The 56068-nt window shown below is 67.2% G+C and carries 53 protein-coding genes and 1 riboswitch (1 of these 54 only partly in view); of the genes, 27 read left to right on the plus strand and 26 right to left on the minus strand.

What is annotated here, in order from left to right:
• Positions 1 to 231: the 3' portion of an energy transducer TonB gene (locus tag AC1DKR_RS14850; protein WP_363729859.1), read on the plus strand. The gene continues 405 nt to the left of window position 1, outside the view; the window shows 231 of its 636 coding nt (coding positions 406–636); the start codon falls outside the window, past its left edge; the stop codon is at positions 229 to 231.
• On the opposite strand, the gene AC1DKR_RS14855 is transcribed toward AC1DKR_RS14850, so the two are convergent.
• The 3 genes from AC1DKR_RS14855 to ahcY form a co-directional block, all read right to left on the minus strand.
• On the minus strand, positions 228 to 731 hold the full coding sequence (locus AC1DKR_RS14855) for a hypothetical protein (protein ID WP_100462955.1): 504 nt from the start codon (positions 729 to 731) through the stop codon (positions 228 to 230). The genes AC1DKR_RS14850 and AC1DKR_RS14855 overlap by 4 nt on opposite strands.
• Positions 731 to 1204, minus strand: coding sequence for a Cys-tRNA(Pro) deacylase (ybaK, locus tag AC1DKR_RS14860; RefSeq protein WP_100462958.1), 474 nt, complete (start codon positions 1202 to 1204; stop codon positions 731 to 733). The genes AC1DKR_RS14855 and ybaK overlap by 1 nt, the downstream gene beginning before the upstream one ends.
• Before the next feature lie 231 nt (positions 1205 to 1435).
• Positions 1436 to 2881 carry an adenosylhomocysteinase gene (ahcY, locus tag AC1DKR_RS14865; RefSeq protein ID WP_025876541.1) on the minus strand — a complete coding sequence of 482 codons (1446 nt, stop codon included), beginning with the start codon at positions 2879 to 2881 and terminating at the stop codon, positions 1436 to 1438.
• A 36-nt stretch (positions 2882 to 2917) separates the two neighbouring features.
• Positions 2918 to 3000: riboswitch (S-adenosyl-L-homocysteine riboswitch) on the minus strand.
• Positions 3001 to 3123: 123 nt separating this feature from the next.
• On the opposite strand from ahcY, the gene AC1DKR_RS14870 reads away from it, so the two are divergent.
• The 3 genes from AC1DKR_RS14870 (at position 3124) to AC1DKR_RS14880 (ending at position 9075) form a co-directional block, all read left to right on the plus strand.
• Complete coding sequence (locus tag AC1DKR_RS14870; RefSeq protein WP_478033344.1) at positions 3124 to 5640, plus strand: S9 family peptidase; 2517 nt, start codon at positions 3124 to 3126, stop codon at positions 5638 to 5640.
• A 126-nt stretch (positions 5641 to 5766) separates the two neighbouring features.
• On the plus strand, positions 5767 to 8478 hold the full coding sequence (gene ppc, locus AC1DKR_RS14875) for a phosphoenolpyruvate carboxylase (RefSeq protein WP_478033449.1): 2712 nt from the start codon (positions 5767 to 5769) through the stop codon (positions 8476 to 8478).
• Positions 8479 to 8613: 135 nt separating this feature from the next.
• Entirely contained in the window at positions 8614 to 9075 is a 462-nt protein-coding gene (locus AC1DKR_RS14880) for a hypothetical protein (RefSeq protein WP_478033345.1), read from the plus strand.
• Positions 9076 to 9145: 70 nt separating this feature from the next.
• On the opposite strand, the gene AC1DKR_RS14885 is transcribed toward AC1DKR_RS14880, so the two are convergent.
• Positions 9146 to 9652: an acyl-CoA thioesterase gene (locus AC1DKR_RS14885; protein ID WP_089238821.1), complete on the minus strand. Its 507-nt coding sequence runs from the start codon at positions 9650 to 9652 to the stop codon at positions 9146 to 9148.
• 141 nt (positions 9653 to 9793) lie between these two features.
• A complete protein-coding gene (metK, locus tag AC1DKR_RS14890; protein WP_312111984.1) occupies positions 9794 to 11005 on the minus strand; it encodes a methionine adenosyltransferase in 1212 nt (403 codons plus the stop codon).
• 313 nt (positions 11006 to 11318) lie between these two features.
• On the opposite strand from metK, the gene olsF reads away from it, so the two are divergent.
• The 3 genes from olsF (at position 11319) to AC1DKR_RS14905 (ending at position 15001) form a co-directional block, all read left to right on the plus strand.
• A complete protein-coding gene (gene olsF, locus AC1DKR_RS14895; protein ID WP_478033346.1) occupies positions 11319 to 13028 on the plus strand; it encodes a bifunctional ornithine lipid synthase OlsF in 1710 nt (569 codons plus the stop codon).
• Positions 13025 to 13825 (plus strand): UDP-2,3-diacylglucosamine diphosphatase, encoded by an 801-nt coding sequence (locus AC1DKR_RS14900; protein WP_478033347.1) that lies wholly within the window; start codon positions 13025 to 13027, stop codon positions 13823 to 13825. The genes olsF and AC1DKR_RS14900 overlap by 4 nt, the downstream gene beginning before the upstream one ends.
• Before the next feature lie 117 nt (positions 13826 to 13942).
• Entirely contained in the window at positions 13943 to 15001 is a 1059-nt protein-coding gene (locus AC1DKR_RS14905) for a metal-dependent hydrolase (RefSeq protein WP_478033348.1), read from the plus strand.
• Between the two features lie 110 nt (positions 15002 to 15111).
• Here the strand turns inward: AC1DKR_RS14905 and AC1DKR_RS14910 are convergent, their stop codons facing one another.
• The 4 genes from AC1DKR_RS14910 to AC1DKR_RS14925 all read right to left on the minus strand — a co-directional run bounded on the left by AC1DKR_RS14910 (position 15112) and on the right by AC1DKR_RS14925 (position 19574).
• A complete protein-coding gene (locus AC1DKR_RS14910) occupies positions 15112 to 15939 on the minus strand; it encodes a methyltransferase domain-containing protein (RefSeq protein WP_478033349.1) in 828 nt (275 codons plus the stop codon).
• A gap of 10 nt (positions 15940 to 15949) precedes the next feature.
• The gene (gene dusB / locus AC1DKR_RS14915; RefSeq protein ID WP_478033350.1) at positions 15950 to 16945 is read right to left on the minus strand and encodes a tRNA dihydrouridine synthase DusB; all 996 of its coding nucleotides are present in this window, start codon (positions 16943 to 16945) and stop codon (positions 15950 to 15952) included.
• 339 nt (positions 16946 to 17284) lie between these two features.
• Positions 17285 to 18250, minus strand: coding sequence for a ribokinase (locus tag AC1DKR_RS14920; RefSeq protein WP_312108318.1), 966 nt, complete (start codon positions 18248 to 18250; stop codon positions 17285 to 17287).
• Positions 18251 to 18275: 25 nt separating this feature from the next.
• Positions 18276 to 19574 carry a NupC/NupG family nucleoside CNT transporter gene (locus AC1DKR_RS14925; RefSeq protein WP_478033351.1) on the minus strand — a complete coding sequence of 433 codons (1299 nt, stop codon included), beginning with the start codon at positions 19572 to 19574 and terminating at the stop codon, positions 18276 to 18278.
• Between the two features lie 193 nt (positions 19575 to 19767).
• Between AC1DKR_RS14925 and AC1DKR_RS14930 the strand changes: the two genes are divergently transcribed.
• From AC1DKR_RS14930 to AC1DKR_RS14950, 5 genes are all read left to right on the plus strand, one after another.
• Positions 19768 to 20739: a potassium channel beta subunit family protein gene (locus AC1DKR_RS14930; RefSeq protein ID WP_033830379.1), complete on the plus strand. Its 972-nt coding sequence runs from the start codon at positions 19768 to 19770 to the stop codon at positions 20737 to 20739.
• Positions 20740 to 20936: 197 nt separating this feature from the next.
• Positions 20937 to 21131, plus strand: a complete 195-nt coding sequence (gene hemP, locus AC1DKR_RS14935; RefSeq protein ID WP_005412278.1) for a hemin uptake protein HemP — start codon at positions 20937 to 20939, stop codon at positions 21129 to 21131.
• 152 nt (positions 21132 to 21283) lie between these two features.
• Positions 21284 to 23470, plus strand: a complete 2187-nt coding sequence (locus AC1DKR_RS14940; protein WP_478033352.1) for a TonB-dependent hemoglobin/transferrin/lactoferrin family receptor — start codon at positions 21284 to 21286, stop codon at positions 23468 to 23470.
• Positions 23471 to 23474: 4 nt separating this feature from the next.
• Entirely contained in the window at positions 23475 to 24077 is a 603-nt protein-coding gene (locus tag AC1DKR_RS14945; RefSeq protein ID WP_099782885.1) for a ChuX/HutX family heme-like substrate-binding protein, read from the plus strand.
• A 72-nt stretch (positions 24078 to 24149) separates the two neighbouring features.
• Positions 24150 to 25085, plus strand: coding sequence for a DUF6607 family protein (locus AC1DKR_RS14950; protein WP_478033353.1), 936 nt, complete (start codon positions 24150 to 24152; stop codon positions 25083 to 25085).
• A 197-nt stretch (positions 25086 to 25282) separates the two neighbouring features.
• On the opposite strand, the gene AC1DKR_RS14955 is transcribed toward AC1DKR_RS14950, so the two are convergent.
• Positions 25283 to 27796 (minus strand): ABC transporter permease, encoded by a 2514-nt coding sequence (locus tag AC1DKR_RS14955; RefSeq protein WP_478033354.1) that lies wholly within the window; start codon positions 27794 to 27796, stop codon positions 25283 to 25285.
• Positions 27793 to 28440 carry an ABC transporter ATP-binding protein gene (locus tag AC1DKR_RS14960; RefSeq protein ID WP_059066070.1) on the minus strand — a complete coding sequence of 216 codons (648 nt, stop codon included), beginning with the start codon at positions 28438 to 28440 and terminating at the stop codon, positions 27793 to 27795. The genes AC1DKR_RS14955 and AC1DKR_RS14960 overlap by 4 nt, the downstream gene beginning before the upstream one ends.
• A 75-nt stretch (positions 28441 to 28515) precedes the next feature.
• Here AC1DKR_RS14960 and AC1DKR_RS14965 point away from each other — a divergent pair, with 75 nt between their 5' ends.
• The 3 genes from AC1DKR_RS14965 (at position 28516) to AC1DKR_RS14975 (ending at position 31389) form a co-directional block, all read left to right on the plus strand.
• Complete coding sequence (locus AC1DKR_RS14965) at positions 28516 to 29163, plus strand: arylesterase (RefSeq protein ID WP_059066041.1); 648 nt, start codon at positions 28516 to 28518, stop codon at positions 29161 to 29163.
• A 90-nt stretch (positions 29164 to 29253) separates the two neighbouring features.
• A complete protein-coding gene (locus AC1DKR_RS14970; RefSeq protein WP_002811889.1) occupies positions 29254 to 29967 on the plus strand; it encodes a response regulator transcription factor in 714 nt (237 codons plus the stop codon).
• Positions 29968 to 30117: 150 nt separating this feature from the next.
• Complete coding sequence (locus AC1DKR_RS14975) at positions 30118 to 31389, plus strand: sensor histidine kinase (protein ID WP_032974932.1); 1272 nt, start codon at positions 30118 to 30120, stop codon at positions 31387 to 31389.
• Positions 31390 to 31632: 243 nt separating this feature from the next.
• Here AC1DKR_RS14975 and AC1DKR_RS14980 read toward each other — a convergent pair whose 3' ends face one another.
• Positions 31633 to 32331, minus strand: a complete 699-nt coding sequence (locus AC1DKR_RS14980; RefSeq protein WP_223494261.1) for an SGNH/GDSL hydrolase family protein — start codon at positions 32329 to 32331, stop codon at positions 31633 to 31635.
• Positions 32332 to 32566: 235 nt separating this feature from the next.
• On the opposite strand from AC1DKR_RS14980, the gene AC1DKR_RS14985 reads away from it, so the two are divergent.
• The 10 genes from AC1DKR_RS14985 to AC1DKR_RS15030 all read left to right on the plus strand — a co-directional run bounded on the left by AC1DKR_RS14985 (position 32567) and on the right by AC1DKR_RS15030 (position 40586).
• Positions 32567 to 32962, plus strand: a complete 396-nt coding sequence (locus AC1DKR_RS14985; RefSeq protein WP_025877898.1) for a diacylglycerol kinase — start codon at positions 32567 to 32569, stop codon at positions 32960 to 32962.
• 33 nt (positions 32963 to 32995) lie between these two features.
• Positions 32996 to 33745, plus strand: a complete 750-nt coding sequence (locus AC1DKR_RS14990) for a TerC family protein (protein ID WP_223494262.1) — start codon at positions 32996 to 32998, stop codon at positions 33743 to 33745.
• A 252-nt stretch (positions 33746 to 33997) separates the two neighbouring features.
• A complete protein-coding gene (locus tag AC1DKR_RS14995; protein WP_478033355.1) occupies positions 33998 to 35158 on the plus strand; it encodes an MFS transporter in 1161 nt (386 codons plus the stop codon).
• A gap of 598 nt (positions 35159 to 35756) precedes the next feature.
• Positions 35757 to 36377 (plus strand): LemA family protein, encoded by a 621-nt coding sequence (locus AC1DKR_RS15000; RefSeq protein ID WP_230113392.1) that lies wholly within the window; start codon positions 35757 to 35759, stop codon positions 36375 to 36377.
• Between the two features lie 3 nt (positions 36378 to 36380).
• Entirely contained in the window at positions 36381 to 37265 is an 885-nt protein-coding gene (locus AC1DKR_RS15005) for a TPM domain-containing protein (protein WP_478033356.1), read from the plus strand.
• Entirely contained in the window at positions 37265 to 37759 is a 495-nt protein-coding gene (locus AC1DKR_RS15010) for a TPM domain-containing protein (RefSeq protein ID WP_428704054.1), read from the plus strand. The genes AC1DKR_RS15005 and AC1DKR_RS15010 overlap by 1 nt, the downstream gene beginning before the upstream one ends.
• Before the next feature lie 84 nt (positions 37760 to 37843).
• Positions 37844 to 38731, plus strand: a complete 888-nt coding sequence (lgt, locus tag AC1DKR_RS15015) for a prolipoprotein diacylglyceryl transferase (protein WP_230113096.1) — start codon at positions 37844 to 37846, stop codon at positions 38729 to 38731.
• Positions 38728 to 39522 (plus strand): thymidylate synthase, encoded by a 795-nt coding sequence (locus AC1DKR_RS15020; protein WP_478033357.1) that lies wholly within the window; start codon positions 38728 to 38730, stop codon positions 39520 to 39522. The genes lgt and AC1DKR_RS15020 overlap by 4 nt, the downstream gene beginning before the upstream one ends.
• On the plus strand, positions 39519 to 40082 hold the full coding sequence (locus AC1DKR_RS15025; protein ID WP_230113098.1) for a hypothetical protein: 564 nt from the start codon (positions 39519 to 39521) through the stop codon (positions 40080 to 40082). Before AC1DKR_RS15020 ends, AC1DKR_RS15025 begins: the two co-directional genes overlap by 4 nt.
• A gap of 12 nt (positions 40083 to 40094) precedes the next feature.
• Positions 40095 to 40586 carry a dihydrofolate reductase gene (locus AC1DKR_RS15030; RefSeq protein ID WP_478033358.1) on the plus strand — a complete coding sequence of 164 codons (492 nt, stop codon included), beginning with the start codon at positions 40095 to 40097 and terminating at the stop codon, positions 40584 to 40586.
• Positions 40587 to 40634: 48 nt separating this feature from the next.
• Here the strand turns inward: AC1DKR_RS15030 and AC1DKR_RS15035 are convergent, their stop codons facing one another.
• The 10 genes from AC1DKR_RS15035 to AC1DKR_RS15080 all read right to left on the minus strand — a co-directional run bounded on the left by AC1DKR_RS15035 (position 40635) and on the right by AC1DKR_RS15080 (position 50494).
• A complete protein-coding gene (locus AC1DKR_RS15035; protein ID WP_478033359.1) occupies positions 40635 to 41279 on the minus strand; it encodes a DUF1287 domain-containing protein in 645 nt (214 codons plus the stop codon).
• Positions 41276 to 42295, minus strand: a complete 1020-nt coding sequence (locus tag AC1DKR_RS15040) for a symmetrical bis(5'-nucleosyl)-tetraphosphatase (RefSeq protein ID WP_478033360.1) — start codon at positions 42293 to 42295, stop codon at positions 41276 to 41278. The genes AC1DKR_RS15035 and AC1DKR_RS15040 overlap by 4 nt, the downstream gene beginning before the upstream one ends.
• Positions 42296 to 42310: 15 nt before the next feature.
• Positions 42311 to 42694, minus strand: coding sequence for a Co2+/Mg2+ efflux protein ApaG (gene apaG / locus AC1DKR_RS15045; protein WP_025877914.1), 384 nt, complete (start codon positions 42692 to 42694; stop codon positions 42311 to 42313).
• Positions 42695 to 42707: 13 nt separating this feature from the next.
• The gene (gene rsmA, locus AC1DKR_RS15050) at positions 42708 to 43511 is read right to left on the minus strand and encodes a 16S rRNA (adenine(1518)-N(6)/adenine(1519)-N(6))-dimethyltransferase RsmA (protein WP_312112565.1); all 804 of its coding nucleotides are present in this window, start codon (positions 43509 to 43511) and stop codon (positions 42708 to 42710) included.
• Positions 43508 to 44488 carry a 4-hydroxythreonine-4-phosphate dehydrogenase PdxA gene (gene pdxA, locus AC1DKR_RS15055; protein WP_447944665.1) on the minus strand — a complete coding sequence of 327 codons (981 nt, stop codon included), beginning with the start codon at positions 44486 to 44488 and terminating at the stop codon, positions 43508 to 43510. Before pdxA ends, rsmA begins: the two co-directional genes overlap by 4 nt.
• Before the next feature lie 3 nt (positions 44489 to 44491).
• Positions 44492 to 45835, minus strand: coding sequence for a peptidylprolyl isomerase (locus AC1DKR_RS15060; RefSeq protein WP_394198698.1), 1344 nt, complete (start codon positions 45833 to 45835; stop codon positions 44492 to 44494).
• Positions 45832 to 48312, minus strand: a complete 2481-nt coding sequence (gene lptD / locus AC1DKR_RS15065) for an LPS-assembly protein LptD (protein WP_478033361.1) — start codon at positions 48310 to 48312, stop codon at positions 45832 to 45834. Before lptD ends, AC1DKR_RS15060 begins: the two co-directional genes overlap by 4 nt.
• An 89-nt stretch (positions 48313 to 48401) precedes the next feature.
• Positions 48402 to 49340 carry a histone deacetylase family protein gene (locus tag AC1DKR_RS15070; RefSeq protein WP_478033362.1) on the minus strand — a complete coding sequence of 313 codons (939 nt, stop codon included), beginning with the start codon at positions 49338 to 49340 and terminating at the stop codon, positions 48402 to 48404.
• A 6-nt stretch (positions 49341 to 49346) separates the two neighbouring features.
• Positions 49347 to 49901: a cob(I)yrinic acid a,c-diamide adenosyltransferase gene (locus tag AC1DKR_RS15075; RefSeq protein ID WP_089238883.1), complete on the minus strand. Its 555-nt coding sequence runs from the start codon at positions 49899 to 49901 to the stop codon at positions 49347 to 49349.
• 8 nt (positions 49902 to 49909) lie between these two features.
• Positions 49910 to 50494: a hypothetical protein gene (locus AC1DKR_RS15080; protein WP_363729920.1), complete on the minus strand. Its 585-nt coding sequence runs from the start codon at positions 50492 to 50494 to the stop codon at positions 49910 to 49912.
• Positions 50495 to 50602: 108 nt separating this feature from the next.
• Here AC1DKR_RS15080 and ubiH point away from each other — a divergent pair, with 108 nt between their 5' ends.
• Entirely contained in the window at positions 50603 to 51808 is a 1206-nt protein-coding gene (ubiH, locus tag AC1DKR_RS15085) for a 2-octaprenyl-6-methoxyphenyl hydroxylase (protein ID WP_478033363.1), read from the plus strand.
• Positions 51805 to 52986 carry a UbiH/UbiF family hydroxylase gene (locus AC1DKR_RS15090; RefSeq protein ID WP_478033364.1) on the plus strand — a complete coding sequence of 394 codons (1182 nt, stop codon included), beginning with the start codon at positions 51805 to 51807 and terminating at the stop codon, positions 52984 to 52986. The genes ubiH and AC1DKR_RS15090 overlap by 4 nt, the downstream gene beginning before the upstream one ends.
• 162 nt (positions 52987 to 53148) lie before the next feature.
• On the opposite strand, the gene AC1DKR_RS15095 is transcribed toward AC1DKR_RS15090, so the two are convergent.
• The 4 genes from AC1DKR_RS15095 to AC1DKR_RS15110 all read right to left on the minus strand — a co-directional run bounded on the left by AC1DKR_RS15095 (position 53149) and on the right by AC1DKR_RS15110 (position 55986).
• Positions 53149 to 53547, minus strand: coding sequence for an EF-hand domain-containing protein (locus AC1DKR_RS15095; protein WP_478033365.1), 399 nt, complete (start codon positions 53545 to 53547; stop codon positions 53149 to 53151).
• Positions 53547 to 54614: a 23S rRNA (cytidine(2498)-2'-O)-methyltransferase RlmM gene (gene rlmM / locus AC1DKR_RS15100; protein WP_478033366.1), complete on the minus strand. Its 1068-nt coding sequence runs from the start codon at positions 54612 to 54614 to the stop codon at positions 53547 to 53549. Before rlmM ends, AC1DKR_RS15095 begins: the two co-directional genes overlap by 1 nt.
• The gene (locus AC1DKR_RS15105) at positions 54598 to 55158 is read right to left on the minus strand and encodes a nucleoside deaminase (RefSeq protein WP_223494274.1); all 561 of its coding nucleotides are present in this window, start codon (positions 55156 to 55158) and stop codon (positions 54598 to 54600) included. Before AC1DKR_RS15105 ends, rlmM begins: the two co-directional genes overlap by 17 nt.
• A gap of 96 nt (positions 55159 to 55254) precedes the next feature.
• Entirely contained in the window at positions 55255 to 55986 is a 732-nt protein-coding gene (locus AC1DKR_RS15110) for a DUF6348 family protein (protein WP_478033367.1), read from the minus strand.
• Positions 55987 to 56068 lie beyond the last annotated feature (82 nt).

Here is a 56068-nt window from a genome sequence, read left to right on the forward strand (position 1 = left end):
CCGGCGGCTGCACGCGCTGACAACCTGCAGGGCAAAGTGAGCATGAGCGTGCTGTTGAATGACCAGGGGCACGCCGAAGCAGTCATCGTTGCGGGGTCCAGCGGTCATCCGCTGCTCGACGAAGCGGCAGTGAAGGCCGCGCTGGGATGGCGATGGAAACGGGAGGGAGGGACCTCCAGCACCCCACGTATGAGCATGGTGCCTGCCACAGCCACGTTTGCGAGCGATTAGCCGGCCGAAGTCCCCGCCATCGGTGTCCACTCCCACCACGGGTAGTGGTACTCGCGATCGATGGCATCCCAGTGCTGGCCGCAGCAGGTGCAGGCCACCCGATGACGGTCGCCCCAGCCGTCCTCGGCTACGCCGAGTTCCAGCAAGCGCACATGACCCTGTTCGATCAGACGGCGTGGGTCGAAGAACAGATAATCCGGATACAGCGCGCACAAGCAGCCGCTGCGTTCACGCCAATAGCGCAGGCGGCGCAGTGCGGCTTTCAGGTGCACATCGTTGCTGACCAGTGCCCCGCCAAGCTGCACGCCCTGGCAGGCCTGCTCGATCCGCTCCGTCTGCGGCGCCAGCGCATCCAGCGTCGTAGCGCTGAACAACCGTGCCACGCGGCTGCTGGCCGCATGGATACGACTGGCATCGCGCGACAGCAGATCCTGCAGCAGCACATCGGCCTGCGGATCGTCCAGCCGCGGTGGCGGCGATGTGGACCAGGGCCAGCGCATCAACGGGGCCTGCCGATCGCGGCGTAGTGGCCGCCGGTCAGGTGCAGCAGGTCGGCCGGGGCCAGTTCCACTTCCAGGCCGCGGCGTCCCGCGCTGACGTGCAGGGTGGGCAGTGCCTGCGCGCTGGCGTCGAGAAAACTGCGCAGGCGCTTCTTCTGCCCAAGCGGGCTGATGCCGCCGACCAGATAGCCGGTTGCGCGCTGCGCGGCATCGACGGCGGCCATCTCGCACTTCTTGCAGCCGGCCGCCTCGGCCAGTGCTTTCAGGTCGAGCTGGCCGGCCACCGGTACGATCGCTACCAGCAGTTCGTGTGTTTCGGTGTTGGCCAGCAGCGTCTTGAATACCTGTGCCGGGTCCAGGCCCAGCTTTTCGACGGCTTCGCCGCCATAGGATTCGGCATGGGCGTCGTGCACGTAGCTGTGCACGGTATGGGCGATCTTCTCGCGCTTGAGCAGGTTGATGGCCGGGGTCATGGGGGAATCGTAGCGCGGGGCGAAGGCGTTGCCTTGACTGAGACTACTGCGTGTGGCCAATGAACAGCATCCACGCGTGGCGTGGATCTACACCACCTTTGTGTCGGATGGATGCAGGGCGGATGACCGAACGCCAACGCAGAACGGGCGCCCGAAGGCGCCCGTCCGTGTGCATCCGTTGCTGGGGTCAGAGCCCTTTCCTGCGGAAAGGGATCCGACCCCGCGCAGGCATCAGTAGCGGTAATGATCCGGCTTGAACGGACCTTCCACCGGCACGCCGATGTAGTCGGCCTGTTCCTGGCTCAGGGTGGTCAGCTTCACGCCGATCTTCTCCAGGTGCAGGCGGGCCACTTCTTCGTCCAGCTTCTTCGGCAGCAGGTACACCTTGTTCTCGTAGGTGCCCTTGTTGGCCCACAGGTCGATCTGGGCCAGGGTCTGGTTGGCGAACGAGTTGGACATCACGAAGCTCGGGTGGCCGGTGGCGCAGCCCAGGTTGACCAGGCGGCCTTCGGCCAGCAGGAAGATCGCGTTGCCGTTGGGGAAGATGTACTTGTCCACCTGCGGCTTGATGTTGACGTGCTTCACGCCCGGGAAGGCGACCAGCGCATCGACCTGGATCTCGTTGTCGAAGTGGCCGATGTTGCAGACGATGGCCTGGTCCTTCATCGCGCTCAGGTGCTCGATGCGGATGATGTCCTTGTTGCCGGTGGTGGTGACGTACAGGTCGGCACGGCCCAGGGTGGATTCGATGGTGTTGACCTCGAAGCCTTCCATCGCCGCCTGCAGGGCGCAGATCGGGTCGATCTCGGTGACGACCACGCGCGCGCCGTAGGCGCGCAGCGAGGCGGCGCAGCCCTTGCCCACGTCACCGTAGCCGCAGACCACGGCGACCTTGCCGGCCAGCATCACGTCCATCGCGCGCTTGAGGCCATCGGCCAGCGACTCGCGGCAGCCGTACAGGTTGTCGAACTTGCTCTTGGTGACCGAGTCGTTGACGTTGATCGCCGGGATCAGCAGGGTGCCGGCCTGGGCCAGCTGGTACAGGCGGTGCACGCCGGTGGTGGTTTCTTCCGAAACGCCCTTCCAGTCCTTGACCACGCGGCCCCAGTAACCCGGGCGCTCCTTGGCCACGCGCTTGAGCAGGTTCTTGATGACCTGCTCTTCGTGCGAAGCAGCCTTTTCGTCGACCCAGGTGCTGCCGTTTTCCAGCTCGTAGCCCTTGTGGATCAGCAGGGTCACGTCACCGCCGTCGTCGACCACCAGCTCCGGGCCGGTCAGGGTGCCGTCGGGCAGGGTGAAGGTCAGCGCGTCCAGGGTGCAGTCCCAGTACTCTTCCAGCGACTCGCCCTTCCAGGCGAACACGGGGGTACCGGTGGCGGCGATCGCCGCAGCGGCGTGGTCCTGGGTCGAGAAGATGTTGCACGAAGCCCAGCGCACGTCGGCGCCGATGTCCTTCAGGGTCTCGATCAGCACCGCGGTCTGGATGGTCATGTGCAGCGAGCCGGTCACGCGCACGCCCTTCAGCGGCAGCTCGGCCTGGTACTTGCGGCGGATGGACATCAGGCCCGGCATTTCGTGCTCGGCGATGTCCAGTTCCTTGCGGCCCCAGTCGGCCAGGGTGATGTCGCGGATCTTGTAATCGCCTTCGGTGGAGAAGGTCTTGGCAACAGCATTCATGCAGTAGCTCCGGTTGTGGGCGAGCGGATGCTCGCATCTGGCCGGGCGCCGTTGTTGCAAAGCCACCTGGCCGAGCCTGGCCGGTCTCAAGGGATCCGGTCGCAGCGCCCCTCGGCAGGGGAGGATGCCCATTATATCGCGCCTCCGCTGTGACACGGCGATGACCCAACCATCGGCAGATGGGCGCAGGTGCATGGCCTGTTAAGGTCGAGGGCTTCACGCAGCGAACAGGTGGAACAATGATGAGCACGCACGCACGCCGCAACCGGCGCTTGACTGGCCTGGTCCTGTCGATGGCACTGCTGGCGGTGGTCCCGCAGGCCTGCGCTGCGGCACCGCAGGCGGCCGCAGCGCAGGCACAGGGCGTGGCCGGTTACGAGCTGCCCTCGGCCGCACTGCAGGCCGTGGTCGACGCGCCGCGGGCGCCGTCGCTGTTCCTGTCGCCGCGCCGGGATGTCGCCGCGCTGATGCAGATGCCGTCGCTGCCGTCGATCCAGGTGGTGGCGCAGCCGGAGCTGAAACTCGCGGGCCTGCGCATCAATCCGAAAACCTTCTCTGACAGCCGCTTCAGCTTCGGCCAGAAGCTGTGGTTGATGAATGTGGCTGACGGCAAGGAGCGGCAGATCAGCGGGTTGCCGGCCTCGCTGTCGATCGCCAGCCTGACGTGGTCGCCGGACCAGAAGTGGCTGGCCTTCAACCAGGTCGATGCCGCTACCGGGGCCAATGAGCTGTGGCTGGTGGACGTGGCTGGCGGCAGCGCCCGTCGCCTGGTCGCCGGCCTGAACACCGTTCTGGGCACTGGCTACCAGTGGTTGCCGGACAGCCGTGGCCTGGTGGTGTTCACCCGCCCGAGCAACCTTGGCGCCGCCCCGGCTGCAGATGGCATCCCGACCGGTCCGGCCGTGCAGCAGACCAGCCAGGGCGGTGGCGTGGTGTCCATCCGCACCTACCAGGACCTGCTGAAGAACGAGGCCGACGCGCGCCAGTTCGATTACTACGCCACCACCCAACCGATGGAAGTGGGCCTGGACGGGCAGAGCCGTGCCATCGGTGCGGCCGGCATCTTCATGGGTTTTGCGGTGTCGCCCGACGGCCGTTTCGTGCTCAGCCAGCCGGTGCAGCGTCCGTACTCCTACGTGGTGCCGCTGAGCAGCTTCCCGCGCCGCATCGAAGTGCTCGACCGCAGCACCGGCAAGCTGGTGCATACCGTGGCCGTACGGCCGCTGGTGGAAGGCCTGCCGACCGGCAACGATGCCGAAGTGACCGGCGTGCGTGACATCAGCTGGCGCGGCGATGCCGATGCCACCCTGGTCTGGGCCGAAGCGCAGGATGGTGGCGACCCGAACAGGGAAGCCAAGGTGCGCGATGCGGTGTTCATGCAGGCCGCACCATTCGACACGCCGCCGGTGACCCTGGCCCAGCTCGGCAGCCGCTATGCCGGCATCAGCTGGGGCCGCGGCGACCTGGCCCTGCTCAACGAATCGTGGTGGAAGACCCGCCGCAGCAAGACCTGGCTGATCGCACCGGACAACGCCAGCGCCGATGCCAGGCTGCTGTGGGATCGCGACGCGCAGGACCGCTACGCCGATCCGGGCCGCCCGCTGATGGCCAGTGATGATCGCGGCCGCTCGCTGCTGCAGACCACCGCTGATGGCGGCAGCCTGTACCTGGCCGGTGCCGGTGCATCGCCGGAAGGCGACCGTCCGTTCGTTGATCGCTTCGACGTGGCCAGCGGCAAGGCAACCCGCCTGTTCCATTCGCAGGCACCGACCTACGCCGCGCCGGTAACGCTGCTGGATGCGCAGGCCAGTTCGCTGCTGATCAGCCGCGAGAGCCCGGACGAGCCGACCAACTTCTACGTGCAGTCGCTGGCCGACACCAACGCCGCACCGCGTGCGCTGACTCATTTCGCCCATCCGCTGCCGCAGCTGAAGGGCGTGCAGAAGGAGCAGATCCGCTACAAGCGCAAGGACGGCGTGGACCTGACCGCGACCCTGCTGCTGCCGCCGGGCTACGACCCCAAGCGCGATGGTCCGCGGCCGCTGCTGATGTGGGCCTACCCGGGTGAGTTCAAGAGCGCGGCGGCCGCCAGCCAGGTGACCGATTCGCCGTACCGCTTCAACGCCATCAGCTACTGGGGCCCGCAGGCGTTCCTGGCCAAGGGCTATGTGGTGCTGGCCAGCCCGTCGATGCCGATCATCGGCGAAGGCGACAAGGAGCCCAACGACACCTACATCGAACAGCTGGTGGCCAATGCGCAGGCAGCGGTGGACGAGGTGGTGCGGCGTGGCGTGACCGACCGCGAGCACATCGCCATCGGTGGCCACTCCTACGGTGCGTTCATGACCGCCAATCTGCTCGCGCACACCCGCCTGTTCAAGGCCGGTATCGCGCGCAGCGGCGCCTACAACCGCACGCTCACCCCGTTTGGTTTCCAGGCCGAAGAGCGCAACTACTGGCAGGCGCAGGACGTGTACCAGAAGATGGCGCCGTTCAATTACGCCGACAGGATCAAGGATCCGATCCTCTTCATCCACGGCGTGGACGACAACAACTCGGGCACCTTCCCGATGCAGAGCGAACGCATGTTTGCCGCAGTGAAGGGGCTGGGCGGCACCGCCCGCCTGGTGATGCTGCCGAACGAATCGCATGCCTACCGTGCACGCGAATCGATCATGACCATGCTGGCCGAAAGTGAGCGCTGGCTGGAGCAGACCATCGGCCCGGCCGAGCAGGGCAAGGCCAAGAAGAAGCGCTGACCGGACCCGGTAGTGCCGGCCGCTGGCCGGCACTACCAGATGAAACCATTTTTGCATCGCAGCACGGCACGCGTTCTGGTTTAGGCTTGGGGTCTGGATCCGTTGACCGAGGCCTGTGCGTCGCCGATGAACGAGTACCGCAGCAGTATCGAATTCGCTTCCCCTGATCTTCCCCTGCGTGACGACGTGCGCCGTCTGGGTGCACTGGTCGGTGACCTGCTGGTCGAGCAGGTGTCGGCCGCCTTTCTCGATGACGTCGAGGACGTGCGTACGCGTGCCATTGCCCGCCGCGAGAACCAGGCGCCGCTGTCCGTGCTGGCCGACGGCTTGGCCGGGCGTGAACCGCAGCAGGCCGAGACCATGGTGCGTGCGTTCAGCACTTACTTCCAGGTGGTCAACATCGCCGAGCGCGTGCATCGCATCCGCCGCCGCCGCGACTACCAGCGCGCCGTTTCCGCCGCACCGCAACCCGACGGTCTGCAGGACGCCCTGCAGCATCTGAAGGCACAGGGCGTCGGCCTGGACGAACTGGCGCAATGGCTGCCACACATCGATATCGAGCCGGTGTTCACCGCGCACCCGACCGAAGCTGTGCGCCGCGCGCTGCTGGAGAAAGAGCAGCTGATGGTGGCGAGCCTGGTCGACAACCTCGACGGTCAACGCACCCCCGGCGAAGCCGCCGCCGATGCCGCGCGCTTCCGCATGGCATTGACCGCCTCGTGGCAGACCACCGATTCCTCGCCGGTGCGCCCGACCGTGGACGACGAACGCGAACACGTCGGCTTCTATCTGGTGCAGGTGCTGTACCGGGTGATCCCGGTGCTGTACGAATCGCTGCAGCAGGCGCTGCGCGATACCTATGGCGAGGAACTGCCGCTGCCACGCCTGCTGCGTTTCGGCACGTGGGTAGGCGGCGACATGGACGGCAATCCCAATGTGGATGCGCACACCATCCGCAATACGCTGGATGCACAGCGCGTTGCCGTACTGGGCCGTTACCAGAAAGAACTGCTGCAGCTGGCCAGCCTGCTCAGCCAATCCACCGAACGGGTGGGAGTGAGCGATGCACTGCAGGCGCGTGTCGCGCATTACCAGCAGTTGCTGCCGCAGGTGCAGTCGCGGCCACGCCATGCCGACATGCCGTACCGGTTGCTCAACGACCGCATGCGCGCACGCCTGCAGGCCACGCTGGATGATGCCGATGGCGCCTACGCCGGTCCGGACGCGCTGATCGACGACCTGCAGCTGATCCTCGACAGCCTGCGCGCGAACCGGGGCGAACATGCCGGCGGCTTCGCGGTGCAGCGCCTGTTGTGGCGGGTGAAGACCTTCGGCTTCCATCTGGCGCGGCTGGATGTGCGCCAGGAATCGAGCGTGCATGCGCGCGCGCTGGCGGCAGTGCTGGGTGGCGATGCTGCATGGGACGCATTGGATGCAGCGGGTCGCGCACGCCTGCTGGCACCGCATGCCAGTGGCGAGACACCCTTGCCCGTTGGCAATGATGAAGGCAACCAGCGCTTGGATGCGGTGTTCGTTGCATTGGCCGATGCACGTGCGCGGCATGGTGGCGACGCGCTGGGCAGCTACATCATCTCGATGGCGCACGACCGTGGCGATGTGCTGGCGGTGCTGGCCCTGGCGCGTCGTGGCGGCCTGGTCGACGACGCCGGCCACGTGCCGCTGGATATCGCGCCGCTGTTCGAAACCGTGGACGACCTCAAGCGCGGCACCGCGACGCTGCGCGATCTGCTGGCCGATCCGGTGTACCGCGCGCATCTGCGTGCACGCGAGGACGTGCAGATGGTGATGCTCGGCTATTCGGACAGCAGCAAGGATGGTGGCATTGCCGCATCACGCTGGGGCCTGCAGCGCGCACAGGTGGAACTGCTGGAGGTGGCCGCCGAAGCGGGCCTGCGCCTGACCTTCTTCCATGGCCGCGGTGGCTCGATCAGCCGCGGTGGTGGCAAGACCACGCACGCGGTCGATGCCTCGCCACGCGGCAGCATCGATGGCCGCCTGCGGGTGACCGAACAGGGCGAGGTGATCCACCGCAAGTACGGCATCCGCGCGCTGGCGTTGCGTTCGCTGGAGCAGGCCACCGGTGCGGTGCTGCGCGCCAGCCTGCGCCCGCGAGCCGCCGAGCCGCGCGAGGACGATTGGCGGCCGGTGATGGACGTGGTCGCCGGTTCCAGCAGCGAGGTCTATCGGGCGTTCGTCGGCCAGCCACGCTTCGTGGACTATTTCCGTACTGCCACGCCGATCGATGTGATCGAACGGATGACGCTGGGGTCGCGGCCGTCGCGCCGGCTCGGCCAGGATGCGGCCTTGACCAACCTGCGTGCGATTCCGTGGGTGTTTGCCTGGAGCCAGGCGCGCGCGGTGATTCCGGGCTGGTATGGGGTCGGCAGCGGCCTGCAGGCGGCGGTGGACGCCGGCCATGAAGCCACGCTGCGCGAAATGGCGCGGGACTGGCCGTTCTTCCGCACCTTCCTGGATGACATCGCGATGGTGCTGTCCAAGGGCGATATCACCATCGCCGAACAGTTCTCGCGCCTGTCCGGCGAGCTGCACGATGCGTTCTTCCCGCAGGTCGAGCGCGAACTGGAGCTGACCCGGCACTGGCTGCTGGCGCTGATGGAGCAGCAGACCCTGCTGGACCACGACGCGCGGCTGGCGTTGTCGATCCGCCTGCGCAATCCGTATGTGGACCCGATCAGCGTGCTGCAGGTGGACCTGCTGCAGCGCTGGCGCGAAAGCGGACGCGAGGACGACGACCTGCTGCGTGCGCTGGTGGCCTGCGTGAATGGTGTTTCGCAGGGCGTGCAGAACACGGGGTGATGCGAGAGGAGTAGTGCCGGCCGCTGGCCGGCAACTGCATGGGCTTGCCTGCTGCGAGGTTGCCGGCCAGCGGCCGGCACTCCCATGATGCCCGATGCACGGCTGCCCCGGCACCTTCCGGTATCCTCCCGCCCCATGAAGCATTCTTGGCGTATCACCAAATACTGGCAGCGGACGCCCGAAGGCTACCTGGGGTCACCGACCGAAGAGTGGACTGACTTCAGCGATGTCGGCAAGCGCGTGAGCATCGAGGATTACCTCGTTGTCGAGGATGCCTATCTGGATGCGATCAGGCGTTTCTGCATCGGCATAGGTGTCGAGTCACTGCGCATCCAGTCGCTTGAATGGCGTGATTCACGCGGCTACCACGAGGGCCAGTCGCTGGATTTGTACGGGATCGAGCGGGTGGTGCGTGACGTTCTGCGCAACGTCATCTGGTGCAAGTTGGTGAGCGATAGCGCCGAAGTGCACTTCGGATACGACTACTACATGTACGTGGTGTCGTCCGTGGATGCAGAGGCTGCACTGGCGGAGGCCGATCCGTTGTTGAACATCGAGCCGTTCCTTTCGCCCTATCTACCTGAGATGGACGAGTAGCGACGAGGAGGTTGCCGGCCAGCGGCCGGCACTACCGGTCTGCCAGGTGCCGAGCCCGGTCGGCCCGCGATCACTCTTCCGGTGACGGCGGATTGGACGCCAGCAGTTCCAGATGCCGTTGTTCCATTTCCTGGCGCAGCTGGCGGCGGATCAGCGCCGCGGCCTGGCGGCGCTTTTCGTCCGAACTGGCCGGCTGCAGCGATGGAACCGGCGTCGGCCGGCCTTCCTCGTCCACGGCCACCATGGTGAAGAAACAGCTGTTGGCGTGGCGCACGCTGCGCTTGAGGATGTCCTCGGCCACCACCTTGACGCCGATTTCCATCGACGAGGTACCGGTGTAGTTCACCGAGGCCAGGAAGGTGACCAGTTCGCCGACCGCGATCGGCTGGCGGAACACCACCTGGTCCACCGACAGGGTGACCACGTAGCGGCCGGCATAGCGGCTGGCGCAGGCATAGGCGACCTGGTCGAGCAGGCGCAGGATCGCGCCGCCGTGGACCTTGCCGGAGAAATTGGCCATTTCCGGCGACATCAGCACGGTCATGGACAGCTGGTGGGATTTGAGTTCGGTCGACATGGGGCGATTGTATCGGCAACCGCCGGCACTACCATCTGCCGGCCAGCGGCCGGCACTACCGAAAGCAGAAGGGCCGCTTGCGCGGCCCTTCTTGAAGGTCAGCCGACTAACAGTCGGCTCTACAGCGGCCCTTCGTGTTTCTTATTTCAGCTTCGCATCGGCGCGCAGGGCGGCGGCGCGATCGGTCTTCTCCCAGGAGAAGGCCGTGGCGTTGACGGTCTCGCCTTCGCCGTTGAGGTAGCTGAACTCCTTCGGCTTGCGGCCGAAGTGGCCATAGGCCGCGGTCTGCTGGTACATCGGGTGGATCAGGTCCAGCATCTTGATGATGCCGTACGGGCGCAGGTCGAAGTGCTTGCGGATCAGCTTCTCGATCTTGTCGTCGCTGATCTTGCCGGTGCCGAAGGTGGTGACCGAGATCGAGGTCGGCTCAGCCACGCCGATGGCGTAGGAGACCTGCACTTCGCAACGGTCGGCCAGGCCGGCGGCCACGACGTTCTTGGCGACGTAGCGGGCAGCGTAGGCGGCCGAACGGTCGACCTTGGACGGATCCTTGCCGGAGAACGCGCCACCACCGTGACGGGCCCAGCCGCCGTAGGTGTCGACGATGATCTTGCGGCCGGTCAGGCCGCAGTCGCCCACCGGGCCGCCGATCTCGAACTTGCCGGTCGGGTTGATGTGGAACTTGGTGCCCTTGTGCAGCCACTTGGCCGGCAGTACCGGCTTGATGATTTCTTCGCGGACGGCCTCGATGAGGTCCTTCTGCTTGATGCCCGGGGCGTGCTGGGTCGACAGGACCACCGCGTCGATGGCCGAGACCACGCCGTTTTCATAGCGCAGGGTGACCTGGCTCTTGGCGTCCGGACGCAGCCACGACAGCGGCGAGTTGCGCTTCTTGCGGATCTTGGCCTGCTGCTCGACCAGACGGTGCGACAGGTGGATCGCCGCCGGCATGTAGCTGTCGGTTTCGTTGGTGGCATAGCCGAACATCAGGCCCTGGTCGCCAGCGCCCATTTCTTCCGGCTTCTTGCGGTCAACGCCCTGGGCGATGTGCGGGGACTGCTTGCCGATCAGGTTCAGCACGCCGCAGGTGGCGCCGTCGAAGCCGACTTCGGAGCTGTCATAGCCGATGTCCACGATGACCTTGCGGGTCAGCGCTTCCAGGTCGATCCAGGCGCTGGTGGTGATTTCGCCGGCAACGATGGCAACGCCGGTCTTGACCATGGTCTCGCAGGCCACACGGGCGCGCTGGTCCTGGGTCAGGATCGCGTCCAGCACCGCATCGGAGATCTGGTCGGCAACCTTGTCCGGATGGCCTTCAGAGACCGACTCGGAGGTGAAGAGGTAGCTGGACATCAGGCTTAATATCCTTTGATTCGGATGGAAAGATGGGCGCGAATGATACACGGGGTGCGCCGCCTGTGCATTGTGAACCCGTATGGGTTGCCGGTGGTTAAGGTGTTGTGCCCGGCAGGGCAAGGCCTGGCGGGCATTGCGGGGGCATCGTGCACAGGCAGTGTTCCACTGGCGTGACCATTGCCGCCCCCGCCGGGACCGGATGCGCCAGCGTCTGCGCCGTCATCATTCTGCCGCCAAACCGCCATCTGGCTGCCGCCTGCCGGGCGCAGGCTCTCGGCCAACCCGGCCGCCGGGCAGGAGGGGACACGCCATGCAGGAACTCGAACAGCGTCTGCAACAACGCTATCCCGACTGGTTCCATGGCCGTCGCGGCCAACTGGCCCGGCCCCTGCTGCGCAGCGTCGGGCGCTGGTCACGGCTGGACCGGATCGAGGCGTTCCTGCGCCGCAACGCCAACGTGCGCGGTTTCGACTTCGTCGCCGCCGGGCTGGAGTTCATCGAGGGCCGCTACCACGTGGACCCCGCCGCGCTGGCGCGGATCCCGGCCACCGGCCGCCTGCTGATCGTGGCCAACCACCCCTCCGGCGCGCTGGATGCGCTGGCACTGCTGGATGCGGTCGGCCGCATCCGCCGTGACGTGCGGATCGTGGCCAACGATCTGCTGGGCGCAATCGGTCCGCTGCAGGACCTGCTCCTGCCGGTACGCATCCTCGGTGGCAAGGTCCAGCGCACCAGCCTGCAGGCGGTGGAGCAGGCACTGGCGGCCGAACAGTGCGTGATCGTGTTCCCGGCCGGCGAGGTCTCGCGGTTGTCGCTGCTGGGCATCCGCGATGGTCGCTGGCAGCGGGGGTTTGTCCGCTTTGCCCGTGCCGCCGCCGCTCCGGTACTACCGGTGCGGGTGGAAGCGCGCAATTCGGCGCTGTTCTACGGCGCCTCGACTCTGTTCAAGCCGGCCGGTACGGCACTGCTGGCGCGCGAGATGTTCGCCCGCCGCGGCCGGCCGCTGCGGCTGCGCATCGGCGAACCGATGCAGCTGGGGCAGGGTGATCCCGGCGCGCAGCTGCTGGCGGTGCGCCGCGCGGTATATGCGCTGGGGCGCGGCACAGCGATTGCTGAAGGCTGCCCGGCAGGGCCCGAGCCGCTGGCCGCGCCGGTGCCGCCTGCACAGGTCGCCGCTGGGATTGCAGCTGCCACCGTGCTGGGGCAGACCGCCGATGGCAAACAGATCCTGCTGGCCAGCTGCGCCGCTGATTCGCCGCTGCTGCACGAGCTGGGGCGGCTGCGCGAACTGACCTTCCGCCAGGTGGGCGAGGGCACGGGCCGCAGTCGCGACCTGGACGACTTCGACCTGCACTACCAGCACATCGTGATCTGGGACGGCACCGCCCAGCGCATCGCCGGTGCCTACCGGATCATGCGGGGCGCGCAGGCGTTGGCGCGCCGGGGCCTGGCGGGGCTCTACAGCGCTTCGCTGTTCCGCTATTCCGACGACGCCATTCCACGCATTGCCGAAGGCCTGGAATTGGGCCGCAGCTTCGTGGTGCCCGATTACTGGGGCAGCCGCAGCCTGGATTACCTGTGGCAGGGCATCGGCGCCTACCTGCAATGCCAGCCTGGCATCCGCTATCTGTTCGGTGCGGTGTCGATCAGCGCAGCACTGCCACGCGATGCGCGCGAGCAGCTGGTGGCCTACTACCAGCGGTATTACGGCGCGGCCGATGGGCGGGTGCAATCAAACCGGCCGTTCCAGTACTTCGCCGCGCCACCTTGCTTTGGTGAGATGGATGCGGCGGCTGCCTTCGACGTGCTCAAAGCCAATCTCGCCGCGCTCGGTACGGGTGTGCCCACCTTGTACCGGCAGTACACAGACCTGTGCGAACCCGGCGGTGCACGGTTCCTGGCGTTCGGCGTCGACCCGGATTTCAGCGACTCGATCGACGGTCTGATCGAAGTCGACCTGCACGCGATCCGGCCACACAAGCGCAAACGCTACCTGCGCGATGCGGGGATGCCGGTATGAGCACGCTGGCGAACCTGGCACCGCATCGCCGCGCCGTGTTCGTCTCGGATGTGCATCTCGGGTCGCGGCATTGCCACGCCACCGAGCTGGCGCGTTTCCTCGGCACCCTGCGCTGCGAGCGACTGTATCTGGTCGGCGACATCATCGATTTGTGGTGGATGGCACACCGACGCGCCACCTGGCGGCAGTCGCACAGCGAGGTCATCCTGGCCCTGCACGCGCTGCGACGCGCCGGTACCGAGATCATCTACATCCCCGGCAACCACGACGCTTCGCTGCGCCAGGTGTGCGGCCTGATGTTGCCGGCGATGCAGGTGCGCCGCCGTGCGATCCACACCACCGCCGATGGCCGCCGGCTGCTGGTGGCGCATGGCGACGACTATGACGGTGTCACCCACTTCGGTGGCCTGCAGGAACGGTTTGGTGACTGGCTGTACTACCGCATCCTCACCGGCAACCATCTGTTGAATGCGGTGCGGCGCCGACTCGGGATGCGCTACTGGTCGCTGTCCGAATTCCTGAAACGGCAGAGTGGCGCCGCTGAACGCTACATCGAGCGCTTCGTGCAGGCCGGCCTGGACGATGTTCGCCGGCGAGGCCTCGACGGCATCATCTGTGGGCACATCCACCGCGCCGCACTGATCGAACGCGACGGTCTGGTCTACGCCAATGACGGCGACTGGGTGGAGAGCCTGACGGCATTGGCCGAGGACCACGACGGCGCCTTGCGGCTGCTGGACCACAACGGGCGGACGTTGGTGGAGCTGCCGGGAGCGCGGTTGTCGCAGGCGGCGTAGCGGGTGGACGCATCCTGGCGCCTTGCGATGCGCTCGACGTACTGGCGCCTATCGAGCAATGGTGGCGCGGTTCGACGCTACCGAGACGGCGTCGACGCAACCCGCTAGCATCGGCCGATGGACTCATTGACCCAGATCGTTCTCGGCGGCGCCGTCGCTGCCGCCATCGCCCCGCCCGGACACCGCCGTGCCGCTCTGCTGGCCGGTGCCGCGCTCGGTACCCTGCCGGACCTGGATGCCCTGTGGCTGGGCTTTGCCGCCGCCGACCCGGTGGCGAACATGACTGACCATCGCAGCTTCAGCCATTCGCTGCTTGTACTGCCGTGGGTGGCCGCGCTGATCTGGTGGCTGTTCAAACGCTTCGGCAACGGCCGGGTGGCGCAATCACCGCTGCGCTGGTTCTGGGCGATCCAGCTGGCGCTGGTCACCCATCCGGTGCTGGATGCGTTCACCGTCTACGGAACGCAGCTGTGGTGGCCGTTGCAGCCACATCCCGCGATGGGCTCGAGTGTCTTCATCATCGATCCCGGCTACACGGTGTGGCTGCTGCTGGGCTGCGTGCTGGCCTGGTTCGGTCGCGCGCGACCGTGGGCGGGCAAGGTGCTCGGCGTTGCGCTGCTGCTCAGCAGTGCGTACCTGGGCTGGGGGGTGATCGCCAAGGCACAGGTCGACCGTGCCGCCCAGCAGAGCCTGGCCGCGATGGGCCTGGGTGACGCGCCGCGGTTCTCGGTGCCGATGCCGTTCAATACCCTGCTGTGGCGGGTCGTGGCGATGACCCCCAATGGCTACGTGGTGGGTGACCGCTCGCTGGTAGCCGACCACGCACCGATGCGTTTCGAGGGGCATCCGTCCAACGTGCAGGCACTGCGCGAAGCAGCGGGAATTCCGGCAGTACAGCGCCTGCAGTGGTTCAACCGTGGCTTCATGCGCGCGCAGGTGGTGCAGGGCAAGGTGGTGCTGAGCGACCTGCGCATGGGCCTGGAGCCGGACTACACCTTCAACTTCGCGGTGGCCGAGCAGGTTGACGGCCAGTGGCGCGCGATCGTGCCCGAGCAGCTGCGGGTGGACTACAGCAGCCCGGCCGCGCGTGCCGATGCCGGCCGCCGGTTGTCGGCGATGTGGCAGCGCATCTGGCACGAACCGGCGGCGGCGGACGGCGCCGCCGCGCACCCGTAGATCCACGCCACGGCCCATCAGCACAGTAGATCCACGCCATGCGTGGATGGCGTAGTGCATCGGCACCCAGTAGATCCACGCCATGCGTGGATGGCGTGTACCGCGGCCGCTCAATACACCGTTGCGCGGCCCTGCACGAACGAATAGAAGAACACCGCGTTCGGATCGTTCTGCACCAGCCGGAACTCGCGGCGCATGCCCTCCACCGTCTCTTCGTCCACCGTGCCGGCCTGCAGCAGCTGGTCGGCCGCCGACAGCAGCAGCTGTTCCCAGAAAGCGATCATCGTCTTGCGACGTGCCGGTTCGCGGTTGTCCAGATGGATGGTCTTGATCTCGGTGTGCACATCGCGGAAGCCACCGGCCAGCAGCAGGTTGCCCAGCTTGGCGCCGACGAACGGATCACCGCCGTGGTCGTACTGGAAATCGTTGAAGGCCATCCAGTAGCGCCAGATGTGCGGCGAATACGGATCAAGCAGGAACGAAGCATTCATCACCTCGGTGATGTAGACCGGCGAGCCCGGGGCCAACACGCGGCGTACTTCACTCAGCACGCGCGCCGGAGAGGGTACGTGTTCCAGCACCCAGCACAGGAAGGCCGCATCGAAGGTGCGCGCCTCGAAGGGCAGTTCGCCGGCATCGGCCTGCTGCAGGGTGTAACGGTCGCTGCACCACGGGGTGCGCGCCAGGTTCTCGCGTGCGGTTTCCAGCTGGGTCTCGCTCAGGTCCACGCCGGTCACGTGCAGCTCGGGGAAGCGACGCAGCAGGATCTCGGTCTGTGCACCCACGCCGCTGCCGACCTCCAGCAGGCGCGTGGCGCCGCTGTAGTCGATCTGGCCGAAGATGCTCGATTCCAGCAGGCGCGCCTGGGTCATCAGCCGCTGCTGCTCGGTGCCGGAGAACCCGTGCAGATAGGTCGGGGAAGAAATCGGCGGGGTCATGATGGCGGGCTCAGGCAGCAGAAGACATCGCCGGTTCCCCGGCGATCAGGCGGTCGAAATAGTCGGTGGTCAGCGCGATCTGGCTGGCCGGATCTTCTGCGCGGTTGACCACCGCGCGGAACGCGGCATTCTCCGGCCGGTCCTTGGCGTACCAGCCCAGGTGCTTGCGCGCGATGCGCACGCCCTGCGGATCGCCATAGAAATCATGCAGTGCGTGCAGGTGGCCGAGCAGGATGTCGCGCACTTCGTCCAGCGACGGCGGCGGCAGTTCTTCGCCGGTGGCCAGGTAATGCGCCACCTCGCGGAAGATCCACGGCCGGCCCTGTGCGGAGCGGCCGATCATCACCGCATCCACGCCGGTCTGCTGCAGTACGAAGGCGGCCTTCTGCGGCGAATCGATGTCGCCGTTGGCGATCACCGGGATGCGCAACGCGGCCTTGATCTCGCCGATCGTGGCGTACTCGGCCTGGCCGGTGTAGTGCTGGTCGCGGGTACGGCCGTGCACGGCCAGGGCGGCGATGCCACTGGCCTCGGCGATGCGGGCGATGACCGGGCCGTTGCGGTGGTCGCAGTCCCAGCCGGTGCGGATCTTCAGCGTCACCGGCACGTCCACCGCGTTGACCACGGCTTCCAGGATGCGCGCGACCAGCTGCTCGTCGCGCATCAGCGCAGAGCCCGCCCAGGCGTTGCACACCTTCTTGGCCGGGCAGCCCATGTTGATGTCGATGATCTGCGCGCCATGGTCGACGTTGTAACGCGCCGCCTCGGCCAGCTGCTGCGGCTCGGTACCGGCGATCTGCACGCTGATCGGCGCGGGTTCACCGGCATGGTCCATGCGGTGGATCGACTTGCGCGTGTTCCAGAAGCGCGGGTCGCTGATGGTCATTTCCGAGGCGGCCAAGCCCGCGCCCAGCCGTTTGCACAGCAGGCGGAAGGGCTTGTCGGTGACGCCGGCCATGGGCGCAAGCACGACGTTGGGGGCAATGGAGTACGGGCCGATCTGCATGCGCCCATTGTAGGGCGCGGCCGGCGCCCCGGCGGAGTTGCCGGCCTGCCGGTTCAGGCCCATCCGGACCGACCTCATGCCGCACGGGCATCAGCAGATGCTTGACCGTTGCTTCCGTCGCCCCCAAGGGCAGGCGATGGTGATCGGCTGGGTGGACCGGCAACGCGCATCCACGCATGGCGTGGATCTACTGCGCGCCCGACCCGCGTGGATGGGGCCTTCGCGCCTCGCGTCCCGGTAGATCCACGCCATGCGTGGATGGGGCCTTGCCCATGAACGTGAAAAGGCCCGGGCATCTGCATGCCCGGGCCCGATCATCATCCCCACGGGGATGTCGCGTTACTTCACTTCGGCATCGGCCGGGGTGAAGCGCGGCATTGCCGCGGCCGCGCCTTCCTTCTCGGTCGAGCGACCGGCGAACTGGTTGGCGAAGCGCACGTGGCGGGCGAACGGAGCGTCCGGCACCTGTGCCATCGAGGCCACCAGCGCACCGTTGAAGGCATCGCCGGCACCGGTAGTGTCGATTGCCTGCACCTGTTCGGCACCCACGCGGTAGTACGGCTGGGCGTCGCCACGCAGGTGCTCGTCGGCATGCGACACGAACACGCCCACCGAACCCAGGGTCACCACCACCGTGCCGTTGCCGACCAGCTTGCGGCACAGCGCGTGCAGGCTGGCGCCGTCCAGCGCGGCGACGTCGTTGGCATCCACGCGCTCGCCGACATGACGGCCGAGCAGGGCGGCGAACTCGGTTTCGTTCGGGGTGATCACATCGGCCAGCTTCAGCAGGCCGATGCTCGACGGGGCATCAGCCGGGGCGGCGTTGAGAACGGTGGTGACACCGGCCTCACGGGCCACGGCCAGGGCCGCTTCGATGGTCTGCACCGGCGATTCCAGCTGCACCAGCACCACTTTGGCGCCGGTCAGCAGGGCCTGCTGTTGCTGTACGAAGTCGGTGCTCAACGCCGCGTTGGCGCCCGGGCCGATGACGATGGTGTTGCGGCCACGGGCATCAACATAGATGCCCGCGGTGCCGGTCGGCTCGCTGCTGGCTTCGGCGATCAGCGCGAAACCATCCTGCGCGGCCAGGTCACGGGCGGTGGCACCACCCGCATCGTCGCCCAGTGCACACAGGAAGCTGGTGTCAGCGCCGGCACGGCAGGCGGCAACGGCCTGGTTGAAGCCCTTGCCACCGGGACCGGTGCTGTAGCGGCCGGCAATGGTCGCACCCGGTGCCGGCAGCGACTCGCACCGCCACACGTGATCGACATTGAAGGAACCGACGACAACGACACTGCTGCTCATAGGGAATCTTTTCTCGAACTAGGGTTCAGCTGAAATGCGTCAGCACGCCGGCGATGGTAGCCGTCATGAAGGTGGCGATGGTACCGCCCAGCACCGCGCGCAGGCCGAACTTGGCCAGGTCGTGGCGTCGTTCCGGTGCCAACCCGCCGATACCGCCGATCTGGATCGCGATCGAACTGAAATTGGCGAAGCCGCACAGGGCGTAGGTGGCGATCAGGCGACCTTCGTCGGACAGGCTCATGCCCGGCACCTGGCCATTCACGATCTTCGACAGTTCGGTGTAGGCGACGAACTCGTTGATCACGACCTTCTGACCAATCAGCGAACCGACGGTGGTGGCGTCGGCCCACGGGGTGCCGATCACCCAGGCGATCGGCGCCAGCACGTAGCCGAAGATGGTCGACAGGTCGGTCGGCTTGCCGATCGCAGCAGCCAGGCCGGTAACTTCACCGAGCCAGGTCAGCGGCGCATTGAGCAGGGCGATCAGGGCGATGAAGGCCAGCAGCATCGCACCGATGTTCAGTGCCAGCTTCAGGCCGTCACCGGCGCCGGCCGCGGCCGCGTCGATGATGTTGCTGGAGGTCTTCTCCACTTCCATCTTGACCGTGCCGCGGGTCAGCGGGGTGCCGGTTTCCGGAATCAGCAGCTTGGCCACGACCAGGGTGGCCGGGGCCGCCATGATGCTGGCCGCCAGCAGATGCTTGGCGTAGAACGCCTGCTGCACCGGATCGCCACCGCCCAGCATGCCCACGTACGCGGCAAGCACGCCGCCGGCGATATGGGCCATGCCGCCGATCATCATCGTCAGCAGCTCGGACTGGGTCATCTTGGCGATGTACGGACGCACCGTCAGCGGTGCCTCGGTCTGGCCGATGAACACGCTGGCGCAGACGCTGGTGGTTTCCGCACCGGACACGCGCATCACCTTGGTGATCGACCAGGCCATCACCCGCACGATCGCCTGCATGACATTGAGGTGGTACATGACCCCCATCAGCGCCGAGAAGAAGATGATCGTCGGCAGCACCTGGAAGGCGAAGATGAAACCGTAGTTCTTGACGTCCATCAACGAGCCGAAGATGAACTTCGAACCTTCGTTGACGAAGCTCAGCACCTTCACGAAGCCCTGGCCCAGCGCATCGAATACGTCGCGCCCGCCCGGTACCAGGATCACCAGGGCTGCAAAGGCGATCTGCAGGGTGATGCCGGTGGCGACCAGCTTCCAGTCCACCGCGCGCTTGTTGTTGGAAAACAGCCAGGTGATGCCGATCAGCACCGCCAAACCGAACAGGCCGAAGCCGATCCTGCCCAAACCTTCGACCATCTGAGTGACTCCCCTGGGGCGTCGCGAAAAACGGGAAGCCTAGTGCAGGGCAGGGGCCGGAGCAAGGAAAAGCCGTCTGCGCGCGGCCATCGGCTCCGATCAGGCCAGCAACAGCAAGGGGTTGCGCCTGCCGGGACAGGTAGAATGGTGGCTTGATCCCGGCCCGTATGCGGGCCCGCAGCAGGAGAATCGCATGCTCTACCGTCGCCTTGGCTCCACCGGCCTGCCGATTTCCGCCCTGTCCTTCGGCGCCTGGGTGACCTTCGGCGACCAGGTGCCACGCGATGAGGCGCGCAACCTGGTGGCGGCGGCCTGGGACCATGGCATCAACTTCTTCGACAACGCCGAGGGCTATGCCAACGGCCGCGCAGAGCAGGTGATGGGCGATGTGCTTGTCGACCTGCGCCTGCCGCGCGATGGTTTCTGCGTGTCCAGCAAGGTGTTCTTCGGCAGTGCCAAGGACCCCCGGCCCACCCAGCGCGGCCTGTCGCGCAAGCATGTGACCGACGCCTGCCACGCTGCGCTCAAGCGCCTGCGGGTGGACTACCTGGACCTTTATTACTGTCATCGTCCGGATCCGGACGCGCCGATCGCTGAGACGGTGCATGCCATGGACACCCTGGTCCGGCAGGGCAAGGTGCTGTACTGGGGTACGTCGGAATGGTCGGCCAACCAGATCCAGGAGGCGGTGGACATCGCCGCGCGCCACAACCTGCAGGCGCCGTCGATGGAGCAGCCGCAGTACAACCTGCTGCACCGTCAGCGCGTGGAAGTGGAGTACGCGCCGCTGTATGCCACTGCCGGACTGGGCACCACGATCTTCTCGCCGCTGGCCTCGGGCCTGCTGAGCGGCAAGTACGACGATGGCGTCCCGGCCGATGCGCGCCTGGGCCGCGAAGGCATGGGCTGGCTGCAGGACCTGGTGCTGGGCGACAACGCCGATGAGCGTTTGGCCCGGGTGCGCCGCTTCAGTGCGGTGGCCCGCGAGCTGGGTCACGCCCCGGCCAGCCTGGCCATCGCCTGGTGCCTGCGCAATCCCAACGTCTCCAGCGTGATCCTCGGCGCCAGCCGGGTCAGCCAGCTGTTGCAGAACCTGCAGGCGCTGGACGTGCTGGCGCAGGTGGACGACGCCGGCTGGGCGCAGGTGGAAGCCGTATTCGCCTGAGGAACGGGGACAGGGGGTAGGGCCGAACCCACGCTCGGTCGGCCCTCCCGCGCCCAGTTGCGCCGGTTTCAATAGATGGTGGCTATCGGATATTAGATTTCGATCATTAATTCCATCAATGAAGTTGAGAATGGTTGTTGATTGTCAACTGAGAATCATTATCATTTAACTCGTCCCTCGCACGAGTCCAGATGCTCATGAATGCTCAACCTGTACTGCTGCGCCCCGAAACGCTGACCCTCCGCGACCGCCCCGTTCGTGTCGTGCCGCCGGAAGAGGTCATCGACAGCGAAGCCCTGCTCAAGGGCCGTCGTGAAATCCTGATCCAGCACGGTGACCGCTTCTACCGTCTGCGTCATACCAGCAACGACAAGCTGATCCTGACCAAGTAACGCGGTCTGGTCGCCCGCCTCCCTCCCTCCTGTCGGCAGCGCCGGCAGGGTGGGCGACCCGTCCGCCCCTGCTCTCTCCCCCTCGGTCTACCTTTCATGCCTGTTTGGCGTGGCGGTGGCCGGGGGTTCCCCTGCCTGACCGAACGATGCCGATGACCCGCCCGACTGCCCTTTCCATTGCCCTGTGGATGGCCCTGCCGCTGTCCGCCCACGCTGCTGCCGATGCCGCGCCCGACGCGCGCGAGTTCGATCGCGTGCAGGTCACCGCCACCCGTACCGAACGTGCGGTCAGCGATGTCGCCGCCACCGTCGATGTGATCGACCGCGAGCAGATGGACCGGCAGCTGGTGCAGGACATCAAGGATCTTGTCCGCTACGAGCCGGGCCTGTCGGTCAGCCGCAGTGCCACCCGTTTCGGCCTCGGCAGCATCCGTATCCGTGGCCTGGACGGCAACCGCGTGCGCATCCAGACCGATGGCATCGCCATGCCGACCAGCTTCAACATCGGCTCGTTCTCCAACGCCAACCGCAACTTCACCGACCTGGACACGCTCAAGCGCGTGGAGATCGTGCGCGGGCCGGCCAGTTCGCTGTACGGCTCGGACGCACTTGGCGGCGTGGTTGCCTTCGTCACCAAGGATCCGGCTGATTACCTCAAGGATGGCAAGGACAGCTACGTCGGCCTGAAATTCGGCTACGACGGCGAGTGGAAAGGCCTGCTCGGTGGCCTCACCAGCGCCTTCGGTGGCGAACACTGGAGTGGCATGGTCAACATCAACCACCGCCAGGGCCAGGAAACCGACAACAAGGGCGATGTGCGCAGCAATGACAACACGCGCACTGCGGCCAACCCGCAGGACCGCGATGGTCGCAGCGGCCTGGCCAAGCTGGTCTATGCGCCCAACGAAGACCAGCGTTTCCGCCTGACCGTGGAAGGCAACGAAGACAACACCGATACCGACGTGCTGTCCTCGATCGACCGCACCACCACCACCGGCATGAAGGCGCGCGACAAGCAGAGCCGCACCCGCGTGTCCTTCGCCCACGAGATGGATGCGCTGGACAAGGGCTTTGCCGACAGCCTGCACTGGCAGGTCTACACGCAGGACAGCGAAACCACGCAGCGCACCGATGAGGCGCGCGCCAATGGCAGTCGCCGCCATCGCGAGTTCAGTTTCGATCAGCGCGTGTATGGCCTGCAGGCGGTGTTCAACAAGGCCTTCAGCACCGGCAGCGTCGAACACGCGCTGACCTATGGCTTCGATGGCGCCCGCACCGAGATCCGCCAGAAGCGCGATGGCTACCAGGTCAGCAACCGTGGCGTGGTCAGCACGACGATCCTGCCCGACGCGTTCCCCGTGCGCGATTTCCCCATCAGCAAGACCACCGAGCTGGGCCTGTACGCGCAGGATGAAATGCGCCTGGCCGACGGCAAGCTGTCGCTGGTGCCGGGCGTGCGCGTGGACCGCTACGAACTGAAGCCGGACGTGGACAGCATCTTCGCCGAGGACAACCCCGGCGTGGCCGTGTCGGAACTGAAGAAGACCAGCGTGTCGCCGAAGTTCGGCCTGGTCTATCGCTTCACCGACGAGTGGTCGCTGTTTGCCGGTTACTCGCGTGGTTTCCGCTCGCCGCCGTACAACGACGTCAACCTCGGCTTCACCAATTTCGCTTTCGGCTACACCGCCATTCCCAATCCGGACCTGAAGCCGGAAACCAGCGACGGCGTCGAGCTGGGCCTGCGCTTCCTGTCGCCGGCGGCGTACGTGAGCCTGAGCGGCTATTACAACGACTACAAGGACTTCATCGAGTCGCAGACGCTGGTGGGTACCAATCCGCAGGGCTTGATGGTGTTCCAGTCGCGCAACATCGCCGACGCACGCATCTACGGCGCCGAACTGAAGGCCGGCGTCGACTTCGGCCAGATCAGTCCCGCACTGCAGGGCTGGGCGCTGCGCAGTGCGGTGGCGTGGTCGCGCGGCGACAACAAGACCGAAGACACGCCGCTGGATTCGGTCGATCCGCTGCGCGGCACCGTCGGCCTGATGTACGACACCGATACCTGGGGTGTTGAACTGGCAGGCACCTTCGTCAAGCGCAAGGACCGGCTGGCCAGCACCACCGCCTATCGCCCGGCCGGTTATGGCGTGGCCGACCTGATGGCGCATTGGAACTTCGCTCCGGGCGCCACTTTCAACGTCGGTGTGTTCAACCTGGGTGACAAGCGTTACATCGATTGGTCCAACGTCGGCTCGACCCTGTCGGCCACCAGTACCGTTCTGGATCGCTATACCAGCCCCGGCCGCACTCTGTCGGCCAGCCTTGCCGTGTCCTGGTGATCCCATGAGCCGAGCCCTGTCCGCGCGTCGCCTGCCGTCCTCCCTGTCGCGTTCGTCGCTGCGGGCCTGGCCCGCGCCGGCACAGCTGGCAGCGCTCGGCACCGTGTTGTGCCTGTATCACGCCGATGGCAACGAGCTGGGCGGTTGGCGCCAGGCGGTATCGGTGCATGCCTGCCAGGGCGTGGACAGCGAGGGCCTGCGCGAAAGCCTGTGCTTCCTCGATGCACGTGGCCGTTGCGTGTGGCGCCTGTACCTGTTGCCGGACAGCGATTTCCTGGCCTGGGACCGGCTGGTGGCGACGCTGCCGCCGGGCCCTTCGCACGATAGCGATGGCAGCGTCGGTGAACGCCTGTGGCGGCGCCTGGCCGGGCACCTGGGCGGACAACGCTGGCGTCTGTGCACGCTGCGCCTGCACGCCGCCGACGAGGGCCGGACCCTGGCCGCCAGCCTGTCCACGCTGTCTTCGCTCGGTGCCGCCACCGCGCGCCGCATCGCACGCATGGAAGGCGCCGAAGGCGAACTGGCGATCGACGACTGCTGCTGCGCCGACGCCGCACGCCGCCCTGCCGCGCGCGCTCCCGGCGACCTGCCGCTGGTCCGCCTGTGACCTGATTGCGATGGATTGCTTGTCGGCCAGGATGGCCTTTCCACGAAACCTGCAACCCCGAAGGAAGACCCGATGAAGTTCCAGACAGCCAGCGTGATGGTGCTGCTCGCCGCCAGTGGCGCCGCCAGCGCGCAGCCCTCCGACATCGCCCGCGACCATGACAGCATCCTTGCCATGCAGGGGGAGTACACGGTGGATTTCGCCTTCGATGAGACCGTGCTGCTGAAGCCGGGCTACGAGCGCGCGCCGGCCATGCGCAGCGGTGGCAACGAAGTGGTGATCGTGGTCGAGGACACGCCGAAGCGCATCGTGCTGCAGCACCTGCTGCTGGACGAGAAGAGCGGCCACGTGACCAAGCACTGGCGGCAGGACTGGGTGTATGAAGCGCCGAACCGCTTCGAGTTCAGCGCCGACCAGACCTGGCAGGTGCGCACGATCGCGGCGGCGACCAACCAGGGCGCCTGGACCCAGTGCGTGTATGAAGTCAGCGATGCACCGCGCTACTGCGGCACCGGCACGTGGACCTACAGCAACAACGTGCCGACCTGGACCAGCGACATCAGCTGGCGCCCGCTGCCACGCCGCGAGTACACCAAGCGCAGCGATTACAACGCGCTGGCCGTAGTCAACCGCCACACCCTGACCCCGAACGGCTGGACCCACGAGCAGTTCAACACCAAGGTGCAGCGCAACGCTGATGGCAGCCAGGTCGAAATCGCCCGCGAATTCGGCTTCAACGACTACATCAGGACCACCGAGGTCGACTTCACCCCGGCGCGCGATTACTGGAAAGCCACTGCCGGTTACTGGAGCAAGGTGCGCCAGCGTTGGGACGGCTTCCTGACCCAGGCCCCGGGCGTGCACCTGAAGACCAAGCTCGACGGCATGGCGATGATCATCCCGTTGTTCACCCAGGCCGAGGACGTGCAGGCCGGCAAGAAGGTGAAGGACAAGCAGATCGACGAAGTCTTCGCCAAGTACGTGGAAAAGGCGCCGAAGGAAGGTTGATCGGCGCGCTGCGGTGCCGGCCTTGCCCGGCACCGTATCCACGCATGGCGTGGATCTACCGGGATCATCGGCACTGCATCCACGCATGACGTGGATCTACTGGGACCATCGGCGCTGCATCCACGCATGGCGTGGATCTACTGGGGCTCGTTAGTAGATCCACGCCATGCGTGGATGCCTTTGCTTTCACAACGGCGTCAGGCCTCCCGCAACGCCAATGCCGGTGGCGTGTGCAGGATCCGCCGGGTCCCCAGCCAGCCGGCCAGCAGGCTCAGCGCGATGCCGAGCAGGCCACCCAGCAGCAGTCCCGGCCACGGCGGCAGCAGCGGCAGTTCGAACACCTTCTGCGACACCGCAACGCCGATCACCGCTGCCGCGCCCACCGCCAGCAGCGCCGCCAGCGCGCCCAGCGCACCGAACTCGACCAGTACCGCGCCACGCAGCTGGCGCCGCGTTGCACCCAGCGTGCGCAGCACCGCGCTGTCATAGCGCCGCTCGCCAGCCGTCGCCTGCAGTGCCGCCAGCAGCACCAGCACGCCGGCCAGCAGGCTGAACACCATCACCAGCTGCACCGCCTGCGCCACCCGTTCCATCACATCGCGCACCTGCGAGATCACTGCATCCACGTCCAGCAGCGACAGGTTCGGCTGCGCGCGCACCAGGGCCCCGAGACCCGCCGCCCGTCCCGCCGGCAGGTGGAACGCCGACAGCAGGTTGTGCGGCGTATCGCCCACCGCGTTCGGGTTCAGCAGCACGAAGAAGTTCGGCCGGAAGGTGTTCCAGTCCGCCTTGCGCACGCTGGTGACGCTGAACTCGCGCTCCTGCTCACCCACCGCAATGGTGATGCGGTCGCCGGGGTACACGCCGTAGCGCTTGGCCCAGCCGATCTCCACCGAGGCCTCGGCGGCGGTGCTGTCCGGCTTCCAGAAGGTGCCGTTGACCAGCGTATTGGCCGGCGGGAACGTGCTGCGCCAACTGAAGTTCAGCGGCCGGTTCTCGTCATCGTCGTCGCGCTGGCCTTCGCCCTGCGGTTGAGTGTCCTCGGCCGGCGTGCGGTCGACCCGCAGCGGCGGCTTGCCGTTGATCGCGATCAGGCGGCCGGTGGCCATCGGTTCGATGCTGGCATCGTGCGCACCCAGGCCCTGCAGTGCAGCCAGCACGCTGTCGCGCTGCTCGGGCTGGATGTTGATCAGGAAATAATTGGGCGTGTCCGCAGGCAGGCGCTCGCGCCACTGCTGCAGCAGGCCGGGGCCGATCACCGCCAGCAACAGCAGGGCGCACAGCGACAGTGACAGCCCCACCAGCTGCATCACCGCCAGCATCCGCCGCCGCGTCAGCGCCGCCAGGCCCAACCGCCAGTTGCCGTGCAGGCGGTGCTGCAGGCCGCGCAGCAGCTGCAGCAGCAGGAACCCGACCACGCCGGCGGCCACCGCCAGCCCGGCCAGGCCACCGAGCACCCACAGTGCCAGTTTCAGATCGCCGGTGACCTGCACCGCCAGTACCAGGCTGGCCGCCAGCGCAGCCACATAGGCCAGCAGCGAGGCCGGCGGCAAGGCAGCGAACGAGCGGTTGAGCACGCGCATCGGCGGCACGCCACGCAGGCGCAGCAGCGGCGGCAGTCCGAAGCCGAACAGCAGCAACAGGCCGATCCCCGCGCCGGTCAGCGCAGGCATGGCTTCGGGCAGCGGCAGGCGTTGCGGCACCAGGCTGCCCAGTACCTGCACCAGTCCTTCCTGTGCCGCCATGCCCAGGCCGATGCCGATCGCACACGCCGGCACCGCCAGCATCAGCAACTGCAGCGCCAGGCCGGCCAGGATGTCGCGCTGGCGTGCGCCCAGGCAGCGCAGGATCGCCACCTGGTCGATGCGACGCAGCGCGAACCGGTTGGCCGCCAGCGCGGTCGCAACACCGGCCAACAGCACCGCCAGCAGCGCGCTCAGGCCGAGGAAACGACCGGCCAGGTCGAAGGCCTGGCGCACACCGCGCTGGGTATCGTTCACGCCGAGCAGGCGCATGCCTTTTACCTGCGGTAGCAGCCATTGCCGGAATGATGCGATGTCGGCGGCAGGGCCGGCGAACATCACCCGGTAATTGATGCGGCTGCCGGGGCCGAGCAGGCCGGTGCCTTCCACGTCGGCGCGGTTGACCAGCAGGGTCGGCGACAGCGTCAGGAGGTCGCCACCGGCATCCGGTTCCGATTCGATGATGCCGGCGATGCGCAGCGTGCCCGCACCGAATTCCAGATCGTCGCCAGCCTTCAGGCCCAGTGCCTGCAGCAGGCGTGGGTCGGCATAGGCCTGGCCCTTGGCCGGCATTCCGGCATCGGCGATCAGCGCGCCGCCGGGCGTGGCGCGCACGCGCAGCGCGCCGCGCAGGGGGTAGCCCGCTTCCACGGCCTTGATGCTGGCCATCTGGCTGGCATCGCCCTGGAACAGCACGCTGCCGAAGCTGGCCAGCCGCGTATGCGCCAGGCCGCGTCGCTGCGCCTCCTCAGCGAACGCGGCGGGCGGGTCATCGCGGCCGGCCACGCCGAGGTCGCCGCCGAGCATTTCCGCTGCGCTGCCGGTCAATGCCAGGTTGACCCGGTTCACCAGCGTGCCCACCGCCGTCATCACCGCCACGCCCAGTACCAGGGCGGCGAACACGGTCAGCAGGTCACCTGCCAGGGCCTCGCGGCGCAGCGCGCGCCACGCATGCCGCAGCAGGTTCATGCGTCCACTCCATGTTCCACCGGCTGCAGGCGGCCGTTGTCGATGCGATGGATGTACTGGCAGCGCTGCGCCAGGCGCAGGTCGTGGGTGACCAGCACCAGCGTGGTACCGCTGCCGGCATTGAGTTCGAACAGCAGATCGCTGATGTGCTGGCCGGTGGCCTGGTCCAGTGAACCGGTGGGTTCGTCGGCGAACAGGATGCGCGGGCGGCTGACAAAGGCGCGGGCAAGGGCGACACGCTGCTGCTCGCCGCCGGACAACTGCCGCGGATAGTGGCGGGCGCGATGCGAGAGCCCGACCGCTGCCAGCACCTCGTCCACCCGCGTGCGGTCCTCGCGCCCGGCCAGTTCCAGCGGCAGCGCGATGTTCTCGGCCGCCGTCAGCGCCGGCAGCAGATGGAAGCTCTGGAAGACGAAGCCGACGTCGCGCGCGCGCAGCTGTGCACGCGCTTCTTCGTCCAGTGCCGTCAGATCCTGGCCCGCCAGCGCGATGCGGCCACGGCTGGGCAGGTCCAGCCCGGCCAGCAGGCCGAGCAGGGTGGTCTTGCCGGAACCAGAGGCGCCGACGATGGCCACGCTGGTGCCTTCATGGACGGTCAGGGTGATGTTGTCCAGTATGTGGACTTCACCCTCCGGGCCATGCACGGATTTGCCGACCTGGTCGACGGCGATGGCGACGGGCGCGCTGCGGGGGGACAGGCTGTCGATGAGGAGACTCCAATGCACAAGACGGAATGGAGCCGGCAAGCCGGCGCAATGATGATGCTGTTGCTAGGGTTGCTGCTGTTGCCGGCACTGGCGTGTGCCAAAGGTCCGGGCGGCGGTACCGTGCTGGTGCTCGGTGACAGCCTCAGTGCCGCCCACAATATCCCGGCCGATGCCGGCTGGGTCAGCCTGCTGCAGCAGCGGGTCAGGCAGCAGTCGAAAACCCCGCCCCGCATCGTCAATGCCAGCATGAGCGGGGAAACCACCGCTGGCGCGCTGACCCGCCTGCCGGGCCTGCTTGGCCGGGAGAAGCCCACGGTGGTGGTGATCGCCCTCGGTGGCAACGATGCGCTGCGCGGGCTGACCCCGGCGCAGGTGCAGGGCAACCTGGAAAAGATGGTGCAGGCCAGCCAGAAGGCCGGTGCCAAGGTGCTGTTGCTGGGCATCGACGTGCCGCCCAACTATGGACCGGGCTACCGCCAGCGCCTGGCTGCGGCGTACCGGGCACTGGCCACGCAGTACAAGGTGCCGTTGCTGCCGTTCCTGCTGGAAGGCGTGGCCCTGCAGCCGGGTTTGATGCAGGCCGACGGCCTGCATCCCACCGCGCAGGCGCAGCCGAAGGTGCTGGACAACGTCTGGCCGCTGCTGAAACCGCTGCTGTGAGCAGGCCATCTTCTTTTCATTGACGCAACTTCACGTCGCGTGCACCGTCGATCGGGCATGTTTCACAAAGCTGAAGAAAGAGGGATTCTCATGCGTCAGACGAAGGAGACTTCCGGCTTGGTGCTGGTGGTCGAAGACAACCGCAATATCTCCGAGATGATCGGTGAATACCTGGAAGGCCGTGGCTTCGAGGTCGACTATGCGCAGGATGGCCTGGACGGCTACCGTCTGGCTGCCGAGAACAGCTACGACGTCGTCGTGCTGGACCTCATGCTGCCGCGGCTGGATGGCATCGAAGTGTGCCGCCGGCTGCGCAACGATGCGCGCAAGTCGACCCCGGTGCTGATGCTGACCGCGCGCGACACGCTGGATGACAAGCTCACCGGTCTTGGCTTTGGTGCCGACGATTACCTGACCAAGCCGTTCGCGATCCAGGAACTGGAAGCCCGCCTGCGCGCGCTGATCCGCCGCGAACGTCGCCAGGTGGGTTCGGAAGTGCTCAAGGTCGCCGACCTGGTGCTCGATCCGGTCAGCATGCGTGCCACCCGTGCTGGCACCGAGCTGCAGTTGTCGCCGATCGGCCTGCGCCTGCTGACCATCCTGATGCGTGAATCGCCGCGTGTGGTCACCCGCCAGGAAATCGAGCGCGAGATCTGGGGCAACGGCCTGCCTGATTCGGACACGTTGCGCAGCCATCTGTACAACCTGCGCAAGATCATCGACAAGCCGTTCGATCGGCCGCTGCTGCACACCGTGCAGAGCGCGGGCTATCGCATCGCCGATATCGCCCAGCCGATGGCCTGATCGACGTCGTGCCGGTGTTGCAGCAGAACCGGCACGGCCGTGGTCGGCAGGGAAGGGGTGAACGTTCCGGATACCGGGTCGTCATCGTCCATGCACGATCACGGCACAGCGCGCTGCCTATAATCGCAGCGCTCTGACCGGGACACCGCAATGCCGCACGGCCTGCCGCGCAAGATCCGTATCGCTTTCATCCTGCAAGCCGTGCTGGCCAGCCTGGGTATCCTGCTGGGTGCCTGGCTGGTTTCGCTGGTGATCAAGCACAGCTTGGTGGGCGCTGCCCTGCGCGAAGAAGCGGCGTACTACTGGACACTGCACGAGGCCTCGCCCGTGCAGCCGCCGCCCAATACCCAGAACATCCGTGGCTACCTGCTGGAACGTGGGCAGTCCAGCCTGTCACTGCCGGCCAACCTGCGCACGTTGGAACCGGGTTTCCACGAACTGCCCGACGACGATCAGCTGGTGCTGGTCGACGCCCGCGAAGAGGGGCGCCTGTACCTGGTGTTCCTGCGCTCGCGCGCGGAAATGTTGGCGTTCTGGTTCGGCATCGTGCCGGTGCTGCTGACCCTGCTGGCGGTATATGGCGCCTCCTGGATCACCTACCGTGCCTCCAAACGCCTGGTATCGCCGGTGAACTGGCTGGCGCGCCGTGTCTCGCGCTGGGACCCGGGTCATCCGGAAGCGGCCGACCTGGAGCCGAACAAGCTGCCGGCGGACATGCAGGGCGAGACCCGGCAGCTGGCGGCAGCACTGCATTCGCTGGCCAACCGGGTCACCGCGCACGTGGCGCGCGAGCGCAACTTCACCCGTGATGCCAGCCATGAACTGCGCACGCCGCTGACGGTGATCCGCGTGGCCAGCGACATGGCGCTGGGCGATGAAAGCCTGGAGCCGCGCCTGCGCCGCAGCCTGCAGCGCATCCAGCGTGCCGGACGGGACATGGAAGCGGTGATCGATGCCTTCCTGATCCTGGCTCGTGAGGCCGACGTCGAGCCGCAGGTGGAACTGTTCGACGTCAACGACATCGTTCGTTACGAAGTGGACAACGCCAACGAGCTGCTGGTGGGACGGCCGCTGGCGGTGCACCTGCACAGCGACGCGGCCGTGCAGCTGCACGCACCACCGCGGGTGCTGCAGGTGGTGGTCAGCAACCTGGTGCGCAACGCCTGCAGCTACACCGATGAAGGCCGCATCGACGTGCACGTGCACAACGACCGGGTGGTGGTGAGCGATACCGGCATCGGCATGTCCGCCGATGCGCTGTCGCGTGCGTTCGAGCCGTTCTATCGTGCCGATCCCAGCCGACCGCAGGGTACCGGCCTGGGGCTGTCGATCGTGCGTCGCCTGTGTGACCGCTTCGGCTGGAAGGTCAGCCTGGCCAGCGAGCTGGGCAAGGGCACCGAGGCGACGGTGATTTTCCGCTGAGGGCCGGGCGGCGCCCGGCACCCGCGGTAGTGCCGGCCGCTGGCCGGCAACCTCAACAGCAACAGCAACAGCAACAGCGGACATTCCGTGGGATGGCGGGGCGCTGTGGGTGTGCGGGGACGCCCACAGCGCCCCGCCTTCGACAGGTTACCGGCTGCTGATTTCGCCACTCAGTAGATCCACGCCATGCGTGGATGGGCATTTCCGGTAGTGCCGGCCGCTGGCCGGCAACCTCGGGATCAATCAGTTGCAGTTGACCTTCGGCGCCAGCGCCTTGGTCCAGATCGCATAGCCGGCCGGGGTCATGTGCAGCATGTCCTCGCGGAACAACGACGCATCGGGCTGGCCGTCGGCCCCGAGCATCGGGGTGTAGATGTCGGTGTAGCCGGTGTTGGGCAGCTTCGCCAACGCGGCCTTGATCTTCGCGTTGGCGTCGTTGATCGCCGGCAGCAGGTGCGCCCGCGATGGGCTGGGCTTGATCGAGACGTATTCCACCTTCGTCTTCGGCAGGTCGCGATGCACGCGCTGCACGAAGGCCACCACGTCATCGCGTACCTGGGTCGCGCTGCGGCCGCTGTTGAGGTCGTTGTCGCCGGCGTAGAAGAACACCTTGCACGGCGCGTACGGCACGATGGCCTGGCCGGCGTACCAGGTGCTGTCGCGTACTTCCGAACCCCCGAAGCCACGGTTGAACACCGGTTGCCCCGGGAAATCCCGGGCCAGGCTGTCCCACATGCGGAAGGACGAGCTGCCGATGAACTCGATGCCGCCGCGCGGCGGCGGAGTAGTCCGGTCGGCGCTGACGAAGGCGGCGATGTCGGCCTCCCAGGCCACGTTGGAGACCTGCGCAGGGATCTGCGGCGGCGCCGGCGGGCTCAGGGCCTGGGCCAGCGGCGCGGCCAGCAGGCCGAGCAGGATCAGGCAGGTGCGGGGACGGGTCATCAGGCACTCCGGCAGGGCAGGGGGTATCCATCATAGAAGCTGGGCTGGCCCCGCGCTTGGCCGTGCTGGGCCGTTTGCGGGGTCGTTCGCAGGGCCTCGCGGCGGGGCGTGCGGGGTGCCGCTGCCGCCCTTGTGGCAAAATGGGGGCTGTCTGCCTATCCCTGTGCACCCATGATTTCCTGCCGTGCGTCTGAGCGGTCGCTGCGCCGCGCCCCTGTTGCTGGATCCATCACCCGTGGCTGATCAGTTTGGCCACATGCCCCGCGGCCCGCGCCGCATCTTCCAGGCCGCCCGCTGGTCCTGGCAGGGCCTGCGTGCTGCCTGGCTGCACGAGTCCTCGTTCCGGCTGGAGGTCTACCTGCTGGTGCTGCTGACCCCGCTGGCGATCTGGCTGGGCCAGACCCCGGTGGAGCGCGCGCTGATGATCGGCTCGATGCTGCTGGTGCTGGCGATGGAGCTGGCCAACTCGGCCATCGAGGCGGTGATCGAGCGCTATGGCGCGGAAATCCACGAACTGGCCGGCCGCGCCAAGGACATGGGCTCGGCGGCGGTGTTCGTGCTGATGATGAACGTGCTGCTGTGCTGGGCCCTGGTGCTGGTGCCGCGATTGTTCCCGGCCAGCGTCGGCTGATCCTTCTTCCTCCCCCCTTGTTGAAGACTTCCCATGTCCCTTGAGCTTCTCGCCGATCCGAACGTCTGGTTGACCCTGTTCACCTTGAGCGCACTGGAAATCGTGCTCGGCATCGACAACCTGGTGTTCATCTCCATCGCCGTCAGCAAGCTGCCCGAAGAGCGCCGCCCGTTCGCGCGCCGCCTCGGCATCGCCGTGGCGTGCATCACCCGTATCGGCCTGCTGGTGTCGCTGGCGTACCTGGCGCACATGCAGGCAAACCTGTTCACCGTGGCCGGCATGGGCATCTCCATCCGCGACCTGGTGCTGATCGTCGGTGGCCTGTTCCTGATCATCAAGGGCTGGATGGAGATCAAGGAGATGATCACCGGTGGCGAGGACGAGGACCCGACCACCACCAAGACCTCGGCCGTGTTCGGCTACGTGATCGCGCAGATCGCGATCATCGACATCGTGTTCTCGCTGGACTCGGTGATCACCGCTGTCGGCATCGCCGACCACGTGCCGGTGATGGTGGCTGCGATCCTGTTGTCGGTGGCGGTGATGCTGCTGGCGGCCAACCCGCTGGGCCGCTTCATCGATGCCAACCCGACCGTGAAGATGCTGGCCCTGGCCTTCATCCTGCTGATCGGCGCGGTGTTGATCCTGGACGGCCTGGACGTGCACGTTCCCAAGCCCTACATCTACGCCGCGATGGGCTTCTCGGTGCTGGTGGAGTGGCTGAACCTGCTGATGCGCCGCCGCGCACGCGAACACCACGTGCCGGGCGCCGGCGACTGGTAAGCAATTCCCGAACCCCCGGCCAGCGCCGGGGGTTCTGCGTTCCAGGCGCCGCCGCGCTCGCCGGGCATGGCCCGGCGCCACCGAAGCGTGGGCCATGCCTGGCGGGGCTTCTTCCCGCAATGCCGGCTTGCACCTTCCACTTGTGAATCGGGATCAACAGTGTTTTCCCGTGCCGAGGCTTACTCCCGGCCGGCAAAGCGCGCAGGCTACGCGCTCATTTTCCACAGGGCCTGCCCCACGCAGGCAATCCCCATGAATTCCAGAGCCGCATTGCTGGCACTCGCCGTCGGCGCCTTCGCCATTGGCACCACCGAGTTCACCCCGATGGGCCTGCTGCCGGTCATCGCCAGCGGAGTGGGCGTCAGCATCCCCACCGCCGGCATGCTGATCACCGCCTATGCGGTGGGCGTGATGCTGGGCGCACCGGTGATGACCCTGCTGATGGGACGCTTCGGCAAGCGCACCGCGCTGATGCTGCTGATGTCGATCTTCGTGGTCGGCAACCTGCTGTCGGCGCTGGCCCCGAACTACGGCCTGCTGCTGCTGTCACGGCTGGTGACCAGCCTCAATCACGGTGCGTTCTTCGGCATCGGCGCGGTGGTCGCCGCCAGCCTGGTGCCGAAGGAGAAGCAGGCCGCGGCAGTGGCGACGATGTTCATGGGCCTGACCATCGCCAACATCGGCGGCGTACCGCTGGCGACCTGGGTCGGCCAGCAACTGGGGTGGCGTTTGGCCTTTGCCGGCACTGCCGTACTTGGCGTGGTGGCGATCACCGCATTGGCGATGGCACTGCCGCCGTCGGCCGCGGGTGCGCGCCCGGATGTTCGACGTGAACTGAAATCGATCATGCAGCCGCAGGTACTGCTGGCGATGGCGACCACGGTGCTGGGCGCAGGTGCGATGTTCACCCTCTACACCTACGTGGCGCCGGTGCTGACTGAACTGACCGGTGCGTCGAATGCCTTCATCGCGCTGTCGCTGGCATTGATCGGCATCGGCTTTACCTTCGGTAACGGTATTGGCGGCCGCATGGCCGACTGGTCGCTGGACGGCGCCACCCGGATCCTGCTGGCGGTACTTGCGGTGCTGATGTTCGTGCTGCCGCTGGCCTTCATGAGCCACGCGACTGCAGCGCTGGGTGTACTGCTGTTCGGTGCGGCGACCTTCGCCATCGTGCCGCCGTTGCAGATCCGGGTGATGCAGGCGGCGAGCGAGGCGCCGGGGCTGGCGTCGTCGATCAACGTCGGTGCGTTCAACCTCGGCAATGCACTGGGCGCGGCGCTGGGTGGTGCGGTGATCAGCCTGGGGCTGGGCTACGCCGCGATTCCGGTGGCCGGTGGCCTGCTGGCGGCATCGGCACTGCTGCTGGCGTGGCTGGGGCGTGCGCGCGTGCCGGTTGCTGAGGCTTGCTGAGAGGTGTGTTCCGGCAGGGCTGCGCCCTGCACCCGCAGAGGCGGTAGTGCCGGCCGCTGGCCGGCAACCTCAACCTCAACAGCAACGGCGGGCGTTCCGTGGGATGGCGGGGTGGGTCCGGTAGCAGGGGACGGCGCAAGTACGTCCCTGTAGCCTCGGTCGCGCCATCCATGGCGCTCACGCCCCTGCCACCGGACCCACCCCGCCTTCGACAGTCTCCCGCCGCTGTCGGAGCGGCGTTCTGTGCTGCTGTTGGTAGGTGTCGACCTTGGTCGACACAAATGTCTGAAGAATCGGCTTTTGCTTTTGATTTTGATTTTTTTCTTTTGATCTTCCCGCGGTGCGCAGGAAACCGTCCGTGGCCGGGAGGGTGGGTTGGCTGGGGGCGTGAGCCGCATGGATGCGGCGCCCGAGCCTACAAGGACGTATTCACGGCGTCCCCCAGCCAACCCACCCTCCCGGCCCACCCCGATATCCAGCAAACACAACCACCGCGGAGGGGGCGGCGCCCGATGGCCGACGATGGCCGACACTCTCCACACGCCCGTTAACACCGACCATGGCATGCTCGGCGCTCAGTCCACCCGGAGCCTTGGCCATGCGCCTGTTGACCCGCCTCATCCCATTGTTGCTGCTGGCCTCCCTGCTGTCCGGCTGCGGCTACAACGCCATCCAGCAGAAGGACGAAGCGGTCAAGGCCAGCTGGTCCGAAGTGCTCAACCAGTACAAGCGCCGCGCTGACCTGGTGCCCAACCTGGTGCAGACCGTGAAGGGTTTCGCCAGCCAGGAAGAGCGCGTGCTGACCGAAGTCACCAACGCCCGCTCGCGCGTTGGCCAGATCAACGTCAACGCCGACGATGAAGCCTCGCTCAAGCAGTTCCAGCAGGCCCAGGGTGAGCTCGGCAGCGCGTTGTCGCGCCTGCTGGTGGTTACCGAGAACTACCCGGTGCTGAAGTCCGACCAGAACTTCCGCGACCTGCAGGCGCAGCTGGAAGGCACCGAGAACCGCATCACCGTTGCCCGTGGCCGCTACATCCAGCAGGTGCAGGACTACAACACCTACATCCGCTCGTTCCCGCAGCTGATCACCGCCAAGATCTTCGGCTACCAGCCCAAGCCGAACTTCACCGTGGAAAACGAAGCGCAGATCTCCAACGCGCCGGCGGTTGATTTCGGCACCGCGCCGCAGCAGCAGCCAGCCCCGGCCCCGGGCCACTGACCGATGCGCCTGGCCGCCACACTGCTGGCCCTGCTGTTGTGGCTGCCGTTGGGCGTGCAGGCGCAGACGCTGGCGCCGATCCCGGCGCTGGATTCGCCGGTGGTCGATACCACCGGCACCTTGGATGCCGCGCAGAAGCAGGCGCTGGTGCAGCAGGCGTTGGACCTGCAGCAACGCAAGGGCAGCCAGATGCAGGTGCTGGTGGTGCCGACCACGCAACCCGAAGACATCGCCCAGTACACCACCCGCGTGTTCGACCAGTGGCAGATCGGTCGCAAGGGGGTGGATGACGGCGTGCTGCTGGTGGTGGCCAAGGACGATCGGCGGGTGCGCATCGAACCGGGCTATGGCCTGGAGGGTGCGATTCCCGATGTGATCGCCAACCGGGTGATCCAGGAGTACCTGGTGCCACGCTTCCGCGCCAATGACTATGCCGGTGGCATCACCGATGCCACGGCGATGCTGGTGAAGATCATCGACGGCGAGCCGCTGCCGGCGCCGGTCAGCAGCCAGCAGGGACGCGCCCCTGACGGTGGCGGCGATACCTGGTTCCTGGCGTTGTTCATTGGTGTGTTCGCCGGCAGCATCCTGCGTGGCGTGTTCTCACGCGTACCACGTCCGCTGCGCGGCCTGCTGGGTGGCGCCGGTGCGGCCGTTGCTGCCTTCCTGTTCACCTCCACCTTGCTGGCCAGTGGCCTGGCCGGCGTGGTTGGCCTGGTTGTGGCGATGCTGTCCGGCCATCCGGGGCGTTTCGCCGGCGGTGGCGGTTGGGGTGGAGGCAGTTGGGGAGGTGGCGGCTTCGGCGGCGGGGGTGGGTTTGGCGGTGGCGGCGGCTGGGGCGGCGGTGGCGGCCGTTCCGGCGGCGGCGGCGCGTCGGGAGGCTGGTGATGATCCGACGTCTCTGCAGGCATCTGTTTTCGCCATCGGTACGGCGGGCGTTCCCGCCGGCCACGCTGCAGGCGATCACCGAGGCGATCGCCGCGGGCGAGCAGCGCCATGGCGGCCAGGTGATGTTTGCCGTGGAGGCCGATCTGCCACTGCATGCGCTGTGGCACAAGGTCACCCCGCGGCAGGCGGCCGAGCATGCCTTCGCGCGCCTGCGCACCTGGGATACCGCGCACAACAACGGCGTGCTGATCTACCTGCTGCTGGCCGACCACGCCATCGAGATCGTCGCCGACCGTGGCCTGCACGGGAGGGTCGCGCCCGAGCAGTGGCAGCGGGTCTGCACGCATCTGCGCGAAGGCCTGCGCGGCTCGCAGCCGGTGGCGGCGCTGCGCGATGCCATCGACGAGGTTTCCTCCCTGGTGGAAGGGCACTTTCCTGCCTCGGCGCGGTCCGATCAGGACGGCCTGCCGGACACGCCGCAGATCCTGGGCTGAAGCCCGGCAATCGGGCGACAGCGGCCAAGACGAGGCCGCTCCCGGGCGGCGCTAGAATATCGGCATCCCTGCAAGGCGCCCTTCATGATCTATTTCCACGACATCGACCCCATCGCCCTCTCGTTGGGACCGATCAAGGTGCACTGGTACGGCATCATGTACCTGCTCGGCTTCACCGCCGCCTGGCTGTTGGGGCGCAAGCGCATCGCCGACGGGCGCCTGCCGGGCGTCGATGCCAACGGCTTCTCCGACCTGCTGTTCTACGCCATGCTCGGCGTGGTGCTGGGCGGCCGCATCGGCTACATGCTGTTCTACGCGCTGGGCGATTTCCTGCACAACCCGCTGCTGCTGTTCAAGGTGTGGGACGGCGGCATGAGCTTCCATGGCGGCCTGCTGGGTGTGATCGCCGCCTGCTGGTGGTGGTCGCGCAAGCACGCGCTGCACTTCTTCGACACCATGGATTTCATGGCGCCGCTGGTGCCGTTGGGCCTGGGTTTTGGCCGCGTCGGCAACTTCATCGGCGCCGAGCTGTGGGGCAAGTACACCGACGGCAGCTGGGGCGTGGTGTTCCCGTCCGGCCTGCCGGCGCCGCTGAACCAGCTCGACCACGCCACCCTGCAGTCGCAGTTCGCCAGCGGCGCGCTGAATCAGTTCGCCCGCCATCCGTCGCAGTTGTATGAAGCACTGCTGGAAGGGCTGGTGATGTTCGTGGTGTTGTGGACGGTGTCGGCCAAGCCGCGCCATCGCTATCTCATCGGCGGCCTGTTCGCGCTGCTGTACGGCATCTTCCGCTTCGCCGTCGAGTTCGTGCGCATGCCCGACAACGGCGTCTATGTGGCCTTCGGCTGGCTGACCAAGGGCCAGATCCTGTGCGTGCCGTTGATCGTCTTCGGCCTGGTGCTGCTGGCGCTGTCGCGCCGCGCGCCGGTGCTGCAGCCGCAGCCGCTGGTGGTCGCCGAGGGTAAGGCATGAAGGCTTACCTGGACCTGCTCTCACACGTGCTCGAACATGGCGCGGAGAAGAGCGACCGTACCGGCACCGGCACCCGCAGCGTGTTCGGCTGGCAGATGCGCTTCAACCTCAACGACGGTTTTCCGCTGGTCACCACCAAGAAGCTGCACCTGCGCTCGATCATCCACGAGCTGCTGTGGTTCCTGAAGGGCGATACCAACATCGGTTACCTCAAGGACAACCAGGTGCGCATCTGGGACGAGTGGGCCGACGACAACGGCGACCTCGGCCCGGTGTACGGCAAGCAGTGGCGCAGCTGGGCCACGGCCGACGGCGGCAGCATCGACCAGATGCAGTGGCTGGTCGATGAGATCAAGCGCAACCCGGATTCACGGCGGCTGGTGGTCAGTGCCTGGAACGTGGGCGAGCTCTCGCAGATGGCGTTGATGCCGTGCCACAACCTGTTCCAGTTCTACGTGGTCGATGGCAAGCTCAGCTGCCAGTTGTACCAGCGCAGTGGCGACATCTTCCTTGGCGTGCCATTCAACATCGCCAGCTACGCACTGCTGACGCACATGGTGGCGCAGGCCACCGGCCTGGGCGTCGGCGATTTCGTGCACACGCTGGGCGATGCGCACCTGTATTCGAACCACTTCGAGCAGGCCCACGAACAGTTGTCGCGTGCGCCGCGCGCGCTGCCGACGTTGTGGTTGAACCCGGAAGTGACCGATCTGTTCGGCTTCCAGTTCGATGACATCCGCATCGACGGCTACGATCCGCATCCGGCGATCAAGGCACCGGTGGCGGTGTGAGTGCGCGCCCACGCGTTGCGGCGCTGCTGGCATTGGCTGGCCTGGCGCCGCTGAGCCTGGTCCAGGCGGCGCCTGCAGACACCCTCGCATTGGCCCGGCAGGTCAACGAGCAGATCGTGCACAAGCACATGCGCGGGGAATTGCAGTCCTTCGTCCGGACGCTCGATAGCGGCGCCCTACTGCCCAGCGACATACCGGCCGGCTGCCAGGCGCAGGTGCGCGAGGCGGTGACCGGCATGTACGCGGCGATGGCCGAGCACCTGAAGGCTGGCATCGAAGAGCCCGCCTACCAGCATGAGCTCGAGCAGCGCCTGGCGGTCGTCTATTCCAGCAAGGATCTGCAGGGATTCCTGGCGCGCAGCGGCGGCACGGACGTTGCCACGCTGTCCAGCGACATCCTGTCGGGACCGGGGCTGAAGGAGATCGAGGACGCGCAGATGCAGAGGATCCTCGAAGGCCTGGACGAGAATTCCACGTCGAACCCCGCGCTGGCTGCGGCGCTGCGCGCGGCCAGTACCGCCAACGAGGCCTGTACACGCCTGCAGATCGACGCCGGCTGAGGAGGCCGCACCATGAAACTCTCGATGATCGTTGCACTGGACCGCAATCGCGGCATCGGCCAGGGCAATGCCATGCCCTGGCACCTGCCGGACGACTTCAAGCACTTCAAGGCGTTGACCCTGGGCAAACCGATCCTGATGGGGCGCAAGACCGCCGAATCGATCGGCCGCGTGCTGCCGGGCCGGACCAACCTGGTGCTGACCCGCAGCGGCCATGTGCCGTTCGAGGGCATGCGCGCGGTGGCCTCGCTGGACGAGGCGAAAGCGATTGCAGAGGGTGAGGGCGCCAGCGAGCTGTGCATCATTGGTGGCGGCGAGATCTTCCGCCAGCTGCTGGACCAGGCCAGCGATCTGTACCTGACCTGGGTGGATGCCGAAGTACCAGCCGACACCCACTTCCCCGAGCTGGACCCGGGTGACTGGCAGGAGGTGAGCAGCGAGCCGCATCCCGCTGACGAACGCCATGCCTACGCCTTCCGCTTCGTGCACTACGTCCGCCGCTGAGCGCGGCGTCCTGTAGAGCCCGGCCTTGCTCGGCTCTACAGGATTGTTTTACGGCATCCGGTAGTGGCCGATGATGGTGTGCTGGAACAGCAGGTTCTCTTCCCGCGTACCGCGCGCGATGTTGTGCAGCACCAGCGGCGTGCCGTCGGCCAGGCGCCGGTCGGAGACGATGCCCACGTGCAGCAGGCCGTTGCCGTTGAGCTTCCAGGCCACTATGTCGCCGGCGGCGAAGTCGCTGGGAAGGGCACTGATCGGCTGCTGCCAACCCTGGCGGTCAAACCAGCGCATCAGGTTGGGCACGCGCCGATGGTCGATGTTCCGATCCGGTCGGGACAGGCCCCAAAGGGCCGGATAGGCGCTGAAATCAGCACGCATGTCTTCGTTCACGCGGACCTGCAGGTCCAGCCCTTGTGTACGCAGGGCGCGGACCACTACGTCGGTGCATACGCCGCGATCAGCGGGCACGTCGCCACCGGGGTAGGCCAGTACCTGATAGGCAGGGTCGTAGCGGGTGGTGACGCCGACCTGCGCGCGCGCGGCAGCGACCAGCGGCGGCGAAGGTGCAGGGGCTGATGCAGGGGCGGCGGTAGCGTCGTCGCCAGCGGTCGCTGGCGACGATGAGGGCTGGCAGCCGCTGGCCAGGGCCAGCGCCAGCAGCAGCACCGTCCATGGTACGCGGTTGCCTGGGGTCATGCCGAAGGAGGCGTTCCGTTGTTGTTGCCCCCACCGCCACCGCCACTACGGCGGCGACGCCGGCGCGGACCACGGTTGCCGGGGGCGCCAGCCGTTGCAGCGTTGCCGTTGCCCTGGCTGTTGTCCTTGCCTTGCCCTCCTGCCGTGCGCTCGTGTGCCGGTCGCGCGGGCGGCCGCGCGTTGGCGACCGGTGCCGGCACGTCGCGTCCCGGTACCTGCACCACGCGCAGCTCATCGGTGTCGAGCTGGATCGCGGTGAGCTTGCCACCCCACACGGCACCGGTGTCGATCGCGTGGATGCCCTGGGTGATGGTCAGGCCGAGCGCGGACCAGTGGCCGCAGACCACCTTCAGGTCGCGCTCGACCCGGCCCGGCACTTCGAACCAGGGATACAGCCCCTGTTCCTGGGTGCCCGGCGTGCCCTTGTCCTCGATGCCGATGCGACCACGCGAGGTGCAGTAACGCATGCGTGTCAGCACGTTGATGATCGCCCGCGAGCGCTCGTAGCCGGTCAGGTTCGGCGCCCAGCTGGGCTTGTCGCCGTACATGTTGCGGAACAGCTTGCGATAGCCGGCGCCGTGCAGCTGCACTTCCACTTCGGCCGCATGCTTCTCGGCCATCTGCGTGGTCCACTTCGGCGCAAGGCCGGCATGCACCATCATCCAGCCAAGCTCACGGTCCACGTGCACCAGCTTCTGCAGGCGCAGCCAGTCCAGCAGCACGTCGCGGTCTTCGGCCTGGACGATGCGCAGCAGGTCCGGGTTGACCTTGCGCTGTTCTTCTTCGGTGCGCGCACCGACGGCCAGCAATGAAAGGTCGTGGTTGCCGAGCACCACCACGCTGTGGTCGCGCAGCGAATGCACCAGCCGCAGCGTTTCCAGTGACTGTCCACCGCGGTTGACCAGGTCGCCGCAGAACCACAGGGTGTCCTGCGACGGATCGAACCGGATCTTCTCCAGCAGGCGCTGGGTTACGTCATAGCAGCCTTGCAGGTCGCCGATCGCCCATACACTCATCGTTCGGCCTCCGTGTCAGTGCAGGGTGCGCGGGATGGCCAGCACGAAGGGTGCGACCGGCGCGGCGAATTCGGTGCCGTCGTCGGCCACCATGTCGTAATGGCCCTGCATCGTGCCGTGCTCGGTGCCGAGCATGACACCCGAGGTGTAATGGAAGTCTTCACCCGGACGCAGTCGCGGTTGTTCGCCGATCACGCCATCGCCATCGACATGCTCGACGCGGCCATTGGCATCGGTGATGCGCCAGTGGCGTGCGACCAGGCGCGCGGCAACGCGGCCCTGGTTGTGGATGCGGATCGTATAGGCGAACGCATAGCGACCGTCTTCCGGCGCGGATTGGTCGTCGAGGAAGCGCGGGGCGACTTCGACGGAGATGGCATAAACGTCAGCGTCTTCCATACCGGCAGTGTAATCAGGTGGCATTGGCCAAAGCGATGAATTCAGCCACGTCCAGCTGTTCGGCGCGGGCATCGGGGCGCACGCCGGCAGCCACGAACTGCTCGGCGCTGACCACGTTGTTCAGGGCATTGCGCAGGGTCTTGCGGCGTTGGCCGAAGGCGGCCTTGACCACCTCAGCGAAGCGCTTGTGGTCCTTGATGTCGATGCTGGCCGGGTCGCGCGGTACCAGGCGCACCACGGCCGAATCGACCTTCGGCGGCGGCCTGAACGCACCCGGCGGCACCACGAACAGCGAGGTCACCTCGCAGTAGGCCTGCAGCATCACGCTGAGGCGGCCGAACACCTTGCTGCCGGGACCGGCAGCCATGCGGTCGACCACTTCCTTCTGCAGCATGAAGTGCATGTCCGAGACCACCGCAGCATGTTCCAGTGCATGGAACAGGATGGGCGAGGAGATGTTGTAGGGCAGGTTGCCGACCAGGCGGATCGGCTGTCCGTCGGCCAGCTCGGTGAAATCGACCCGCAGCACGTCGCGGTTGACGATGGTCAGTTCACCCAGGGGCTCGGCGGCGGCGGTCAACGGCGCGATCAGGTCGCGGTCGAACTCGATCACCGTCATCTTCGGGTGCACGCGCAGCAGCGGCAGGGTGATCGCACCCTGGCCCGGGCCGATCTCGACCAGGCGGTCGCCGTCCTTGGGATTGACCGCCATCACGATCTTGTCGATGTAGTAGCGGTCGGCAAGGAAGTGCTGGCCGAGCTGCTTCTTGGCCGCGGCGGAAAACACCGGGCCGGAGGGGGAATGCGGGGAAGTCATGTGCTCAGTGTACGTTGCCGCGCCAGCCGCGCACACAGTGTTGTGGCGGCCTGCAGGCTGGAAGGATCGGCAATGCCGCGGCCGGCAAGATCCAGCGCGGTGCCGTGGTCCACCGCCACGCGCGGATAGGGCAGGCCCAGGGTCAGGTTCACCGCCTGCTCGAAGCCGGAGTACTTCAGCACCGGCAGGCCCTGGTCGTGGTACATGGCCAGCACGGTGTCGAAGCCGGCCAGCTTGGCCGGCAGGAACGCGGTATCGGCCGGCAGCGGACCGATCAGGTCCATGCCCTCGCTGCGCAGGCGCTGCAGCAGCGGGATGACCAGATCCAGTTCCTCGCGGCCGAGGTGACCGTCTTCGCCGGCGTGCGGGTTCAGGCCAAGCACGGCGATGCGCGGTGCGGCCAAGCCGAACTCGCGGCGCAGCGCGGCATGCACGGTGCGCAGGGTGTGTTCCAGGCCGGGCGCGGTGATCGCATCGGCAACCTCACGCAGCGGCAGGTGGGTCGTGGCCAGGGCAACGCGGACGATGTCGTTGGCCAGCATCATCACCACCTTTACCCCGGCCTGGTCGGCCAGCAGTTCGGTGGTGCCGCTGTAGGCGATGCCGCCCTGGTTGATCACCGCCTTGTGCACCGGGCCGGTCACCACGCCGTGCAGTTCACCGGACAGGCAGGCCTGGCCGGCACCCAGCAGGGCAGCGATCACCGCGCCTGCGTTGGCAGGGTCGGTATGGCCGAAACGGCTGGGGGTGCTGTTGGAGACGGCGCGCAGGCGCAGGTCGCCGGGGACGCGGGCATGCGCGTCTTCGGGCAGCAGTTGCAGAGGCAGGTTCAGCGCGGCAGCGGCCGCGCGCAGGGTATCCGGATCAGCGAATGCCAGCAGCCGGCAATCATCGCGCGGCTGCTGGACCAGTCGGACACACAGTTCCGGGCCGATCCCGGCGGGCTCGCCCGGTACCAGAGCGAGCTCGGGGAGCATGGCTCAGGACTGCGGAGGCGTGGCGGTATTTTCCGCCCGGTCACCGCTGCGGAAGCTGACAAAGGCTTCGCCACGCAGCTCCTGCAGGAAGCGGTTGTACTCGTCTTCCAGCTTGCGGCGACCGATGGTCTCGCGGACCTGGGCGCGCTGGTTGTCACTGCCGACGTCGGTCTGGCGGGTGCCCACGCGCTGCACGATGTGCCAGCCCGCATCGGTGCGGAACGGCTGGCTGACGCCGCCGTCCTGGATGCCTGCCACCTGCTGGCCGAAGGCCGGGCCGAACGCGTCGGCCGGGAACCAGCCCAGATCGCCGCCCTGGCCCTTGCTGTTGGTGTCCTCGGACGATTCCTTGGCCACCTGCTGGAAGTCGGCACCGCCGACAACACGGGCGCGCAGGGTATCGATCTTGGCCTTGGCGGCCGCGTCGGACTGTGCATCGTCCACGCGCACCAGGATGTGGCGGCCGTGGTACTCGGTGACGGTGTGGGTGCCTGCCGCCGCACTGGCGTCGCGCACTTCCACCAGCTTCAGCAGCTGGAAGCCGCTCGGGCCGCGGATCGGGCCGACCACTTCGCCAGCCTTCATCTGCTGCATCGTCTGTGCGAACGCCGCCGGGATTTCATCCAGGGTGCGCCAGCCGAGATCGCCGCCTTCCAGTGCATTGGGGCTGTCGGAATAGCGCACGGCCGCCGCATTGAAGTCCAGTTCGCCCTTGTCCAGCAGGGCCTTCACGCCATCAGCCTTCTTCTGGCCGGTGGCGATCTGCTCGGCGGTGGCACCGTCGGGCAGGGCGACCAGGATGTGTGCCAGGTGGAACTGGTTGCCGGCATCGGCCTGCTGCTTCAGGGCAGCATCGACCTCGCCTTCGCTGACGCTGATGCGGCTCTGCGCGAAGCTCTGGCGCAGGCGCTGCACGGTGATCTCGTCACGCACCGAGGCGCGGAAATCGTTGAAGTCGATGCCGTCATGGGCCAAGCGCTGGCGCAGAGCATCCAGGGTCGAACCGTTCTGCTGCGCGATGGCATTCATCGCCTGGGTCAGTTCCTGGTCGCTGACACGGATACCGCTGCCCTGGGCACGGGCCACCTGCAGCTTGACCAGTACCAGGCGCTCGAGCACCTGGCGGCTGAGCACGTCATCGGGCGGCAGCTGGGCCTCGCGGCCGGCGTACTGCGCCTTGATGTTGGCGATCGCACGCTGGAGCTCGCTCTGCAGGATCACGTCCTCATCGACGACAGCAGCGATGCGGTCCAACGGCTGGGCCTCCTGCGCAAGAACCTGCAGGGGGGCGGACACGCTGGACACCGCCAGAAGCGATGCGAGGAGAACGGGGAAGCTCTTGGTCATGGGATCTGATTCGGATCGTAGTCATCGCGGGTCGCTCCGGTGTTGCTGGGCGGCACGAGATAGAGGTCGTCGCGGTTGTAGCCGAGGATAGCACGGCGCAAAGTGCGGTCCGTGTCCTGGCCGAGGGAGCTCAAGCCCTTGAGCACGAACTCGAGCTGGATGGAGTTGTTCATTTCACCTTCGCGGTTGCGCACGTAGCGGCGGGCCACGGCGCGCACGGCCAGGCAGCAGCTGTCCCACTGTACGCCACCGATGATCTCCAGCGGTTCCTTGTCCTGCAGCGAGTAGTAATAACGGCCCACCAGGCTCCAGCGCTCGTTCAGCGGGTACAGGAACGACAGGTCGGCCTGTTCCAGCAGGGTGCGGTCGTGCTTGTTGGCGTTGGCCGGGGCACCGGAATTGATGCGGTAACGGTAGGTCAGGTTGACCACGCCGTCGTTGGACATCAGGTAGCGGGCACGCACGCTGGCCAGGTCCTCGCGCTTGTACTTGGGATCCCACTGGTAGGTGGCGCCCAGTGTCCAGCGGTCGTTGATCATGTAGTTGCCGTCGGCGATCCAGGCCGACTTGCCCTTTTCAACCGGCGCGCCACCCGGGACCACGCTCACCCGCGACTCGTCGAAGTACTGGATCTGGCCGATGGAGGCCGAGAAACGCTCCTTGCCGGTGGTCTGGTCGATGAATCGGGTACCCAGCGCCAAGGTCAGCTGGTTGGCGTCGTTCTGGCGATCGGCACCGGTATAGCGCGAATCGCGGAACAGCTGGCCCCAGCTGAAGGTGAAGTCGCGGGTATCGAAGATCGGCAGCTCGTCCTGGTTGCGATAGGGCGTGCGCAGGTAGAACAGGCGCGGTTCCAGGGTCTGCAGGAACGACTTGCCACCGAGGGTGGTCTCGCGATCGAAGAACAGGCCGGCATCGAGACTGGCGATCGGCAGGCTGCGGCTGGGCGAGGTATTGCCGCGCAGCTGTTCCGGCGTGGCCGTGTTCGGATCGATGCCCTGCGAGACCAGGATGCTCCTGCGGGTGGCATCGGCCAGCCCGCGGTCCAGCTCGTAGCCGGTGTAGCGATAGGCCAGCGTCGGGGTGATGTACCAGGCCGCGCCGCTGATCGGGAACGACACGTAGGGCTTCACATCCAGGCGCGAGCCGCCGTACATGCGCTGGGTCTGGCCGTTGCGCGTGTACTGCAGGTCGGGACCGGCACTGGCGTCGTACTTGAAGTTGATGTCGTCGTGGGTGAAGCGCACGGCCTCGGCGTAGACACCGGTCTCCAGCCACGGCAGCAGCGGCTTGTCCCAGTTGACGTACAGGCGCGGCTGGCGGTTGTAGGCCAGCGCGCGCTCGTCGAGGGTGTAGTCGGTCAGCTGCCAGCGGTCGGCCATGATGCCGGCCGTCCAGTTCTTGCCGGTGCCGTACAGGCCGACGGTGCTCTGCAGGTTCGACGCGGTGACGCCCACCAGGCGGTTGGCGAAGTCTTCCACGTAGCGCTCGTCGCTGACCCAGGCCAGGTTGGCGCGCGCCTGCCAATGGTCGTCGAGGTTGTGGTAGCCGCCAAACATCACCCGACCGCGGTCGCGGTCGCGCAGCTTGTCGTTGGGCATGAACGCGGTCAGCAGTTCGCCACGGCCGCCTTCGTAGAGGTAGCGGAACTCGTTGTCGAGCATCAGACCGCGCTGGCTCATGTAGCGCGGGGTCAACGTGTCGTCGTAGTTCGGCGCCAGATTGAAGTAGATCGGCTGCGCGTAATCGAAACCGTTGCGGCCGGACATGCCCAGCTGCGGGAACAGCAGGCCGGTCTTGCGCCGGTCATCGATCGGGAACTTGAAGTAGGGCGCCCACAGGATCGGCACCTTGCCGATCCGCAGCACCGCGTTGCGGGCGGTACCGAAGCCTTCGTCGTTGTCGACTTCGATTTCCGGCGCCGTCAGCCGCCATACCGGCTGCGACGGGTCGCAGGTGGTGTAGGTGGAGCGGTGCATCTGCCCGACCGCGCCCTGCAGGTCGACCGATTCGGCTTCGCCATTGCCGCGGCGGGACACCAGCTGGTACTGGATGTCGGTGATCTTGTGGGTGTCGCTTTCCTGGTTGCCCTCGGCGCGCTTGGCGACCATCCGGATCGAGGCATCCTGGTAACGGACGTTGCCGTCGGCGACGTAGTTGCCGCTTTCGGTATCAAAGCTGAGCTTGTCGGTACCCACGAACTGGTCGCCCCGGCGCAGCGCCACGTTGCCCTGGTACTGCGGCACGGTGGTGGTGCCCAGCAGCTGGTCGCCCTCGATGTCGGTGGGCTGCTGTTCGCGCGCAGCACTGGCGGCAGCCTTGTCCTGGCCGGGCACCGGCGTCGGCGCGTCGGTGAACGCAGGGATCACGTCCGTGGCCGGGCAAAGGCCCCAGTTGAGCGGCTTGTCATCAGCCCATGCCGGAAGGCAGACGGCGATGCTCAGGGGCAGGGGAAGCAGGCGGAGGGCTCGGCGCACGCGGTTCGGATTCGGGCGAAAACGGACGGTAGCTTGCCCCATCCCTTGCATAGGGGCAATGAAGGCCTCCCCTGATTGCCGGTTCGGGTTCATCCAGCCCCGTTGCCAGAGGGGGCTGCGATCAGCGCCTGCAGGTGGGCCACGCTGCACTCGGCCAAGGCCTGCAGGTCGTATCCACCCTCCAGCATCGACACCACCCGGCCGGCGGCATGACGGCGTGCCAGCGCGTGCAGTTCGGTGGTGATCCAGGCGAAATCGTCGGTCTCCAGCATCAGATCGGCCTGCGGATCGCGCAGGTGCGCGTCGAAGCCTGCCGAGATCAGCAGCAGCTGAGGGCGGAAGTCGTCGATCGCCGGCAGCATTTCGTCGGCCCAGACATTGCGGAAGCGGAAGCCACCACTGCCCGGCGGCAGCAGGATGTTCATCAGGTTGCCGGCACCGCGGTCACGGCGCAGGCCGGACTCGGGGAACAGGCCGGCCTGGTGGGTGCTGTAGTAGGACACCCGGGCGTCGTGTTGGAAGATGTCCTGGGTGCCGTTGCCATGGTGGACATCGAAGTCGACCACCGCGATCCGCTCCAGACCGTGGCGGTCGCGGGCGTAGGCGGCGGCGATGGCAATGTTGTTGAGCAGGCAGAAGCCCATCGCGGTGCTGCTGGTGGCATGGTGGCCGGGTGGGCGCACCGCGCAGAAGGCCAGCGGATCCTCACCCAGCATCACTGCATCGACGGCTGCGACACCGGCGCCGGCGGCATGCACCGCGGCACTGGCCGAGCCCGGCGAGGTCCAGGTGTCCATGTCCAGCTGGCGCAGCGGTGCGGTCTGCGGTTGCAGCACCAGATCCAGCAGCGCGCTGTCGTGGACCCGGGTCAGTTCACCGAACTTGGCGGGTGGCGCTTCGCGCCACTCCAGTTGGCCGGGGAAGGCCTCGTGCAGCGAGTCGAGCACCACCTGCAGGCGTTGCGGGCATTCAGGATGGCCAGGGCCGGGATCGTGCAGCAGGCAGGCGGGATGGGTGAAGACCAGCATGGCGGCTCAGCGCTGGCGATGCTGTGGTTGCCACAGCGCTTCGCCGTGGCCATCGGCCCGTGCCAGCACCCGGGCCAGCACGAACAGGAGGTCTGACAGCCGGTTGAGGTACTGCAGCGCTTCGCTGCGTACCGGTTCCACCCGGGCCAGGGCCACCGTGTCGCGCTCGGCGCGGCGGACGACGGTGCGCGCGAGGTGGCAGCGCGCAGCGGCCTCGCCACCGGCCGGCAGGATGAACTCCTTCAGCATCGGCAGGTCGGCGTTGTAGTGGTCCAGCTGCTGTTCCAGGGCCGATACGTCGGCGGCGTGGATCGCGGCATGGCCGGGAACGCACAGTTCGGCGCCCAGATCGAACAGCTGGTGCTGCAGGTGCACGACCAGCGCGCGGACGTCCTCCGGCAGCGGCACAGCCAGCAACAGGCCGAGCGTGGCATTGGCTTCGTCGACGGTGCCATAGGACGCAACACGCAGATCATCCTTGCCGACCCGGCTGCCGTCACCCAGACCGGTGCTGCCGTCGTCGCCGGTGCGGGTGTAGATGCGCGAGAGGCGATGACCCATGACGCGGCTCAGTGATGGATGTCGCGGCGGGCCTGCAGGAGCTTCAGCACCTGCTCCACGGCCAGCTGCAGTGCGGCGGCCAGGGCCACGTAGATCGCGGTGGTGCGCAGGTACGGACCGAACCACTGCGCGTAGTTCTGGGCCCAGCCGGCCACGGTCGGCTCGGCGACGTTCTGGCTGGTCCAGTAGAAACCACCCTGCGCCAGCAGATGGCACAGCGCCACCGACGCCACCAGCAGCAACGCACCCTTGCCGAGCACCGCCCACTGCGCGCTGCGGTAGTTGCGGCCCAGCAGCATGCCACCGGACCACATGGCGAAGTACGCCGGCAACAGCAGCCAGTAGCCTGGCGACACGCAGTAGTGCTGCCAGAAATCGAGACCGCTGCTGCGGATCACGATCCAGTCGACCAGCACCGCGAACACCATCAGCAGCGGGAACGCCCAGCGGGTCCAGCGGGCGAGGTAGAAGCCGCCGATGAAGAACACGGCCCAGGAGGCGTCCGGGATTGCCGCGAAGTGATTGACGCGGGTCGCCGCCAGCAACAGCACGAGCACTGACAGGACGAAGGCGCGGGGAGCGGAGTCGGACATGGCGGTGGGGGCCGGAGCGGATTCAGCTTTCATTCTAGCCCGGCGCGGCGCTTGGCGCAGGCGGGGCGGCGTGGGGCTGCCGGCGCGGCGAGCGCGTATCATGCGCCCATGAGTGAACGACATGACGTGCTGATCGTCGGTGGCGGTTTGGTGGGTGCCAGCCTGGCCATCGCCCTGGACCGCTTGGGCCGCGACGTGGGCCTGCTCGAAGCCAGCCCGGCCGGGGAACTGCCGGCGGTGTTCGACCAGCGCAACCTCAGTTTTGCCGCAGCCACGATCAACGCGCTGACCGCGCTGGGGGTCATGCAGAAGCTGTCGATGGCGCCTGGCCCGATCCGCCGCATCCATGTCAGCCGCGCCGGTGATTTCGGCCGCGTGCAGCTCGATGCAGCGGATTACGACCGGCCGTGGTTCGGCCAGGTGGTGGTGGCGCGTGATTTCGGCCAAGCGCTGGAAAGCCGGCTGCAGGAGTTGTCACGACTGCGCCGCTACCGGCCGATGCGTTTCCTTGGCCTGGGCGATGTGATTGACGGCTACCGCCAGGTGCGGGTGGCCGATGGCAGCGGCGAGCGCGTGCTGCTGGCGCGGTTGGTGGTCGGTGCCGACGGCACCAGCAGCGGGGTGCGCGATGCGTTGGGCATCGACGTCGATCGCCACGACTTCCAGCAGACGCTGTTCGTGGCCCGCGTGCGCAGCCAGCGCGCGCCCGATGGCACCGCCTGGGAGCGTTTCACCGATACCGGGCCGACGGCGTTGCTGCCACGTGGCGACCGCCATTTCGGCACCGTGCACGGTGTTGCCCGTGACCAGGCCGAGGCGGTGATGGCGCTGGACGACGCTGCCTGGCTGCAGCGCCTGCAACAGGCCATTGGCTGGCGTGCCGGCCGCCTGCTCGACTCCGGCCCGCGCAGTGCCTATCCGCTGATCCAGGTACTGGCGCGCGCGCTGGTGGGGGAGCGCACGGTGCTGCTGGGCAATGCCGCGCAGACCATCCACCCGCTGGGTGCGCAGGGTTTCAACCTCGGCCTGCGCGATGCATTGACGTTGGCCGAGTTGCTGGAAGTGGAGGGCGACGCCGGCAGCGACGCACTGCTGCGATCCTATGTTGCACGCCGCGAAGAAGATCGACGGCAGACGGTGGCGTTCTCCGGCGGCCTTGCCCGGCTGACCAGCAATCCGGCGCCGCTGCTGCGCCCCTTGCGCAGCCTCGGCCTGGTGGCCGCACAGCGCGCCTCGGTGCAGTCGATGCTGGTCGGTGGTGCGATGGGCTTCCGTGGCGATGTGCCGCGCCTGTGCCGTGGAGAAGCCGCATGAACCGGCGCGCACGCCTGGACGTGGCCATCGTTGGCGGCGGTGTGGTCGGCGCCGCCTGTGCGCTGGCCCTGGCCGATGCCGGCCTTGCCGTGGCGCTGGTGGAAGGGCGCGAACCTGCACCATGGCAGGCCGCACAGCCGGATCTGCGGGTGTTCGCCTTTGCCGCCGACAACGTGCAGTTGCTTGAGCGTCTCGGCGTGTGGCCGACGATCGCGCAGGCACGCGCCTGGCCGTACCGGCGCATGCAGGTGTGGGACGCGGCCGGTGGCGACGACCTGCTGTTCGACGCTGATCGCTTCGGCCGTCGCGAGCTGGGTTTCATCGTCGAAAACGGCTTGCTGCAGGATCGCCTGTGGGCGGCGCTGCCGGCAGCCGGCGTGGAACTGCATTGCCCGGCCCGCGTGGAAGCGCTTGAGCAGGACGAACACGGCGTGCGCCTGCGCCTGGATGATGGCCGACGCATCGAAGCCGCACTGGCCGTCGCTGCCGACGGTGCGGAATCGACCCTGCGCGGACTGGCCGGGATCGAGGTCGAGCGCCACGACTACCAGCAGCGCGGTGTGGTCGCCTATGTGGACAGCGAGCTGCCCAATCAGGCGACGGCCTGGCAGCGCTTCCTGCCGAGCGGTCCGCTGGCGTTGTTGCCGGTGGCCGAGCGCAGCAGCTCCATCGTCTGGACGTTGCCCGACGACGAAGCGGCACGCGTACTGGCGCTGGACGAAGACGCATTCAATCGTGAACTGACCCGTGCCTTCGCCGCGCGCCTGGGCGAACTGCGGCTGGCCTCGCCGCGCGCGGCCTTCCCGCTGCGCCGGCAGCTGGCCCGCCACTACGTGGCCGGTCGTGTGCTGGCGCTGGGCGATGCCGCCCACGTGGTGCATCCGCTGGCCGGGCAGGGCGTCAACCTCGGCCTGCGCGATGTCGCCGCCCTGCAGCACTGGCTGGCGCCATCGGCCGAACGGCGTGGACAACCCCGGTTGTCGCCGCAGCGCGTGCAGCGCTGGGCGCGTGAGCGTCGCAGCGACAACCAGATCGCCGCCTACAGCTTCGAAGGGATCAACCGGCTGTTCTCCAACGACGAGATGCACCTGACCCTGGCGCGTGGCCGCGCGCTGGGTTGCGTGGGCAAGTGGCCGCCGCTGGTGCAGGCCTTCTGGAAGCGCGCCGCAGGGGTGTGACGGCTGGGTGCCAACCAAGGTTGGCAACTACCAACCACGGGTGATGCGGGCCCGCGCCGAATCGCTTCTGGTAGACGCCAACCTTGGTTGGCGCGCGTGCCCGGCGCTACCGCCGTCGTCAGTAGATCCACGCCATGCGTGGATACCGTTACCGCAGTGGCCTCAATCAATCAGCCAACCGGCAAGATCGGCGCGGTCCAGCTTGCCGCGACGCTTCACGTCCAATGCGTTGAACTCATCGGCAAGCGCCGGATTTACCTGCGCCTCCTCACGACTGATGAAGCCATCGCCGTCCACGTCCAGTTCGGCGAAATGGATGCGGTACTGACCGACCACGCTGGCCGGCGCCACCGAGCGCACGGTTACCGGGGTTTCGCCCAGCGGTACCACGATGTCGACGCTGCCGGTCACACGGCCGGCCGACAGTGACTGCTGGCGGACCACGCCACTGTCATCGCGCAGCGGAGCGCTCTGTGCCGGTTGCGGGCGCGCCGGCTGTGCCAGTGCCGGCGATGCCAGCACCGCGGTACACAGCAGCAGGGAAATGCGCGGGATGTTCATCAGCGCAGCGGCGACGCCAGCACCGTGATTTCCTCACGGTCGTGGTACAGCTGCTTGGCACGTACCACCAGCGGCTTGCCGGCCTGCTCCTGGAACAGGTCCAGGCACAGGCGCGTCTCGTCCCAGCGCTTCTTCATCGGCAGCTTCAGGTTGAAGATCGCGTGCCTGCACCAGCCCTCGCGGAACCAGGTGGCCATGCGTTCGGCGACGCGACGCGGCTGCTCGACCATATCGCAGACCATCCAGTCCAGCGGCTGCTCCGGATGCCAATGGAAACCATCGGCGCGCAGGTGTTCGACCAGGCCGGTGTCCAGCACGTGCTGGCGCAGCGGGCCGTTGTCGATGCTCAGCACATGCACGTGCTGGCGGGTCAGTACCCACGTCCAGCCGCCCGGTGCCGCGCCCAGATCAGCCGCGCGCATGCCCGGGCGAACCAGCGCTTCGCGTTCTTCCGGGGCAAGCAGGGTCAGCAGTGCCTCGTCCAGCTTCAATGCCGAGCGCGAGGGTGCGTCGGGCAACAGCTTCAAGCGCGGAATGCCCAACGCCCAGGGTGCGCTGTCGTCCGGGTTGGCCACGCAGATGAAGGCGTGGGTGCCATCGACAAACACCACGTGCAGGCGCGGCAGGCGTGCATTCGGTTTGTCGCTGAGTTTGCCGGCCTTGCGCAGCGCCGGGCGCAGGGCGTTGCCGAAGGCACGCGCGAGCCCGGACAGCGGTTTGCCGGCGTCCGAATCGGAATGTTCCACCCACAGATCACCGAAACGCGGCGCATCGGCCAGCACGTCCAGCATCGGCGTGATGCGGTCGGCCGGGTCCAGCTGCGGCAGCTCGGCCAACACCACCAACTTCTGGCGGGCGAAGATCAGCTCGCGCCACGGCAGTCGCGGTGCAAGCGCTGCGGCTTCATCGCACATGAAGAGCACGTAGCCATCATTGCGCTGGGTACGGGCGTAACCGGCAAAACCGGCGGCGCCTGCGCGGAACTGCAGTTCGCCGGCCAGCTCGGGCTCGAAGCCCTGCCGGCACAGGCACAGCAGGCCGATGCCGGCCTCAGTAACGGGCGCCATCGCTTTCCCCATAGGCACGCAGCACGCTGCGCGCCGCATCGCGGTTCAGGCCCTGCACCACTTCGATGCCGCGCTTGTTGAGTTCGCCCACCCAGTCGGCCGGCAGCGGGCCTTCATCGAACGGGGTCAGTTCTTCCACGTCGGCCGAACTGGCGCCGATCAACAGGCGGTCGATGCCGGCCCACACGGTGGCGCCGTAGCACTGGCAGCACGGCTGCGAGCTGGTGGCCAGGGTGACCGGCGACAGCACTGCGTTCAGGCGCGGGGTCTGCAGGCGCTGCTGGGCCAGCATGTAGGCCATGTTCTCGGCGTGCGCCAGTGAGGTCGAGTGCGGCATCACCCGGTTCACGCCGGCGGCGATCACCTTGTCATCCGGCCCGAACACCACGGCGCCGAACGGGCCGCCACTGGCGTGGTCGACGTTCAGCCGCGACAGCTCGATCGCCAGCGCGACCTTGGCCTCGTCGCCCGGATATCGACGATCCAGGTCGATCTGGTCGTGGATCCAGGCGGGAAGGGTCAGGTGGACTTGCGCGTACAGCATCGCGGGGGTGCCTCGTTGGGAGTGAAAGGAACAGGTGCAACAGATGTCGGCGCGCAGTGTAGCGGCAGTGGCATGTACCGGGCGTGCGCGCTGGATTCAGGCCGCTGAGGGTGAGCCGGTGCGGATCACCACGTACTGCTTGCGGAATTCCAGCCCCGCCTGCGGCCAGCGTGCGGCATAGGCACGCAGCAGCGGCAGTGCAGGGGCGAAGTCATGGCCGTTGACCCGGCAGTCGGCTTCGCACTGGCCCTGCTCGTCGCGCGACGCGAACAGGCGGATGGCCAGGAAGTGGTGGGCCTTCAGCAGGTCGTCGAAGGCGTCGATGCTCTTGGTGAACAGGCAGCAGGGGCAGGAGCCGTGGTCGTCTTCGCTGCACGCAGCAGCGTCGTCCAGTTCGCGGGCGCGGTAATGGGCCAGCGGTCCCAGCACCACGGTGCGCTCGTGTTCCCGGCCGTCTTCGTTGGTCGGGTAGGTCAGCCCCATCATCGGCAGGTCCGGTGCGTCTTCAGCGCCGATGGCGGCCTGCAGGGTCGCCAGGTCCACCCGCACCCAGGTGTCGAAGCCGGACAGCAGGGATTCCTGCTCGGTTGCGCCATTGGCGTGCTGGTATTCGAACAGGCCATCGGCGAACAAGCCCGCGTGACGGGTCTCAATGACGGTGGAGGTCTGCCAGCCGCCGTTGTCGCGTTCGTTGCTGGCGACGCCGTGCGGGGTCAGATGCAGGCCACTGTCGAGCAGCAGTCCGTCGCCCTCGATGGTGCAGGCGATGTCACGGCCCAGCAGGACCTGTTGCAGCAGCGGCAGAAGTGCATTCGGGGCAGCGGACATGGCAGGGCCTGATGGGTAGGAAAGGATGGACGATGATGGCGGCATCCGCTGCGCGACGGCAGTGCGCGCCACGTGCGCAGCA

Source organism: Stenotrophomonas sp. 01N47 (assembly GCF_056399165.1).

Coding starts and splice junctions, on each gene's coding strand:
- AC1DKR_RS14930 (WP_033830379.1), top strand. CDS start 19,768: ATGCTCTACCGTCGCCTTGGCTCCACCGGCCTGCCGATTTCCGCCCTG.
- AC1DKR_RS14880 (WP_478033345.1), top strand. CDS start 8,614: ATGAAGCATTCTTGGCGTATCACCAAATACTGGCAGCGGACGCCCGAA.
- ubiH (WP_478033363.1), top strand. CDS start 50,603: ATGAGTGAACGACATGACGTGCTGATCGTCGGTGGCGGTTTGGTGGGT.
- ahcY (WP_025876541.1), bottom strand. CDS start 2,881: ATGAATGCTGTTGCCAAGACCTTCTCCACCGAAGGCGATTACAAGATC.
- AC1DKR_RS15110 (WP_478033367.1), bottom strand. CDS start 55,986: ATGTCCGCTGCCCCGAATGCACTTCTGCCGCTGCTGCAACAGGTCCTG.
- dusB (WP_478033350.1), bottom strand. CDS start 16,945: ATGCAGATCGGCCCGTACTCCATTGCCCCCAACGTCGTGCTTGCGCCC.
- AC1DKR_RS14995 (WP_478033355.1), top strand. CDS start 33,998: ATGAATTCCAGAGCCGCATTGCTGGCACTCGCCGTCGGCGCCTTCGCC.
- AC1DKR_RS14925 (WP_478033351.1), bottom strand. CDS start 19,574: ATGGTCGAAGGTTTGGGCAGGATCGGCTTCGGCCTGTTCGGTTTGGCG.
- AC1DKR_RS14975 (WP_032974932.1), top strand. CDS start 30,118: ATGCCGCACGGCCTGCCGCGCAAGATCCGTATCGCTTTCATCCTGCAA.
- AC1DKR_RS14900 (WP_478033347.1), top strand. CDS start 13,025: ATGAGCACGCTGGCGAACCTGGCACCGCATCGCCGCGCCGTGTTCGTC.
- AC1DKR_RS14955 (WP_478033354.1), bottom strand. CDS start 27,796: ATGAACCTGCTGCGGCATGCGTGGCGCGCGCTGCGCCGCGAGGCCCTG.
- AC1DKR_RS15080 (WP_363729920.1), bottom strand. CDS start 50,494: ATGTCCGACTCCGCTCCCCGCGCCTTCGTCCTGTCAGTGCTCGTGCTG.
- AC1DKR_RS15090 (WP_478033364.1), top strand. CDS start 51,805: ATGAACCGGCGCGCACGCCTGGACGTGGCCATCGTTGGCGGCGGTGTG.
- AC1DKR_RS15000 (WP_230113392.1), top strand. CDS start 35,757: ATGCGCCTGTTGACCCGCCTCATCCCATTGTTGCTGCTGGCCTCCCTG.
- AC1DKR_RS15095 (WP_478033365.1), bottom strand. CDS start 53,547: ATGAACATCCCGCGCATTTCCCTGCTGCTGTGTACCGCGGTGCTGGCA.
- ybaK (WP_100462958.1), bottom strand. CDS start 1,204: ATGACCCCGGCCATCAACCTGCTCAAGCGCGAGAAGATCGCCCATACC.
- AC1DKR_RS14905 (WP_478033348.1), top strand. CDS start 13,943: ATGGACTCATTGACCCAGATCGTTCTCGGCGGCGCCGTCGCTGCCGCC.
- AC1DKR_RS14910 (WP_478033349.1), bottom strand. CDS start 15,939: ATGACCCCGCCGATTTCTTCCCCGACCTATCTGCACGGGTTCTCCGGC.
- AC1DKR_RS14870 (WP_478033344.1), top strand. CDS start 3,124: ATGAGCACGCACGCACGCCGCAACCGGCGCTTGACTGGCCTGGTCCTG.
- AC1DKR_RS15010 (WP_428704054.1), top strand. CDS start 37,265: ATGATCCGACGTCTCTGCAGGCATCTGTTTTCGCCATCGGTACGGCGG.
- olsF (WP_478033346.1), top strand. CDS start 11,319: ATGCAGGAACTCGAACAGCGTCTGCAACAACGCTATCCCGACTGGTTC.
- AC1DKR_RS15105 (WP_223494274.1), bottom strand. CDS start 55,158: ATGCTGTACGCGCAAGTCCACCTGACCCTTCCCGCCTGGATCCACGAC.
- AC1DKR_RS14970 (WP_002811889.1), top strand. CDS start 29,254: ATGCGTCAGACGAAGGAGACTTCCGGCTTGGTGCTGGTGGTCGAAGAC.
- AC1DKR_RS14945 (WP_099782885.1), top strand. CDS start 23,475: ATGAGCCGAGCCCTGTCCGCGCGTCGCCTGCCGTCCTCCCTGTCGCGT.
- AC1DKR_RS14920 (WP_312108318.1), bottom strand. CDS start 18,250: ATGAGCAGCAGTGTCGTTGTCGTCGGTTCCTTCAATGTCGATCACGTG.
- AC1DKR_RS14990 (WP_223494262.1), top strand. CDS start 32,996: ATGTCCCTTGAGCTTCTCGCCGATCCGAACGTCTGGTTGACCCTGTTC.
- AC1DKR_RS14965 (WP_059066041.1), top strand. CDS start 28,516: ATGCACAAGACGGAATGGAGCCGGCAAGCCGGCGCAATGATGATGCTG.
- AC1DKR_RS15030 (WP_478033358.1), top strand. CDS start 40,095: ATGAAACTCTCGATGATCGTTGCACTGGACCGCAATCGCGGCATCGGC.
- ppc (WP_478033449.1), top strand. CDS start 5,767: ATGAACGAGTACCGCAGCAGTATCGAATTCGCTTCCCCTGATCTTCCC.
- AC1DKR_RS15075 (WP_089238883.1), bottom strand. CDS start 49,901: ATGGGTCATCGCCTCTCGCGCATCTACACCCGCACCGGCGACGACGGC.
- apaG (WP_025877914.1), bottom strand. CDS start 42,694: ATGGAAGACGCTGACGTTTATGCCATCTCCGTCGAAGTCGCCCCGCGC.
- AC1DKR_RS15040 (WP_478033360.1), bottom strand. CDS start 42,295: ATGAGTGTATGGGCGATCGGCGACCTGCAAGGCTGCTATGACGTAACC.
- pdxA (WP_447944665.1), bottom strand. CDS start 44,488: ATGCTCCCCGAGCTCGCTCTGGTACCGGGCGAGCCCGCCGGGATCGGC.
- AC1DKR_RS14885 (WP_089238821.1), bottom strand. CDS start 9,652: ATGTCGACCGAACTCAAATCCCACCAGCTGTCCATGACCGTGCTGATG.
- AC1DKR_RS14940 (WP_478033352.1), top strand. CDS start 21,284: ATGACCCGCCCGACTGCCCTTTCCATTGCCCTGTGGATGGCCCTGCCG.
- metK (WP_312111984.1), bottom strand. CDS start 11,005: ATGTCCAGCTACCTCTTCACCTCCGAGTCGGTCTCTGAAGGCCATCCG.
- AC1DKR_RS14855 (WP_100462955.1), bottom strand. CDS start 731: ATGCGCTGGCCCTGGTCCACATCGCCGCCACCGCGGCTGGACGATCCG.
- lgt (WP_230113096.1), top strand. CDS start 37,844: ATGATCTATTTCCACGACATCGACCCCATCGCCCTCTCGTTGGGACCG.
- hemP (WP_005412278.1), top strand. CDS start 20,937: ATGAATGCTCAACCTGTACTGCTGCGCCCCGAAACGCTGACCCTCCGC.
- AC1DKR_RS15005 (WP_478033356.1), top strand. CDS start 36,381: ATGCGCCTGGCCGCCACACTGCTGGCCCTGCTGTTGTGGCTGCCGTTG.
- rsmA (WP_312112565.1), bottom strand. CDS start 43,511: ATGACTTCCCCGCATTCCCCCTCCGGCCCGGTGTTTTCCGCCGCGGCC.
- AC1DKR_RS15035 (WP_478033359.1), bottom strand. CDS start 41,279: ATGACCCCAGGCAACCGCGTACCATGGACGGTGCTGCTGCTGGCGCTG.
- rlmM (WP_478033366.1), bottom strand. CDS start 54,614: ATGGCGCCCGTTACTGAGGCCGGCATCGGCCTGCTGTGCCTGTGCCGG.
- AC1DKR_RS15020 (WP_478033357.1), top strand. CDS start 38,728: ATGAAGGCTTACCTGGACCTGCTCTCACACGTGCTCGAACATGGCGCG.
- AC1DKR_RS14980 (WP_223494261.1), bottom strand. CDS start 32,331: ATGACCCGTCCCCGCACCTGCCTGATCCTGCTCGGCCTGCTGGCCGCG.
- AC1DKR_RS14950 (WP_478033353.1), top strand. CDS start 24,150: ATGAAGTTCCAGACAGCCAGCGTGATGGTGCTGCTCGCCGCCAGTGGC.
- AC1DKR_RS15060 (WP_394198698.1), bottom strand. CDS start 45,835: ATGACCAAGAGCTTCCCCGTTCTCCTCGCATCGCTTCTGGCGGTGTCC.
- AC1DKR_RS15070 (WP_478033362.1), bottom strand. CDS start 49,340: ATGCTGGTCTTCACCCATCCCGCCTGCCTGCTGCACGATCCCGGCCCT.